The sequence below is a fragment of the Gardnerella lacydonensis genome (assembly GCF_048545055.1).
Classification (GTDB): Bacteria; Actinomycetota; Actinomycetes; order Actinomycetales; family Bifidobacteriaceae; genus Bifidobacterium; species Bifidobacterium vaginale_C.
This window is the reverse complement of the sequence record NZ_JBKQXT010000002.1, coordinates 386,052-439,839: the sequence shown is the minus strand read 5'-3', so window position 1 is coordinate 439,839 and position 53,788 is coordinate 386,052. Positions and strand designations below refer to the sequence as shown.

The following is a 53,788-nucleotide window of genomic DNA, read 5'->3' as shown; positions in this document are numbered from 1 at the left end:
AGACGTTTAACGCGTTGATGGCTAAAGGTTATGATCAGGCGGCTCAAAGTGATAGTTATCCTATAGATGATGTTTTTGAAGAGCTTGAACGATGATAGGAAACCGTGGTGTGAGCTTGGTTTTAGAAGAATACGCGTAAAAAATTATTACGTTTATTTTTGTGTTGATGAGAAAGGAGAAATTAATGAGCTTAGATGAATTGAGGAATGATATCATCATAAAGCAGAAAAAAGGTTTGCCGTTTATTCTTACGTCCGTCGTAATATGGTTATTGATTACGGTTGTCGCAGCATTGGATATAAATATTGCGATGAAAAATATCTTGGTGTTTTGTTGTTCAATGCCTATGCTTCCGCTGTCATGGCTGATAGGGAAGAAAATTGGCGTGGATATATTTTCAAAGGACAACGAGCTGGGAAATTTAGGGTTTTTATTTACAATGAATCAGATTTTATATCTTCTCATTGTAATATGGGTGTTTAACTCCGTACCTGATAAAATGATTATGGTGTATGCAATGGTATTTGGTGCACATTTACTGCCGTATTCATGGCTGTACAAATCAAAAGCCTACCGGGTTTTTGCAATTATCATTCCTGTTTTATCGCTTGTTTTAGGAAATCTTTTTGGTGGATTTGTTGTTGCAGGAACAGCTGCAGCTGTCGAAATTGCCTTTGTCTTTATTTTGCGAAATGAACTGAATGGTATATAGATAAGTAAATGGAATTCTTTATTGAATATGTTCACAAACGCAATATTGCTCGGAATTATGGGATGCAATCAGTAGTTATATCTATTCCGGCCTACAAGGCGGTTCCATAATGAAAGGCTGGATGGCAAAGGAAAATGAAATGATAGCCTGCTGTTCTGATGAAACAAGACCGGTTATCTTCAAGATAGAACGGATTGATTACGAAGACTAATCCCGGTTAGTAAGGATACTTAAGCTCAAAATTATACCTTAGATACGCACGTTCCAACGACATTCCCATTGCCATCTTCCATCATGCAACGAGCGTTAAGATCAGCTTCTTGATGGAGGGTTATCATCAGGGCAGTCTTGAAACATGTGAGACTGTAGTGTTGATGTCAAAGGCTGATTAGCTGGGTGCAAGTTTGCCCTTGTGTAGCAGAGTTTAGCGAGGGCTATCGTTAAAAGGTTTAATGCGAAGCGGCTGTAAGCTGGCTCGGCGCGGTTTTTGAGTGCGATTTTGCTGTATGTGGGAACATGTCGACGCTCTAGGGTTGAGTGCGCAGGATGTTAACGTACTTCGCTTGCGTTGAAAGCACACTGTGCTTTCAACTTTGAGCAAGCTCAGCGAATCGAAGTGCATTCGCGAATTATGCTATTCCTTACGGCTATTAGTAGCCGTTCGGCTGATTTGGCATGTAAAGTCCACTGGACTTTACATGCCAAATCACGCTTTGAAGGAGCTTGAAATGCGTTATGCAATTTCAAGCTCTGTCAAAGCGCCCATTCAAGTCGATTCGCCACTTTGCACCCAGCTGGTGAAGTGGGAAATTGAAGTCATAAAACAAAAATAAGGTAAGATTTCACATATAAGGTGTGGTCGTACCTTATTTTTTTGGGTCTATAACCCGATAATTGAGAAAAATGAGCAATCGTAATAGAGGATAGTCTGCATATTTTCATGTGAATTTTATCTTCAAAATCATACATAATTCGCGATAATTACATGAATGCCAGGATGAAAGTTGGTGGAAATATCTGGTATATATGTGTTATAACATTTTCGTTACAGTGCATTAACAAGACATCATAAATGCTTTACAATTATGGTGAGAGTTGAGAATGCAACATTCGTTTATGATGTTGCGGATTTAGCTCTATAAGAGGTTTTTTACCTGAAAGAGAAGAGATGATTATTATGAAGGAGCTAACGCTAGAAGAATCTCGTTCGATTAGAGCTGGATGGATGTGTGTTGTCTGGGGTTTCATATGCTGGGGATGATTCTCTAGTTCTGCATATGATTATATTACCAGATTTCATTACAACAGTAGATTAGGTTAGTTTCATTAGAGTATTCTAATTGTAATCTATTTGCGTAATTTAGTATTTGAGAAAATTGATTTGATTGTATGATGCTTTTTAACATTTGTGATTAAATCTGTAGCGTGGAGGCTATGATAGCCTCCACGCCTTGAAACTTTGAGGAGCTCAATAGATGGTGGCTTATCCTTACAATATGCAAAATTTGACTTCAGATTGTGGTATTGCAATTATCAAATCATTGCTAGAAAATTATCATAGATTTAATGAAAGAAGTTTTAAATCGGTTGTTTCTAGTTTAGATATTGAGCAAGGTTTATCTTTGTTTAATATTGAAGAGGTTTTGAAACAATGAAGATTTTTATAGACAAAGTCTTGGAGTTAAAAAAGACTGCGATGATTTTTATTGTTACTCATGATGCAATGTTCGATAAAATTGCTGATGAAATAATAGATTTGGATGTGATTAAGAAATGAAAAGCAAAAAATGGATATTTGCAGCTACCATAGTAATCCTCGGTCTTATCAGTCTGCTGTATGTAGGGTATAAGACAAATAATGTTCGTTTTGGTATGGTTCGTGATGATTTGCCAACACTAGTTTCAGGAGATTATAAGAATAACGATAACTTATCGTTAAAGCCAGGAGTGTATGCTATTTATGCAAAGAGAGGCAAAGGAGAGATACGCTTTGCTGGAAAGCTGTACAAGCTTGATGATGCTCTTTTTGTGCGTGCTCAGAAACAGCCAGGAAATGTTAAAAATGCTGTTATCTACGAAGAGAGTCCTAAAATTTTTATTGGTGAAGATAGTAAGATTTCTGTAAAAGGAGATCGGAAATTTTTAGTTTCATTTGTTAAGAGGTAATCTTATGAAGATATCTCATTTGAAAAAATCATATGGGGAAAAAGTCGTTTTAGATGACATTTCTTTGGAAAGCAGTGCTGGGCAAATTATTGCGTTAGTAGGCAATAATGGTTCAGGAAAAACCACGTTAATGAAGTGCATTGCAAATTTGATAGTTGATTATCAAGGCAATATTGAATTGGACAGTTCACTTTCATTTGCTATTGAGAATCCATCTTTTTATGACGAATTTTCTGTACAGGATAATCTTAGAGTCTTTGCTGCTTTGATGGGGAGAAAAGACTTTAATTGTGATAAATTATTGCATCAGGTGAGTCTCGACGAAGCAAAAAATAAAAAGTTTAAACAATTGTCGCTAGGTATGAAGCAAAAATTAAATATTGCTAGAATATTGCTCTCAAATAGTGAAATTATTCTTCTTGATGAACCTTTCAATGGATTAGATGTTCTTACTATAAAGCAGTTAAAAGACACTATCTTGTCATTGCGCTCACAAGGTAAAAGCCTTGTAATTTCAAGTCATATATTAGATGAGTTAGGTGAAATTGCTGATATTGTATGGTATTTAAAAAAAGGGAAAATTCAAAAAATTGTTAATTTTAATGATAATCTAAGAATTTATAATGTGATTGTTGTAAATGATGTGGATATTAGTGAATTGCTTTCTAACAGATATGAGGTTTTTTGTCGTAGCAAAGATAACAAAGAATCAACTTTTAGAATTAAATTGCCTAGAGAGGATATTGCCAAGGTTCTTAAATTGCTGATTGAGCATGGGGTACAAATCGTGGAATACAGTGATATTACGCATGATATTAAAGATTTTATGTTGGAGGAAGATGATGATGAAGTACTATATAAAATCAGAAATTATTAAGTTTAGTCATCAGAAGCTTTTCTTATTGTCTTTTGTTTTGTATTTGGCATGTTGCGTGTTTATAGTATTTCAAGCTAAAAGAGGTGCATTTTTATCACAATATAAATTCTTTTCAACGATAACTATACTATTTTTAAGCCTATATCAGATATTATCAATTGGTGAATGGCAAGAGAAGAAAATTATTCATCATTATCTAGAGTATATTCCTAATAGGATTAAATTATTGTGTTTTATATATGGTGAATACGTAAGCATTTATCTAGTCGTAAATTTGGTATTTTTGTCACTAAATTACTCGTCTCTAGGGATAGTTGTGCATCAACTGCTCGTATATCCGATAATTTTCCTTTTGTATATTGCTATAAATATGAATCTGTTGATATATTTTGAAAAAGTTGGTGTTACGATGATTCTTTCCTTTATATTATTATGGATATTGCCGAATTTGATAAACATAATATTGTCTCAAACATCCGTGTATTCTTTTCAGATATTTTATTATTTATCACCAGACTCGTTCACCGCTCTTACGTCTGCAACTTGTATTATTGCTCTAATGTATATTGTTCTGTTTTTCCTATTGTCGTTATTACAATTTACGAAAAAAGAGTACTGAGTTATGAAAAGTGTAGTATCTCGTATACTTCCAGCTATTGTCATAATGTTATTCGTTAGTTTCATTAGAGTATTCTAATTGTAGTCTATTTGCGTAATTTAGTATTTTTTTTTGGGGGGGGGGGGAATAACCCTATTTCTAGTTGTTACAAGTAAAACTTAGAACACCTTATACATTTTATATGTTATCAAAAATAACAACAACAATTGTATGGCAAAAAATTATTGGATAGAATGAGTATTAAAACTATTTGGTGTGCGACTCCGTGGAGTGAGTGAGGAGGATATTCTCATGTACAAGGTTCTTATGTTCGTGCTGAAGTTGGTTATGTTTACAGCTGTGAATTTTATGTTCCTTTACTTGTCGATGGTGGTATTCGGCCATGATTTTGGTGTGATGTTCAAAACGTATGGAAATGCGCTCGGTCCGCTTATGTTTATGCTTGCTTTGATGACAACGATGTCGTTGCCTAATGAAGGAACTATTTTTGAGGGTAAGCGGCAAAAAGTGTGCTAAAAAACCGAGTTTTCGTTGAAATACCAAGGAAAACTTGCTGTAGTTAAGCTGAAAAGCTTAACATTTAGTATTACTTGACATTGAAAACAAAAGGGGCTTAGGACAATTTTTAGACATTTTGTGCAATCATACCACGATGTTCCATAATTGTCTTTTAAGCCCCATTTTAATTCTGTGGTTGTTGTAAGAATCAATATAAGTATTAAATTTTAGCTAATAGATACCTCTGGATTAATGTTAACTATATTAGATTTATATAGATATGCTTAGATATACATAGATATACTTAGATATACATAGATATACTTAGATATACTTAGATATACTTAGATTAGATAGAAAAGTTTAGATATTCAAAAGTAGTTAAACAAATATAAAAAAGAACGGCTTAGAGTGTGTGAAGCCGTTCTTTTTTATTCTTGATTTATTATTTGAGTGACTTATTACTTTACTTAAGAAGCTCGCGAATTGCTTCGATTTGATCGCTATTAACTTGACTTGCAGGCTCGCGAACAAGCGTACTAATAGGCAATCCTTTAAGATTTACAGCAGCTTTAATAGCAGAAATAAACAAGTCGGTAGTGTTGTAAACTGCCATCAAATGGCTGATTCTTTTAGCACATTCAATAAGATGCGCAAAATCGCCAGCCTCATACGCTTTATGCAAAGATGCAAAAGTCTCTGGCTCTACATTAGTAAGTCCACAAATCACGCCATTTCCTCCAGCAATCCTGTTAGGAGTGTAATACTCATCAAAGCCAGAGAAAACAACGAAATCTGGGTTTACGCGTCTAGCGGCTTCAATCATTGCGCGAGTATGGCTTATAGTATCTACCGTATCTTTAATACCAACAATATTCGGGTATTTTTCAGCAAGACTTGCAACTAAGCTTGGTGTTAAATCGCTGCCAGTTCTAGCAGGGAAGTTGTATAGAATAACAGGCAAGCTAGTTGCGTTAGCAATTGCACCAAAGTAGCGTTCTGCGGTTGGTGCAGTTGGTCCAAAGTAGTATGGAGACACGGCTACAACAGCATCTGCTCCGCAACTTTCCGCAAACTTAGTAAAGTCAAGCACTTCGTTAAGATTCGTGTTTCCAACTCCTATAAGAACTGGAACTCTGTGATTAACGTGTTCAATAGCAAACTTAGCAGCTTCCTTTTTTACGCTAAGCGGATATGCATAAAACTCGCCAATGCTGCCAAAAATCAATATGCCATTAATCCCAGCATCAATCAGATGGTCTAAGTGCTTTGCCCATAAGTCGTAGTCAATGCTTCCATCATCTTTGCTTACAGTTATTGATGGGCAAAAAACGCCTTTAAAAGCATGCAAATCGAGCTTTGCACCATTAGAAGTAGTCATAAAATTCATCCTTTTATTTAATTATTTTGTGTATTTAATTATTCTATGTATTGAATTATGGGGTATAAGACTTTAACTGGCAAAATCTTACACCCCATAAGCAATGATTATTCAAATCGACTATTCAAATCGACTATTCAAATAACTCAATTAATTACAGTTTAATACCATACGCCTTCTTTGCATTATTCATGAAGAAATCTTCGTCGTCGCCGAAAAGTTCAACCATTAAGTCAAGATGCTGCTTAAGTGAAGAATTCAACTTAACAACTGGCCAATTGGAGCTAAAGAGTAGGCGATCAGGGCTAAACGTGTCGCGTACAAACTTAACAATATCTGGATTTACTGGATTATCTCCAGAAATCTTAATATAGCTGTGTGGAAGCTTTGCAAACGCACGCAAAGCATTGCAAGAATCATCGTCTAATCCTGGAACATTGCCCAAATGGTTTAGAACAACAGTCACTTCTGGAACTTGCTCAAAAGCTTTAGCCATGTCTCCAAGCTCTTCGCCACGATTGCAAAGCTCAAAAGGCATGCCTTTCTTTGCCATTGCCTTAAGACCACCAATAAATGAAGGCTCTAGGCAGCGTCCGCGTGGTTCGCTTGGAATGTGAAGAGGTTCGCGAATGCCAGTTGCGTGAATTGGCACGCGCATAAATGGATCCAATGTAACCCTAAGCATTTTAGCCAGAATCTTTGGATTAGGATTTTCGCCAATAAGCCTATCTTCTAGCTCGTGGTCTGCAGCATCAACCTCAACGTATACGCCACCGAGGAAGTCAACGCCCAAATCTGCATACTCTTTTTCCAGCTGCTCTAGAGTAAAAGTGTGGTTTAATTTGTCTAAACCATCAAGCCAAGGTAAGACTTGCTTTGTTGGATCCCAAATATGAAAATGGGAATCTAAAATACGAAGTTGAGACATAATAAATTTTCCTTTCTAAAGTCTTTCTAAAGACTTTCAAATAAAGACTTTGTAGTTATTCGCGAATTACTTAGCTTCTACAAGACCAATCTTGGAGCCCCAAAGAGCGTACCAAGCAACATACAAGAAGCCTGGAACGGTGAGTAATACGGCGGCTTCGATTCCAGCAAAATCTTGTACCAAACCGAAAACTAACGGAATGATTGCAGCGCCAACAATGCTCATAACGAGTGCAGAAGAACCAGTCTTTGCTGCTGCTCCATGAATTCCCTTAAGAGTAAGAGAGAAGATTGTTGGGAAGCCGATAGAGATGAACAAGTACGCTACAATGTAGGCGATTACAGAAATCTGACCAAGTCCAAGGAATGCCACAAACATAAGAACTGCGCTCAAAGTCATGTATAATCCAAGAATCTTGCCACCATCAAACTTTGCCATCAAAGGAGTTGTAACAAAGCGACCAATCGTAAACATTAAGGAAACGATTGCAAGCATAGAAGCAGCAACACCAGTGGTGATTCCAGTACCCCAATGCTTTAGAGCAAAGTCGGAGAACATTGCCATTCCAGCAACCTGAAGTCCAATAAAGATGAACTCTGCAATAATTCCAAGAGTAAAGTATGGCTTGCTCATAAGATGAATGAAGGAAGAATCACCCTTGCTTTCCTGGTCTGCCTCAACGTCTCCTGGAGGAGTAGGAAGCTTAAAGCAGAAGAAGATTGCAATAATCGCAATAAGAACAATGCCAATAACAATGTAAATCAAGCGAGTATCGCCAAGGAACTTTAGCTTAGCAACGTCGAAGCCTGGCTCATTCTTTGCAACAGTTTTGCCTAAAATTTGACCAAGAATAAGAGGTCCAACAATGTTTCCAACTCCGTTGAAGCTCTGTGCCATGTTGATTCTAAAGGATTCGCCCTTCTCATCGCCAAGCTTAGTAATGTAAGGGTTGCAATTCGTTTCCAAAGTTGCTGCGCCCAACGCTATAACAAACATTGCTACTAGGAACATTGCGTAGCTTGCGGTAGCTGTTGCAGGGATTACCGCAAATGCGCCAAGAGCAAAGAGTGCGAGGCCACTAATAACGCCGCCCTTGTATCCAAAACGCTTTGCAATTAAGCCTGCAGGAATTGCCATAACGAAGTATGCGCCAAAATATGCTACCTGCAGCAATGCTTTTTGAGTATTATTCAGTTCAAGATAATTGCCAAATGGTGAATTCAGTGCATTGACCAAATTCATGGTCAAGCCCCATACAAAGAACAAAGATGTTACCAATACGATGGCAATCATAGCTTTTGAGCTACTTTTGTTATTGTTAACGACCACGTTGTCGTTCTCGTTTGTAATCATCGTCACTCCCATGTGAGAATAATTTTGAGAATAGTCTATAGAATACTTATGGAATTTTTTAATATTGTTGTGTTAATGGTGCGTAAGTTTATTAATTCAGATTACGCACCATTAAACAGGTTATTTATTGCTTATTTATTGCACTAAATCTTAAAGTTGAAGTTTAGAATTTAAGACAAAGCGCGATCAAGATGCACGTAGCCTCCATCAACGAATACCCACTGACCAGTGGTGTGCGAAGAGCGATCCGAAAGCAGGAATGCAGCTTCGTTTCCGATCTCTTCCGTAGTAGTCATGCGGTTTTCCAGAGGAATCTTGTCTGTAATAACCTTCAAGCGAGCTTGCTGAGCAGCTTCGTCACCAAATGTCTTAATCCAATCTGCATACAGTGGAGTCCAGCATTCCGAAACAACAATCGCGTTTACGCGCACGCGATCATGCACAAGAGCTGCAGCCCATTCGCGAGTCAAGCCTAAGATTCCGCCTTTTGCAGCAGCATAAGCGCTAGTCTTGCCTTGGCCAGTTAGAGCAGTCTTAGAAGAAATGTTCACAACAGCTCCGTGGCTTTCCTTCAAGTACTTTACAGCAGCATGAACAGTTTCGTAGTAGTGAGTGAGGTTTCCGTGAATCGACTTCTCGAAGTCGCGCCAAGAAGTGGATTCCAAATCCTTGTTGTCGTTAACGCCAGCGTTATTTACAATGCCGTCAATATGACCATACTTCTTATAGGTTTCTTCAATAATTGGTGCAATCTCGTCCGTGTCGTTCAAGTCGAGAAGATAAACATCGTAGTTCTTTGTGTATTGCTCAATATCTTTGCGGAATGTTTCTTCTGCAGCATCTGCGCGGTTAATAACTACTGGAATTGCGCCTTCTCGAGCAAGCTGAAGCGTAATGCCTTTACCAATTCCCTTGAATCCACCTGTTACAATGAAAACCTTGCCTTCCAAATGCAAATCCATAATGAACTCCTTTGTTAAATGATGTGGTTTGCTTTTAGTTAATTTTTAAATTATAAAATTCTATGATTTATTATTTTTACAAGCGGCTAACCGTTAATCACTATGCGATTAGCCGCTTATTTTTTTATTATTTTTAGCCGCGATAAAGGTACTTTTCGGCTGTTTCCAGCGTCATCTCAGTGCCATTACCTGGGGCGGTTGGTGCAACGTAATTGCCATTCTTGATTTGTGTTGGATGTACAAAGTGCTCGTGCTGATTGTCTACGTATTCAATCATGCGACCTTCCTTTGTTCCAGAAACTGCAACATAATCAAACATTGCAAAGTGGCATACGGCTTCGCACAATCCAACGCCACCTGCGTGTGGGCAAACTGGCTTGTTAAACTTACGAGCAAGCAAGTATTCGAGAACAACTTCTTGTGGACCTGCAACTCGAGTTGCGTCGATTTGCATTATTCCAAATGCGTTTGCCTGCAAGTATTGCTTGAACATGATTCTGCTTTGCATTTGCTCGCCAGTTGCAACTGGTATTGGGTTGATTGCGCGGGCGATTGTTGCGTGTCCAATAACATCGTCTGGGCTTGTTGGCTCTTCTACCCAAGCTAAGTCGAAGTCGTGGAAGCGATTAATCCAAGTAATTGCTGTTGGAACATCCCACACTTGGTTTGCGTCTACTGCAAGGCGAACATTTGGTCCGATTGCTTCGCGAGCAAGTGCGAGTCTTCTTAAATCGTCATCTACATTTTGACCAACCTTAAGCTTAATTTGCTTAAAGCCTTTAACTTGCGATTCTTCCTTAGCGATTGCAACCATTTTCTCGTCGCTGTAACCGAGCCAGCCTGCAGCAGTGGAGTACCCTGGGTAGCCGTTTACAAGCAAGTCTGCAATGCGCTCTTCCTTACCTTTTTGGCCATCTTGCAAGAATTCGATTGCTTCTTCTGGACGTAAGGCGTCTGTCATGTAGCGGAAGTCGAGCGTAGAGACTAATTCCTTTGGATCCATCTCGGCAAGCAAGCGCCACAAAGGCTTTCCAGCTCTCTTTGCTTTAATATCCCACAACGCGCTTAAAATCGCGCCAATTGCCATGTGTTCTACGCCTTTTTCAGGACCTAGCCAGCGAAGTTGTGAGTCGTGAACGAAAAGATCCCATGCAAGTCGCATGTTGTCTAGTAATTCTTCTACGTTTCTGCCAATAAGCACTTGAGACATGGAGTCGATTGCTGCGCAAACAACGTCGTTGCCGCGGCCAATCGTAAATACAAATCCAACACCTTTAATGCCATCGTCTAGGCTGGTTTTGATTTCTACGTATGCGGATGAATAATCTGGATCTTTGTTCATTGCGTCGGACCCAGAAAGCGTTTGCGACGTAGGGAATCTAAAATCATAGGTTTTTACTGATGTAATTGTACTCATAACGATTTGTGCTCCTTTGCTTTAAGATCGTTGTGACCTACTCCTGTATTTTATAACAAAATAATAGAAAAATGTTCTAATTGTTAGGAAATTTTCGTAAATAATTTTTTGCGAATTTTTCCTAATCTCACGTTTTGTGATAAATGTCATATTTCGGATTTTAAGAATATTGAAAAATTGAGCTTTTATCTTTTATAACTGTTAAAAAATGAATACTTTTGGCATCGATGTTATCTGTTAAATTCTGATTATTCGGCGTGTCATAAGAAAATTTCGCGACTTTGCATAGTCTGTAGCGAAATAATATATGATATTATTTCTATTAGGCTTGATATGTCAGGCAATAATGCGATTTTTCTATTTTTTGAATTTTCGCATTGCTGAGAATTAATGCAAAATTAAGTAAGAAATTTTCTCTGCATTTGTTTGCGACTTAAGAAAATTTTGCGACTTATAAGCATATGAGCATAGGAATATAGGAATTAGGAGAGTGCATATGCCAACTCGTAGTCACGCAACTAGCATTGCTGAAAATGAATCTTCAAAACCTCGCATAACGGAGTTGGCTAAAAAGGCGGGGGTATCGCCTTCTACAATTTCGAAGGTTATTAACGGTAGAACTGGCGTTTCAGATGAGACTCGCAAAAAAGTAGAAGAAGTTCTTTTAAAAAGTGGGCGCGAGTATTCGCTTGTAAGCACTAAGGTATCTCCGACAATTGAATTATTAGTAGATTATGTGGCAAATAATGGCACTATTGAGATGATTACTTACGCATCTCGTTGGGCGCAAAGAGAAGGATTAGCTCTTACAGTCGCTCAAACCGATAATGGTAAGAAACGTGATGAGTGTTTGCGTGGAATTGTAGATAGAAATCCTCTTGGTGTTATATCTCAAATGTCTGATCTTACGCAGAAAGATAAGGAATTTTTGCGTATGCGAAATATTCCGTTGATTATAATTGATCCCGTGTCTCTTTCTAATGGGGAAGATCACACGATTTCAATCGATAATTGGACAGGAGCTTATGAGCTTACAAAACATCTGATTAATCTGGGGCATAAGAGAATAGGCGTTATAACTGGTCCTCTTAATGTTCAATCTGGTGTAGCCCGATTTGCTGGATATAACGCTGCAATGGAGCAGTCTGGCTTGACGATTGATAAAGATTTGGTTAAAGAGGGGGATTATCTTCCTGAACGTGGCTATGAAATGGCTTGTAAGATTTTGGATTTGCCTGAAGAAAAGCGTCCTACTGCTATTTTTGCTTGCAACGATATTACAGCTGTAAATGTGTATCGCGCTGCTCGCGAGCGCGGTATTAAGTTAGGATCTGAGCTTTCTGTAGCTGGGTTTGATGACGTGTATCCTGCACAGTATTTGATGCCATCTTTAACAACTGTTAATCAGCCTTTTGATTCAATAGCAAAGAATGCTATTAGAATGATTCTTGAGATTAGGGAAGGTAAGGAGATTGAGAATCAACTGGTTCTTCCTGCGCATATTGTTATTCGAGAAAGTACTCAGACTGTTGTCGATTGATAGAAGAGTTATTAGATATAGAATTTGACTTATGATTTATGGCTTATGACATAAATCAAATAAATGTGGACGCAGCCTAAATCAAGATAAGTTGCGTCCACAAATATTGCGTATTTATTTATTATTTATTATTTTAGAAGACTACATCAAGCTTGTGTAAATCTTGCGAATGTCTTCCAAAGTTGCCTTGCGTGGGTTTCCTGGAGTGCAAACATCTGCCAAAGCATCGTGGCTTAAGCCTTCAATATCTGCCTCACTAGCTCCAACTTCGCTAATCTTAGTAGGGTTTCCAAGCTTAACAGTTAAGTCGTGAACTGCCTTTACAGCAGCATTGCGCACGGTTTCGAGGTCATCTGTGTATGCGTTTGGAACGTCGAATGCTGCAGCGATATCGCGATACTTTTCGCCACTGTAATCCTTGTTATATTCCATAACAGGAGCAAGCAAAATTCCGTTCGCAACGCCATGAGCAACGCCAAGGCGTCCACCGAGTGGGTGAGCCATGCCGTGAACCAAGCCCAAACCAACGTTGGAGTATGCCATGCCAGTTATGTAGCTTGCGTAAGCCATTTGTTCGCCTGCTGGAACGTCTCCATCTGCGCTCTTTGCAAGGTTTTGTGCAATCATGCGAATTGTTTGCAAAGATAAGCAATCCGAAAGGCTCCATGCTCCTGGAGTAATGAAACCTTCGATTGCGTGGGTGAGTGCATCCAAGCCAGTTGCAACTTTAAGCGAGCGTGGCATGGAATCAGTTAAGTCTGGGTCTACGAATGCAACGATTGGAATATCGTGAGGGTCTACTGCAACGAATTTACGAAGCTTTGCAGTATCGGTAACAACATAGTTGATTGTTGTTTCGGATGCTGTTCCTGCTGTTGTAGGTACGCCAAAGATTGGAACAGAAGGATTCTTTGTATCTGCAACGCCTTCAAGAGAAAGAACGTCGCCAAACTCTGGGTTTGCTACAATAATTCCAATGCCTTTGCATGTATCTTGTGGAGAGCCACCGCCGAGTCCAATAAGGAAGTCTGCACCAGATACCTTGAACTTTTCTACACCGTCTTGAATGCATTCAACAGGTGGATTTGGCTTTACATTGTCGAATACTTCGTATGGAAGACCAGCTGATTCTAGAACGTCTGTAACTTTTTTAACGGTTCCAGTTTTTACAAGAACAGGATCTGTTACTACAAATGCTTTTTTAAAGCCGTGTGCTTTAGCAACGTTTGGAATCTCTTTGATTGCTCCACGACCAAAGTAAGCAGTCTGATTGAAAATCATTCTATAGACCATGCGAAAATCTCCTTTGAGTTTCATATTGGCATACACCAAATTTTTGGTAGTCGTTTAATATTCTACAATATTGCATGACATTTGGCGAGTGTATTAAATAAGCTTTTTATTACTAAACTTAACAAATAAGCAATTAAAATGAACATAAACTAACTAATTTTATGCATTTTTATTTATTTTAGATATAAATAAGCACATTTATAAAAATTAGAGCACGTGATTTGCAATGAATATGTTGAAAGAAAAATATTAATTATGTTAAGAAAAATTCTTTGATTGATTAGTGTTGTAGTTATCTAATTGATTTATTTTGAATTAAATAATCTATTTGGAATGCAAATTGGAATGCAAATTTAGGTCTGCGATATTACGCCCGTGAATTTAAGCCTATCATACTGGCTCTCATACTAAAGTATGACGATTTTATATAAGAGCATTTTTCTATCAAAATTTAATATCAAAATTCCTATTATTCCAATGAAAATATCAGCCCTACGCACTATAGAGAATGCGTTTTTAATCACGTAAATTTTAATTGTAAGGTAATCACAGAAGTATGTGAGGTGCAAAATGAGTGTTGAAAATAGTGAAGATACGCGTTTTACGCAAATGAATTATTCTGCTAAAGAAGGTTTGATTGGCGAGACTGCGGTTGCAGCTTTGCATGTTGTTAAAGATTTTGGCAAGGGTGCAGGCATTGTTCACGCTCTGCGAGATGTAAGCGTAAGTTTTGAACGCGGCAAGTTTACGGCGATTATGGGCCCTTCTGGTTCTGGAAAGTCAACGTTAATGCACTCTTTGGCTGGTCTTGACAGCGTTAATTCTGGAAAGGTTTTGGTTGACGGCCTAGATATTACAGGTATGAGCGATAAGCAGCTTACGCTTATGCGCCGCGAAATGGTTGGATTTATTTTCCAAAGTTTTAATCTTCTTCCAATGTTTAGCGCTGAGCAAAATATTCTTATGCCTCTTACTTTGGCAGGTAAAAAGCCGGATAAGCAATGGTTTAATACTTTGGTTAATACTCTTGGCTTGCAAGATCGCTTAAAGCATAGGCCTGCTGAGCTTTCTGGTGGTCAGCGACAACGCGTTGCAATTGCTAGAGCTTTAATCTCTAAGCCTTCCGTAGTTTTTGCAGACGAGCCTACTGGTAATCTTGACTCTGCTTCCAGCTTGGAAGTTTTGCATTTCTTGAAGAAGTCTGTAACGGAACTTGGTCAAACCGTGATTATGGTTACTCACGACGCTGTTGCAGCCTCTTACGCGGATCGAGCAATCGTATTTGCAGATGGTCAAATCGTTGAAGACGTTCAAAATCCTACTGCAGAAGGCATGAGCAAGATGCTTATGGAACGCAGCGAAGCTGGTATTAATAATCAGTCTGCTCAATTGCAATAAAAGGTGGTGAAGTTAGAATGTGGAAAATCGCACTAAAACTTATGCGCAAAAGCGTGCGCATGCTAATCGCCTCTGGAATTGCAATTCTTATAGGCAGCATGTTTATGAGCGCTACTTTGCTTTTTAGCAACAGTGTTGATGACTTGATGGTTCGCAACGCAACCGATGAATTCGGTAGCGCAAATTATGCAATATCATTTAAGAATCCTAACAGTTCTCCGAGTAGTGAAATTCATTATAAAGACCTTCATTTAGACAAAATATCGAAGATGCCTGGTGTCAACGGTATTCGTAGCGACGATGCGACTGCACTTGTAAGAGTAGAAAAAGGTGATAAATCAGTTACGAGTATCGCTTGGTCTAATGGTTTGTATGGAAATCTTCCTGTGTATAAATCAACAGAAGGTAGAGATCCGCAAGAAATAGGCGAAATCACGCTTATTAAAAGTATTGCTAAATCAATACATGCAAATATTGGCGATACTATAACTTTGGTTAAAGTAGATGACACTGGCGGAGATAAAGAAAAATCGTACGATGTTCGTGTGGTTGGTCTTGTTGACGATGGAGAACATTCTCAAATACCATTTTCGAATCGCGGCACGTATCTTGGTGGCATAACGAATGATTTTTGTGCAAAACTCGAAAATCTTAAGAATTCTGACAATGAAGTTGTGCAAAGCAAAGTGTACATGAGTATTGATGAATCTAAAATAAACGATTTATCTCCTAAGATTAATGCTTTGCTTCCAGAGCAATTTTCTCTTATGTCTAGGCACGAAGTTGGTGTAAGAGCTGTTCGAAATATGTCCAACGGCACTAATTTTGTAACCATGTTCTTACTATCGTTTGGTGTTCTAGCATTGCTTATTTCTTCGCTTGTTATTGCAAACACATTCCAAGTTTTGGTTGCTCAACGCAGACGCACTCTTGCACTTTTGCGCGTAATTGGCGCACAGTCGCACCAGCTTTATGCTGCAGTTTTGCTTGAAGCTGCAATACTTGGAGTTATTTCCGCGGCTGTTGGTGTGCTTTGCGCAATCGGATTTATGGGCGCAATTAGTAACGTGAATATTAATTCTGGACCGTTATCTAAGATTCCTTTGATTGTCTCGCTTCCAGCGGTTGTCTGGCCAATAGCAATTGGCATGATTGTAACAGTTCTTGCGTCTATGAGTGCTGCGCGATCTGCTACAAAAGTAACGCCTATGGAAGCGCTACGACCAATGGATTTGATTAAAGATAAGCGTGCAAGCATTATTCGCGCTGTTTTTGGCGTGATATTTATTGTTGTAGGTATTTTAGCTACGGCTTTAAGTGCTACTTCTTTAGCAAGCATGATTGCGGGGAAGTCTCCTACTGCTGGTTCTGATTCTTGGATGACTTTGCTTGGAGCAATGTTTGGATGCGCGCTTGTGTTTATTGGAATTATTATTACTGCAACATTCTGGATGCCGTTTGCTATGAAGGCAACTGGCGCAATCATGGCACTTTGTGGGCCTTCTTCTAAAGTTGCTAACGCAAACGTGCAACGAAACCCTAGAAGAGTTGCAGCAACTGGAACATCTTTGCTTATTGGGGTAACGCTTGTTTCAACAGTAGTAACTGGTGCAATGTGCGGTAAAGCAACTCTTAAAGGTGTTGTTGATGACCGTTACAGTGTTGACATTATTATTCAAGGCAAGAATGTTGATGAATCTTTAGCTGCCGACATTTCAAAGATTAGTGGAATAAAGCATACTGAGTTGCTTCCTGCAGTTCCTATGACTTTTAAGAACGCTAAGGGCAAAACTGAGTACGCTATGGCAGCTGGAGTTGATAATGTAAATCAACTTAGAAATGTAATGCACACTGACCTTGATGGCGTTAATATAAACAAAGATTCTGTGCTTTTGCCTAAGTTTAATAACGAAGGTGGAGAGCCTTTTGATCTTAAAAAAGGAAATCTTAATCTGCAAGCTTACGTAGAAAAGTACAGTTCTGGTGAAGATAGTGTAGAAAATGTTACTCCATTTACTGGCATGAATACAGACTCTAGTAATAACGATAAGAGCATTACTGTAAAGCAAGTTCAGTTTAAGACGTATCGAAATGTTGGTGTGTATTCAAATAATACTGCTTTTGTGAGCAAATCCTACTTCAATAACTACCTTAAGCCTACAACGCATATTTTGCTCATTTCGGTAGACTCTAGCAAAGCTAATCTTGTAGATATTGCTAAAAACATTCGAAATGTTACATCTAGTTATGCGGAGGTTATGGCTACTGGAAGCGTGTTTGAGCGAGCAAAGTGGGAGAGTACTATTGACATAATGATGATGTTGCTTGTTGGCTTAATAGCAGTAGCTGTTGTGATTGCTTTAATAGGCGTTGCAAACACATTAAGCTTGTCTGTTATTGAGCGAACCAAAGAATCTGCAACTTTGCGCGCAATAGGCATGACAAGAGGCCAGGTTAGAAGATCTCTTGCGTTGGAAGCAACGTTGATCTCCCTAACAAGCACTGTTTCTGGCTTGATTGTTGGAACGGTGTTTGGATGGATTGGATCCTACATGGTATTTAGCACAATTGGCAAAGTTCCGTTTGTAATTGATTGGACTATTTACGCGGTTCTTGCTCTAATCGCTTTACTTGCAGCGCTTCTTTCCAGCGTGCTTCCAGCTCGTAGAGCAGTGAAGTCTTCGCCAGTGGTTGCGCTCGCAGAAGAATAAACTGTATGTTGTTATAACATATATTAAATTAATTATAAAAACAGAAATAATGCTGGTGTAGTTGTGCATCAGCATTATTTTTTTCTACATAACGTGCGACACGCAGAAAAAATAATGTGATGTACGTCAAAAAAATAAATAAATTTTATGCATAAAATACAATTGTTTAGATATTATTAATATTGATTAATATTTTTTATCGGGAAAATCGAAAAAATTAAGTATTAAATATTTGTTATAACAACTTAATCGAAAAATTTTTCGATTATTTGACGTTGGAATCTTATTTATTTCTCTGTTATGCTCTTTGGTTGACTGCTGACATAAGCATAAATTAAATATGAGGCCGCTACGAGCAAGGAGTAGAAGAATATGGTAACGGTCAATAAAAAATCTGCTGCATTGATTGCAGGAATTGTTTTGTTATTAATGCAAAGCCCAATGCCAGCGTGGGCTAGTGATGCTGTAAATAGTGATGTAACACAAGCATCTGATTCTGATTTCAAGTCACTTGGACAATTAGATTTGGGTGGTTCCAATCAACCTCCTGCTACGAAGGAAGATTTACTTGCTAGTCGTAAGCAGTATAAAGAAAATCTTAAAAAGTATAATAAAGATTTAAAGAAAGCAGAATCTGAGTATAATAAATTTAAAGAATTAGTAGATAATGCAATAAAAGAATCAGGTCAACGAACAACACAAATAGATGAAATAGATAAAGAAATAGATGCTTTAAACGGAAAAGATGATTCTGAGTCTGAAAAAGAGTTTAATAGACTAATTCAAGAAAAAGAAAAGCTTGACCTTCAGCGTAAGACCATAGAAAAAACTCTTACAGAAGATACTGAGAAATTAAAAGTCGAAGAGAATAAAAAAGAAGAATATGGTCGATATGTTAAAAATACAGAAGGTCAAATTTCAAGTGTAAATGAACAACTAAAATCACTTGGCGTAAATATTGATGATCTTGATGCAGAAGAAAATAACGTTCAAGAAGAAACAATAAAGCCTGATTCTCCTGCACCAGCTCCACGTACAGAGTCAGATGCTACAGTTGATACACCAAATGACTCTACTAAGTCGAAGGAAGAAGTTGAGAAGTCCATTCCAGAAGTAAAATCTCCAGATACTAAAGTTACTGAAGAAAAAGCTGTACAAGAAAAAGATTCTGTGCAGACTAAACCGAAGGATTCTAAAGTTGATTCGCGGTCTTCAGATAATAAATTTGCATCTTCTGAATATAGATCTTCGCAAGTAGAATCATTAGAATCTAAGAAATCTAAAGCGAAGAGTGTTGAAGCTGAATCGACTACTTCTTCATCTGTAGCAGCACGCCCAGCAGAATCCTCTGTAACACCATTTGTTCCAGTTTCTGAACCAAAGGTTATCCCACAGAATGCTACATCCAAGGAAACTCCTGCGGCTTCTGTTGAAAACTCACAAAATGCATCTACTGTTTCTTCTGAGTCAGCTGTTTCTGCTGCTTCCGCAAATGTGAGAACACCTGATGCACCGGTTGCACCTGTTACACATTCTGCATCTGCTGCACCAGCTGCTGCGCATCCAGCATCGCCAGTATCTCATCCAGCAGAATCCGAAGCAAATAACGCTTTTAGTAGCGAAAAAAGCGATTCTCAAAATAATGAAGAAAATAAAAAAGACGAAAATACAGAAAATGAAGAGGTAAAAGAAGATTCCAAAACTGTTGACGAAACCAATAAGTTATCTGAAGCTAAAAGCGATAACGCAAAAGCACCATCGAACAACAATAATCTTGTAATTGCTGGCGCTGTTGTAGGAACAATGGCAATAGGTGGTTCTGCAGCTGCAGGTATTTATATGAGTCGCGGTGGCAAAATTTGCTTTTCTAAATAAAACTTAGGATTGCGGATAATCAAATACAGATAGTCAAAATATCTTAATGCGAATATAAAAGCAATGCGAATATAAATAGCACAAATAATATAAATAAAATTAAAATGCGGTTGCAATTCGATCATTCAATGAAGAATAGATTGATTTTGCAGCCGCATTGTTTTATAAGAATAATTAAACAAGACCATTTTCGTAAGCGAACACAACAGCTTGAACTCTGTCTCTAGCGTTGATTTTTCCCAAAATATGAGCAACATGCGTTTTGACTGTTGGCAAGCTAATAAACAGTTTATTAGCAATTTCTTGGTTAGACAGTCCGTGAGCAATTTCTACAAGAACTTCGCGCTCGCGATCTGTTAAATCATTTAAGCAAGAATCGTAAGCGTTTGTGTTTTGCTCGTTTTTAGTTGCAATTTCTTCTTTTGCTTTTTCTTCATCGTTAGGCTTAGAGATCATCGACTCGATTAAACGCTTTGTAGCAGTTGGAGCAATAATTGCGTTTCCTTGATACACAGTTCGTATGGAATTAAGCAATGTTTCTGGCTCTGTATCTTTAAGTAAAAATCCCGATGCGCCCGTATGAATTGCAGCCATAACGTATTCGTCTAAATCAAAAGTCGTTAAAATAATAATACGCGTATTGCTATTATCTTCTTTTTGCAAAATTTTGCGCGTAGCTTCCAATCCATCCATTAACGGCATGCGCACATCCATCAAAATAACATCTGGATGTTCTTTTGACGCAACTTCTACAATTTCATTGCCATTTGAAGCTTGAGCAACAACTTGCATATCTTTTTGCGAGTTGATTACCATAGCAAATCCTGCGCGCACAAGCTCCTGATCGTCTGCTATAGCGACTCTAATTACTTCATTGTTTTCCATATTTTCCATACTATCAATTTATGCGTGCTTGTTGGCAAGTCTGTGTTGAATTTGTTCATCAAGAGAAGGAGCAGGGCGAACCGCAATCTTAGCTATATTTGCACTATTGTTTGATGAATTAACACTTGAACCCGTTTCTCGCAAAATTCCGAGTAGTTTTCTCATATATCTAAGTGCTGATCGACCTTCATCTCCAATGTTTTTAAAAGCTTTACTAATTGCTTCAATTTGTTCTTGTGATTGCTTAAGATTTTTTGACTCTGAATTTTCTGCATTACTATTTGCTTTTTCGTATTCATTTAGCATATTGATTCCACTATTTGCAGCATCAATTACTTTATGCAATGTAACAGCAACTTTTTGCTGAATGTTTGCGCTAATACGCTGCCTTTCGGCATTTGCTGCAAGTACTTCTAGCTGTTTTTGCTCTTGCTCTAGTTCTGTTTTGCGTGCTTTTAGAATCAACAAATTATTGTCATCATTTCTGCGGGAATAAGCAAATGCAATGGCAGCAAAACAAATTAATGCAACTATAAAACCAAAAATTAATCCTACGGATGCCATTTGCATAATGTCATAAAAATTAGTTGTATACGCATTAGAAGTAAAAAATCGTATTGGAGTTTCATTTTGCGGAATATTTCTTGATGCAACACCAATTTTTACAGCAAAAATAGCAGATTCGGCGAGTACTACAGCACTAACCCACTGCCATGCGTGCTTTTTGCCATAGAGCACAGCAGCATAAACAATGGCTGGTATAAAGAAATTAGCGAATAAAATATTCGGCAAGCATATAAGCTGTATTGCAGAAAATACTGCTGCAATAATTGCGCACATAGTTGGAGCTTTTCTGCGAAACATGAGTGGCACCATGGTTGTAAGAGTAAATACTCTATAAAGTATTTGTACTAAAAGTGAGCTTGAATATTGCGAAGTCATTCCAGTTCCAACAGTAAAATCGTAAGTTGGTATAAAAAGCATTAGAACAGTCCAAGGCGATGCATAAATAACATCGCCAATAAGCCAATGTTGTTCAAACCATTGTGATACTTTCTCAATCCTATTTTGTGAATTATTTGCTGCTGGCAAAACTTTTGATGAGGTTTTATTGCTTGTATTTGCTGGTTTTTCTTTCGTTGATAATGGATTATTAACTTTTATGTTCTTATAAGTAGCGTTAGTAATACTATTTAATGCAAAAGCAGTAGTGTTTGATTGATCTGTACTGTAAGAGTATGGAATAAAAGCAGCAATACTAAATGTTCCATCGTTTTGTATTCCATAATCAAGTGTTCCATGAAGATTTTCAATGCGCTCTTTCATGCCAATTAAGCCATAACCATTTTTATGTGGCACACCACTATTTTGCTCTTGATTAGCTTCAAGCTTGTGTACTTCATTTGTGATTTTTAGTGTTAAGCCTTGTTCGTTCCACTGTTCGTGAATGTTTATTTTAATGCCATTTCCTGCATGCTTTCGAATATTAGTAAGAGATTCTTGAACAACGCGGTATGCAACGGTTTGTGCGTCCGTGTTAAGTCTATTTTGAGAATTTATGCCATCAACGGTATGCCAAAAAATATTTTTAGGAGATGCAATTTTTGCTTGCTCAATAAGAGAAGGTATGTGATTGAAATCCAATTGAGCGGATGGAGCGTCTGTTAAAGCTTCTAGCAGTCGACGCATGTCGTGAACGGCGCGCTCTGCTTCGTTTTTAATAATATGCATTGTTTTTTTAGCAAGAGAAATATCTTGTGTAGCGGCATAACGACCACCGTCTGCTTGAACAATAATAATAGAAAGCGTGTGAGCAACAATATCGTGCATATCCCTAGCGATTCTAGCGCGCTCTGCAGTAATGGCAATATGCTGAGCTTTCTTTCTGTACGCGCGAATAGCGTTATTGTTCTCTTGTAAAAGTTGAATAGTGTGCACGTGAGTGCGCTGCCAGTAGCCAATAATAACCGTAATTGTAGTAATAATAATCGCAAAAATTATAGTAGGAATTGCACAATCAAGTATAATTGAAACGCAATTTTTTATGTTACTACTATTTATATTTTTTACGCTGCAAGAATAACTAGCTTTTGAATGATTGATGCCATATATTGGCCCCATTGCAATATTCCACGATATTGCTGCGCAAGATAATACTGTTGTTATGTAAGCTGCAATAACAAAAGCTTTTGAATGTTCTGGATTTCCGAGAGCAATAGCATTAACAAGTAGCACGAAACCAAAGAAATCAGCAAAAAGTTGAGTAGGGCCAAATATTACTTGTACGATGCATGCAACAATAAAAATAACAGCTGTGTGTTCGGGCCATAGTTTTCGTACTGAAAGTAATGATGCAATAACAATATTTATAAGATAGGTTGTAATTAGCGAACTTTGCGTCAAGAATCCGTCAACATTGCTTATAGTATATCGATTGGTTGAAAGTATAAAAAGAATAAGCGGAATAATGCCCCACAATATATCGTTTAGCGTAAGCTCAGTGCGTAAGCGTTGTATAGCTCTGTTAAACGTGTGAGATATTTTCATAACTACTAGGCTAGTACACGGCACTTTATAGAACAATCGAACTTTAGTATGATTTACATAAGAGTGTGTATTTTTGTATGTGATTTGTTGTTGCAACGTTGCATGCGAGTGCAGAAAGGAATGTTTACAATGGCACTGCTAGCAAAGTATTACGTACCAGGATTGTATGTAGAAGAGCGCGCAATCGATGTTCCTTTAGATTGGGAGCAAAACACTCCAGGCGATTCTATTAAAGGGGAGACGATTCGCCTATTTTGCAGAGTTATTTGCGCTCCAGAACATGTGCATGAGGATTTGCCTTTGCTAGTGTTTTTGCAAGGAGGCCCAGGCGGTCAGTGCCCTCGTCCGCTTTCGCCGTCTAGTGATGGTTGGATTCAAGAGGCAATTAAGCATTTTCGTGTTGTTCTTCCAGACCAGCGTGGCGTGGGGCGCTCTTCTAGAGTAGATGCTTCTACAATTAAGCGCATGGCAGACGACGGTGTGAGTGTAGAGAGGCAAGCATGGTACTTAAAGCGATTCTTAGCTGATTCTATTATTCGCGATTTTGAGCATTTGCGCCTAACTGAGTTTAATGCAAAGCCGTGGGTTTCTTTGGGTCAAAGCTATGGCGGATTCTTAACACTTACGTATTTGTCTCTTTTCCCGCAGGGTTTGCTTGCAAGCTTTACAACGGGCGGTATTCCTCACGTTCCAGCTAATGCTCTAGAAGTTTACGAGCACACGTTCCCGCGTATGGCTAGAAAAACTGAGCAATTCTACGAGCGTTATCCGCAGGATGTTGCGCGCGCTGCTGCTATTGCAGATAGGATTTCTCAAGGAGATGTTTTCTTGCCTAATGGTGAAAAGCTTACGGTTGAGCGATTCCAGACTCTTGGATCATCTTTTGGTATGAAACCAAGCTTTGAAAGAGTTCATTGGTTGATTGACTCAGCTTTTTCGGATGGAGATGGCTCTCTTAAGGCGTTTAAGCATGGTGGCGGAACGGCAGACGGTTATTTAAGCGATGAATTTCTTTACGGTGTTATGGATGCAACGTCTTCTAGTCCGCTATATTGGCCATTACAAGAGTTCATTTATGCAGATGGTGAATTAGATCATCCAATTCGTTGGGCAGCTCAGCAAGTTCGAGAAACAATGCCAGAGTTTGCTGGCAGCGCGCGTCCTCTTTTGTTTACTGGCGAAGCTGTGTTCCCGTGGATGTTTGATCAGCAAAAAGCTTTGCAGCCTTTCTTGCCAGCTGTTGATTGCATGATGAACGATATGCAATTTGGCAAGATTTACGATTTAGATCAACTTGCAAATAATGAAGTTCCTTTGCAAGCAGCGGTTTATTTCGATGACTTGTATGTTGATTCTGGTCTTCAGCTAGACACTTTGTCTCATATTTCTAACTCTCATTATTGGACTACTAACGAGTTTGAGCATGATGGTGTTCATGGAGACTTTGTGTTCCGTCATTTGTTAGAAGAAGCAAAAAATCGTGGAGATTTAGAGTCTATATATAAGTGATATAAGTAATATAAGTAACTTTTGATTAAAGTACCTAACAAATGATTAGATATACAAGTTGTATGTACAAATGATTAGATGCTTAATAGAAAGTTAGTATTTAGTTTATTGTTTACTTATTAGGGAGATTGATTAATGAGTTCTAACTCAATTGGAACCGTTGGATTTATTGGCTTTGGAAACATGGCTCAAGCGATTGCGCAAGGCTTGGTTCGCGCTAATGTTTTGCAAGGAAAAGATATGGTTGCGTGTGCAGCCCACTTTGAAAAACTTGTTAATACTACGAGCAAATTTGGTGTAAAAGCTTTAAAAAGTGCGTGTGAAGTTTGCGATGCTAGTGATATTTTAATTCTGGCTGTAAAACCAAATCAGATTGAAGAAGTTCTGCAGACTATCGCAAAAACTATTGTGGATAGAAAAATAGCAATTATATCCGTTGCAGCAGGCTGGACTATTAAGCATTACCAGAATCTACTTGGAAAAGATGTTCACGTGCAATGCATTATTCCAAACACGCCAATCGCAGTTTGCCAAGGAGTCACTTTAGCAGAAAATGAAAATACGCTAACAGATAGTCAACTAGAAGCTTTTAACGCGATTTTTGAGCCTATATCTTTAGTTGAACGAGTAGATAGCGAGCACATGAATATTGCAATGTGTGTTTCTAGCTGCGCTCCAGCTTTTACAGCTATGTACATGGAAGCTTTAGCGGATGCTGGAGTAAAGTACGGTCTAAAGCGAGATTGCGCATATCGTTTGGCTGCAAAGATGATTGAGGGAGTAGGTGCTCTGTATATGGATACTCGCATTCATCCAGGCGTTATGAAAGACGCAGTATGTTCTCCTGGTGGCACTACGATTCGAGGTGTTGCAAAGCTCGAATCCTGTGGTTTTAGGGGAGATGTTATCAGCGCTGTTGATGCAATTCAACAAAAATAAAACAATACGAGTATAGTGGAGTCGTCAATTCCTCTAGCTGGTCTAAAGTAGGTAATTATGTCTTTAACAATTGGAATCGTAGGTTTACCTAACGTTGGTAAATCGACTATGTTTAATGCTCTAACAAGAAATAACGTTTTAGCGGAAAATTATCCGTTTGCAACAATCGAACCAAATACAGGTATTGTGCCTTTGCCAGATAAACGTTTGCCTGTTTTAGCGAAGCTTGTTAAAACCGAGAAAATAGTTCCAGCAACCGTTACATTCGTTGATATTGCAGGAATTGTTAAGGGTGCTAGCGAAGGTGAAGGTTTGGGAAACAAATTCCTTGCTAATATTCGTGAAGCAGATGCAATTTGTGAAGTTGTTCGCGCATTTAATGATGATGACATTGTTCACGTTAATGGCAAGGTAGATCCAGCAGACGATATTGATACAATCAACACGGAGCTTATTCTTGCGGATTTGCAAACAATCGAGAATGCTTTGCCGAAGTTAGAAAAAGATTTACGTGGCAAAAAAGTTACTCAAGAATACGTAAATGCTGTAAATAAGGCTAAGGAAATTCTTGAATCTGGTAAGACGATTGATCAGGCTCATAATGAGAAGTTGATTAATAAAGACGACGTTTACGATTTGCATTTGCTTACTGCTAAGCCTTTTATTTACGTGTTTAACGTTGACGATTCGGAGCTTTCGGATGACTCTTTGAAGTCTAAGCTGGCGGCATCTGTAGCTCCAGCAAAGGCTATTTTCTTGAATGCGCAATTTGAGTCGGAGCTTACTGAGCTTGATGAAGAAGATGCTCGAGAAATGTTAGCTGATGCGGGCTTGCAAGAATCTGGATTGGATCAGCTTGCTCGAGTCGGATTTGATATTCTAGGTCTTCAAACCTATTTGACGGCTGGCGTTAAAGAAGTTCACGCATGGCAAATTCATAAGGGTTGGACAGCTCCGCAAGCTGCAGGCGTTATCCACACTGATTTTGAGCGTGGATTTATTAAAGCAGAAGTTGTTTCATACGATGATTTTGTTGGAGCTCAAGGCTCAATGGCTAAAATTAAGGAAGAAGGAAAGCTTCGTCTTGAAGGCCGCGATTATGTTATGCAAGACGGAGATATTGTTGAATTTAAGTTTAATGTGTGATTGTCTAAACAATTCGTCTAAACAATAATTATATTAATGTGTAACGGCGCTGCTTAGGTACTGTAGTATAGTATCAAGGTAGCGCCTTTTATCTTGTTTATTATGGAGATTTTATGAATATATTTTGTGCTTTAAAAAGCGTTCTAAGGTCACTTATTGCGCGATTAGTGAAATATATTATTAGCTTAAAATCTCCAGAAAATCGCAAAATTTTCTATAAGCGCGTTTCTACTGTTCTAGTTATTTTAATCTTTTTCAGCTTTGTTGGTTTTCAGGTATCTCACGTAATTGAAGAAGCAAATAGTCGAATCTCTAATAACACAAAATCTTATTATTCAAAACGCAAAAACAATAAGAGTAATAAAAGTAATAAAAAATCTAAAACAAAGATAGATTACTCAAATAAGTCTTTAGATAATCCATTAATTAAATCTTCTGATTTATGGAAAATTCCTACGGGAGGTCAGTATCCGAATCTTTCTGGGGTCGATGCAAATCATTTACACGTAAAAGTAAATCTTAAAAAACAACGTGTTTATATTTATGCGAATAATAATCTTGTTTATACGATGATTGTTAGTGCTGGAATGGATGAATCAACTCCTAAAGGTGATTATAAAATTGGTGCACGAGGTGACCATTTTTATAATGATAAAGAAAAAATGGGTGGCGACTACTGGGTTGGCTTTATAGGTTCCGAATATTTGTTCCACTCTGTGCCAACTAGGTTTAATTTTGGTGATTATATTGTTCCAGAGGCTCAAAAGCTTGGTGTTCCTGCATCTCATGGATGTGTTCGATTAAGTGTGCCTGACTCTAAGTGGTTCTATTCGTATATTCCAGATGGAACTTCTGTACATATTGGATAACTGACTTTAATATTCATTGATTATATATGCAAAGAGGATTCCCCTGAAGGAATCCTCTTGTTTCTTTTATGATGACTGTTCTATTAGAAGAACAAAATACTTGCACCACAGGCTAACACAACTAGAACTATAGAAGCCAAGAAGCTTGCCAAGAATGCTGCTTTTCCTTGTTTAAATATAACTCTAAAGTTTACGTTGATTCCAAGAGCAGCCATTGCCATTCCTAGGAATACGTATCCTGCGTCAACAAGGAGGGATGCGTAAGACGAAACAAAAGGCACATACGTACCAATAACGGATGCTGCAATAAATCCAAGCATAAACCATGGGAAGTTGATTTTGCGTTTTCCGTTATCTTCTACTTGGCTGTGACGAGCATTCCACCAAATTGCAATAAAGATTGATGTAGGAACAAGCATAAGAACTCGTGTAAGCTTCATGATTGTTGCAATGTCAATGCTTCCAAAAGCTCCGCCTGCTGCAACGGCGTGTGCGATTTCGTGAAGGGACGCTCCAGCAGCAATTCCAAGTTGCTGCTTAGTCATTCCAAAATGAGGAAGAATAAAGATTTCTGCCAAAGCATAAATTGTGCCCATTATTGCAACTGTTGCAACAGCCATAACTTCGTTTTGTTCTTTTTCATCTTCTTCTTGTGGAGGTACAGGCATGGAGCCAGAAAGACCCATAACAGCTGCCGCTCCGCAAATGCTTGTTCCACCTGCTGTTAGCATTGCAAGCTGAGGACTTACTTTAAGAAGTTTTGCAATGTTATAAGTAACGCAAACCATAACAGCAACGAGTACAGCTGCGATTGGTAGGCACTTTAAACCTTGAGTGAATAGAACGTGCAAATTTAGCTTAAAGCCTAGCAAAATAATACCTAGGCGAAGAAGCTTATTTGCAATTAGACCAGCAGAAGATTTAACTCCAGCTCTTCTAGAATCATTATTCAACTTGTATACGTGCAAAGGCAGCTGCAGAGCCATACCAATAAGCAACGCAATAATAAGCGCTCCCAAAAGGCTTAAGCCTGGGAACTGCTTGAGCCAGCTACCAATTAAGGAAGCTAGAAGAGTCAACACTGCTATAAGAGCCATGTTGATGGTGCAGATTTTCTTTTTCCAAGTATCAAAGAAATTAACCATTTGGCTAATTATTCTCCCATAATCGGACAAAAGAGAACAAAAATTCAAAAAAATTTAAACATTTATTTGCATTTCGGCTTGATTACAAGCAACACGCTAAAAATAAAAATCACATAATAAAACATATTCGATAAAAATCTATCGTAGTTTTGTATTAGTTCAATTCATATTGTTCTTAATTAAATCGTGTTGAAAAAAATCATAATTGTGTAATCATTGTATGTAGTTAAAGAGGTAATTATGTGCAATATTAATATCCAAATTAAACGTGTTTATGAATCATTTGATGAACATGATGGCTTGCGAATATTAGTAGATAGATTGTGGCCTAGAGGCATAAGTAAAGAAAAGGCAAATCTTGATTTGTGGTGTAAAGATATTGCTCCATCAAGTGATTTGCGAAAATGGTTTAGTCATAAGCCTGAGCGCTTCAAAGAATTTTCTAATCGTTATGTTGAAGAGCTAGACGAGAATCAAGATTGTGTAAACCAAATAGTAGATATATGTAGAAAAAATAAAAAAGTAACATTTTTATATGGAGCGAAAGATCCGCGTATAAATCATGCAATTGTGTTAAAAGATTATATTCAAAATGTTTTACAAAATTAAGATTGTAATAAGTAGATCTAATCCATAAGCAAAAGTTTATAAGTATAAACTTTTATTAGCAATAATTAGTTGTGTTTTATCTGTTTTCGACACACCGATTTTCCTTGATATTTCAATGAAAATAACATGTAAGTTTGTTATTTTTAAAATTGCCTCGACACTTTATGATTAGTACATTAGAATGTCCACTTGGCTAAGGGGCGGCGGTTGATGGCGACCTCTGCGGAAGCTGCCAAACCTGCGCTCGAGTAGTGCTTGTTTTTTTTTTTAAGCTGGCGCTTGTTTTGGTGGTTGTTTTTCAATCACAAACGTATATATAAACTTGTTTTATGCAAGGAGAAAACGATGAAATCGTTGTTTACATGGCAGCTTCATGGTGACGGAAAAACTTTGAAGCCAGGAGAAGTAGTAGAGCCAGATGAGCGTTTAACTTGGACTCGTACTGCTGGTATTGGCGCTCAGCATGTTATTGCTATGTTTGGCGCAACATTCTTAGTGCCAATTCTTACAGGCTTTGATCCGTCTACTACTTTAATGTTCACGGCTCTTTCCACGGCACTGTTCTTACTTATCAACGCAAATAAGCTTCCTAGTTATTTAGGAAGCTCTTTTGGTCTTATAGCGCCTGTTATGGCTGTAACTGCAGCACATAAGGGCATTGCTGTAGCAAGCTTTGGCATTATGTGCACTGGTTTGCTTCTTGCTTTAATCGGTGTGCTTGTGCATTTTGCAGGAGCAAAGTGGATTGACATTATTATGCCTCCTGTTGTTAACGGTGCAATCGTTGCAATCATCGGCTTTAACTTGGGCCCAGCTGTTTGGGGCAACTTCCAAAAGGCTCCAGACACCGCTTTGGTAACTTTGGTTGCAGTTATGCTTATTGCAGTGATTTTCCGCGGTCTTCTTGGACGATTGAACATCTTGCTTGGTGTTCTTGTTGGCTACGCGTATGCATGCTTCCAGGGTCAAGTTGACTTTAGCAAGATTGAGCAAGCAGCTTGGATTGGCTTCCCTAAGTTCCACACTCCGCAAGTTGACTTCTCTGTTTTGCTTATGTTCTTGCCAGTTGTGCTCGTTCTTATTGCAGAAAACGTCGGTCACGTTAAGTCTGTAGCTCAAATGACTGGCCGCGACTACGATTCCAAGATTGGTACAGCTTTGTTTGCAGACGGCTTAGGTACTGCAATAGCTGGTTGCTTTGGCGGTTGCGGTACTACGACTTATGGCGAAAACATTGGCGTTATGGCTGCAACAAAAGTGTATTCTACTGCCGCTTATTGGTGCGCTGCATTCTTTGCATTCGTGTTAAGCCTTTGCCCAAAGTTTGGTGCAATTGTAAACTCCATTCCAGCAGGCGTTTTGGGTGGTGTAACCACTTTGCTTTACGGCATGATTGGCATGATTGGCGTGCGCATTTGGGTAGAAAACAAAGTGAACTTCGATAAGCCAGTTAACATTATGATTGCTGCAATCGTTATGATTATAGGTATTGCTAACTTCCAATTTGCTGTTTCTGGAATTCAGTTCAATGGTATTGCAATCGGCACTGTTGTTGTGTTGGTTGTTTACCACGTAATGAAAGCAATTGGAAAGCTTACTGGAACAATCGCTAAAGACGATCCAGATGTTGCCTAGCTTAAATGCTTATATGATTTAATTTAATCAAATTAGGCGCGTTCGCTACTTTGCGAGCGCGTTTTTTTGTAATTATTTTTGATTACACAACAAACACAACAAACACAACAAGTAGATTAGGAATAATTAGTATAGTACTATTAACCTTATGTTGAAAGTCATCATAGAAATAATCATTGGCGTTGCATGGGCTGCTTTTGGCGCGTATATGGCTAGAAAACCTAAAAACACTAAAGTGCATAAGCGTTCTGATTATTCAAGCGATGGAAAGAAAAAGAGCAATCAAAATAATGATTTTGCCGATACTTCGTCCGATACTTCTACGGATGATTTCAGCGATCAAGATGTAGTTATCGAAAGCATTGATGAAGATAATAGCAATGCAAATGTTGTTGCAAATGTTGTTGCTAAAGATGAGTCTAAAGATGAGTCTAAAGATGAGTCTAATAGTAAAAACAAAGACAAGAATTTTTCAAAGTTTACAAAAAAAATAAAAGATTGGGCAGACTATTATACTGACGATGATGACCTCGGTGACATTTTTAGTGATCTATTAGAAGCTAAGAAAAAACTAGAAGACGAAGGCGATTCGCCAAAAAATAGCGATGCTAGCAAAGATAGCGAAAATAGCGAAAGCAATACTAGCAATATTAGCGATAATAGTGAAAGCAATAAAAGCGATAATAAAAGCTCAAATAGTAAGGAGAATAATCGCTATATGAGAATAGATTTTGATGTAAATAAGTTTGTTGGAAAATCAAGAAAATGGCGTTGGATTATTGTTGCGATAGTAGTCGCAATAGCGTTTATATGCTCAATTATTTTTGGTTTTTCTACTTTTATTACAGATTGCATGTGGTATGCGCAACTTGGATTCGAGAGCGTAATCTGGATTCAACTAGCCGCTAAAATCGGCGTTTGGGCTTTGTACGCTCTGCTTATGGCTGCGTTCGGGTATTTGTCTGCATATATTGCGATTAAAAAACGCCCTGGAAGCGAAGATGGCGTATATGTTAAAGAAAAAGGCAATATTTTAGACACTAAAAAGGGAATAAGCTCTAAGCTTGCAATGCATGTTGCAGGAATTGTGTCTTTGATTGTAGGTGCTGTGTTTGGAATGCAATTCTATAGTCATTGGGTGCAAATTTTGCTTATGTTTAATTACCAATCGTTTGGTATTAAAGATCCACAATTTGGATTTGATAACGGTTTTTACGTGTTTACTTTGCCAGGCTTGCGACTTTTTACAAGAGCGTTTATTGTTCTTCTTGGTGTTTCTTTGCTATTTAGCGTTATAACAAACGCTTTGATGGGAGCTGTAAGGATTACGCTTCCTGTAGGCGGCAAAGGCATTTTTAGCATAACTAAAAGCGCAAGGCGTCAAATTTCTGCATGGTTTATGCTAGTTGTTATTTTCTGGTCTATTTTGCAAATCTTAGATGTGTTTGCGATTGTAAATTTGGATGGTTCTAAGATTACTGGCGGATCTTACACAGATATGAATGCTGGTGTTCCTTCCAGCATTGCAATGGCTGTAATAACACTAATTGTTGGAATTGTTATAACAGCGTGGTTGCTAAAATCTCATGCTCTTAATGGGAATGTAAAAATTGGCACGCGTTTTGTTGTAGCTGTTAAAGCTTGGCGCACGCCTGCTATAGCTGTTGCGTCTTTAGTTGTATGCGCTATGGTGTTGTCTTTTGCTTGGCCTGCTCTTTTGCAACGTTTTAAGGTAGCGCCTAATGCTCAAGAATTAGAAGCTACTTATATTCAGCGAAATATAGATGCAACTAAGTTTGCGTATGGCTTAAATAATGTTAAAAAAGAATCGTATAACGCTACTTCGGAAGGAAAGTCGGGAGCGCTTGCAAAAGAAGCGGAGTCTACTGCACAAATCAGGCTTTTAGACCCTCAAGTAACTTCTCCAACATTCCGCCAATTGCAGCAATCTAAGCAATACTACACTTTTGCAGATACTCTTTCTGTAGATAAGTACGACATTGATGGCGTGAGCCAAGACACGGTTATTGCTGCAAGAGAGCTTGATTTAGCTGGAAACGATAATCGAAATTGGGTTAATGACCACACTGTTTATACGCACGGCTATGGCATTGTTGCAGCTTACGGAAATAAGGTTACTGCAGACGGTCAGCCGCAATTTATGGAGTATGGAATTCCAACTCAAGGAAAGCTTACAAAGTTGAAGAAGTATGAGCCGCGTATCTACTTCTCTCCAAACGCTCCAAAGTATTCGATTGTTGGTTCTCCAAAAGGCTCTGCTCCTTGGGAATTTGATTATCCAACTGGTTCAAATGGTGCTTTAACAACGTTTAAGGGAAATGGTGGACCAAGTGTAGGAAACTTCTTCTCTAAGTTGCTGCATGCTATTCGTTTTGAGTCAGATCAAATCTTATTCTCGGATAGAGTTACTTCTGATTCTCAAATCTTGTATGATCGCGACCCTAAGACTCGCGTTTCTAAAGTCGCTCCGTACTTGACTTTAGATGGGCGCGTTTACCCAGCGGTTGTTGACGGACGAGTTAAGTGGATTGTTGACGGATATACAACGTCCGACTCCTACCCATATTCGCAGATGACTGATTTTGGGCAGGTGACTCAAGATTCTACAACAACAACATCTCGTTCGATTAAAGGCTTAACGAATCAGCGAGCAAACTATATTCGCAATTCAGTTAAAGCTACTGTTGATGCATACGACGGTTCAGTTGACTTATATGTGTGGGATAAAAAAGACCCTGTGATTAAAGCTTGGAGATCAATATTCCCAGGTCATTATCACGATATTTCTAAGATTTCTGGCGATTTGATGAGTCATATTAGATACCCAGAAAGCTTGTTCAAAGTGCAAAGGCATTTGCTAGCGAAGTATCATGTTGATAGTGCAAGCCAGTTCTTCTCGGGAGAAGACTTCTGGCAGACTCCAGTTGATCCTACTGAATCTCAAAGTCTTCAACGAGAAGATATTTTGCAGCCTCCATACTATTTGACTTTGCAAACCAGAGGGGCCAACAAGCCAGTATTCTCGCTTGTTTCCACATACATTCCTGCTGGAAAAATCACTCGAGAAATCCTAACTGGATTCTTGTCGGTAAATTCCGATGCTGGAAATGTTGCTGGAAAAGTAAGCGAAAATTATGGCAAACTAAGACTTCAAGAGTTGCCTAAAGTTTCCAATGTTCCAGGTCCTGGTCAAGCGCAAAACAATTTCAACGCTAATGCAAATGTTTCTAAAGAGTTGAATTTGCTTGAATCTGGTTCAACTAAAGTTAAGCGTGGAAACTTGCTTACATTGCCACTTGGTGGAGGATTAGTTTACGTAGAGCCTGTTTATGTACAATCTAGCGGATCTACAAGTTATCCTTTGCTCAAGAAGGTGCTTGTTGCTTTTGGAGACCAAGTTGGGTTTGCTGACACTTTGGATGAAGCATTAAACCAAGTGTTTGGAGGAAACTCTGGCGCAAACGCTGGCGATGCTTCTAATAATTCTGGCTCAAATGAAAATGTCTCCAATAAAAATAATGCAAATAATTCCAATAAGGGCGATGCTAAAAATAGTGCAAATGCACCTGCAAAATCTAATTCTATTAGTGAAAAAGCTAGGATTGCACTTAAACGAGCAGCTCAAGCATTGAAGGATTCTGATTCTGCAATGAGATCAGGGAATTGGCAAGCATATGGAAAGGCTCAAAAAGAGCTTAGCGATGCTATTAATGATGCAATGAGTGAAGAAGCTGTTAAGTAGAATTAGAAGACAGTTTTGGAACAATAAAAATTAATGCCGAACATAATCGATTACATTATGCTCGGCATTAATTTTATATCTCAGTTTTACAGTTGATTATCTGGATCTTCATCGTCTTCCACAGGACCTAGAAGAAGTTTTTCGGCTGCATTTATAACAAGCATTAGAAGAGCTGTAAGAATTATTATTGCTATAGTTGCTGAAAAAATAAGTGGAGTTCTAAAAGAGTTATATGCGGATTGAAGCCAAATGCCCAAGCCGTTTCTAGCTCCCAAATATTCTGCTGTGGCAGCTGTTCCTAAAACATATGCTGCGCTAATTTTAATTCCTCCGAAAATTTGCCTAGCTGCTACGCGCAACTTAACATGCCACAAAGTCCAAGTAGCATTAGCTCCACAAGTTAATGCAACATCGGTATAAAAACTAGGAACTGCGTCTAATCCTCGAACAGTTTGAACAGCAATAGGAAACATGCTAAAAATCATTACTATTACTATTTTCCCAGACATTTCAAATCCAAACCAAATCAAGAAAATTGGTGCAATGGAAATTAAAGGCATAGTTTGAGCCGCGCACAGTAATGGGAATAAAGCAGACTTAACTAGCTTAGAAACGTGGAAAAATACGCCCAGAAGAATTCCGCATATTATTGCTAATGCAAAGCCAATAACTGTTTCTTGAGTTGTTATTAGTGCAGCAGGCAATAGAGTAGGGAATGATTCAATTGTGTCTTGCGCAATAGAAGTTGGTGCAGGAATAAGATTTGGCGATATCTTATAGTATTGGCAAGCAAATTGCCATAGAATCAGCACAATTGCTATTGATATTACAGTTGGCAGACACTTTGCAAGCGTAGTCTTTAAACGCGATTGCGTCATTTATTTTCAATCCTTTTCTTGAATATTAAAATAGTGACATAAAAATAGCGACTGCTGCCCCAATCGCATAAATTCAGAAATAAGAATAGCACGTGTATTCTATCAGAATCTTATGTTTGTAACATGATTACTAATTTGTCGATTGAATCGTGCATAATCAAAATGTTTCGTGAGTCAATGTGTGGCAAACCTAGTCAAACTCTTAGAGCTTGATAGGGGGCATTGAACGGCGCGGGCTAGGCCCTTGATACCGTTTTCTGCCAAGTCTGTGCTGCATTTCCCAGAAAATGGTAAGTAAAAACAAAGTAGGGAACTCATGAATATGCGTGTTTTAAAGCGTAGTCTTGCGTTTATTCTTTCTGCATTTTGTGCATTATCTCTTTCTGCATGTGGATTTGAGGGTAATAATCAAAACTCGAATCTTCGTAAAGTATCTTTTATGCTTTTTTGGGCACCAGATACTAATCACATTGGTATCTATGTTGCAAAGCATAAAGGTTGGTTTAAGGATGCAGGATTAGATGTAGATATGCTTGCTGTTGCTCCAACTGGTTCTGAACATGCTGTAGATAGTGGTGCAGCTGATTTTGCTCTTACTACATTAACTAATGTTGCTGATACTTCTACAAAGGGTGCTAATCTTGAGCAGGTTATGCAAGTGCAGCAAAAACCAAGTGCTATCTGGTGTGCTCTTGCTAAAAACAATAAGATTCATTCTCCTAAAGATTTTGATGGAAAAACTTATGCGTCTTTTGGTGCTGCAGAAAGTGATGTTGTAATTAACAGAATGATTCAGCATGATGGCGGCAAGGGTAAATTCGATAAAGTTACTGTTGGAACCTCAACTTTCCGTACTCTTGAATCTGGTAAAGCTGATTTTGGCGGATTCTATGGCACTTGGGAAGGTGTTCAAGCAGATATGTTCGGTCCTAAGCTTCGTTGTTTTAGATCTAGAGATTATGGAGTTCCTGGTCAGCCAGATACGATTGGTATTATTACTAATAAGCGAACAATTAAACGTGATCCTAAGCTTGTTCGCGCATTCGTTAAAGCTGCAAAGCGTGGTTATGAATACGCGTATTCGCACCCAGATGAAGCATCTGACATCTTGGTTAAAGAAGCGAAAGACGCAAATCTTAATCCAAAATTTGTTAAACGCAGCATGAAACTGATCGTCGATGGGCAGTATTGGGGAAACCATGCAGATATTAAAAGTGGCAAGTTTGTGTTTGGTACAAGTGATGTTAAAGGTGCTCAAGACTACTTTGACTTCTTAAGCCAAGGAGGAGCTTACACTGATGCAAAAGGTAAAGTAACTCATAAAACTCCTCAAGCTAAAGAATTATCCACCGACGAATTCTTAAAGTAGTTTTTGCTAAAGTTTTAAACAATAACCGCATTATTTAAACAATGACCGCCTTATTGGTAGAATAGTGCGCAGTATATGAGGGCGTATCGAGAGTCTACGTATTTAAGTAGTATTCAATCGGTACGCCCATTTCGTTGTTGAGTTTATGAGTTGGAGTGTGCGCTATGGCATCGGATTTTTGGCTGATTGTGGGACTTGGAAATCCTGGATCGAAGTATGAAGGTACACGTCATAATATGGGATTTATGGTTGCAGACGTGCTAAGTGAGCGTTGGTCAATATCTTTTTCCGACCATAAGGGCTTGTCAAAATTAGGCAAGGGAGTAATGAATTTAGACGGTAAGTCGGCGAAGTTTTTCCTCGCTAAGCCGCTCACATTTATGAATGATTCTGGTGCTGCTGTTTCGTCAATAAGCTCGTATTATCAGATTGAAACTGACCATATTGTGATTATTCATGACGATATGGATTTGGATTTTGGTCGTATTAAAGTAAAATCTGGCGGTTCTGCTGGAGGTCATAATGGTATTCGTTCTATTGATCGCAGCCTTGGAACTCCGCAATATGCTCGTGTGAGAATGGGTGTGGGGCATGCTCAGCGCGGAGCGCACGCTCATGATAATACTGTTAATTGGGTTTTGGGCGGTTTTGCTGGTGCGCAAAAATCTGAACTCCCTAATTTTTTGGCAGATGGCGCTGATGCAGTAGAAAGTGTGATCTTCCGCGGACTTAGCGCCACTCAGGAGCATTTCAATGGCAAATAAATCTGATTTTTTTGCTAACAATATGTCAGATTCTAAAGATTTTATAAATTCTAACGTTTCTTTTGAAAATATACTTAAAGATATTTTAGATAAAAACGAAGCGTTTAAATCTTTAGTTTCTAACGTGCTAGATTTTCCAAATCCGCTTACTGTTGCATCTCCTTTAGGTTCTAGACCTGCTATAGCCGCTGCAATATCAAAGAGTAGTCCTGTTGTTCTAATTACTCCATCTGGTAGAGATGCTAGTGATGCTGTTTCTTCAATACGAGATTGGTATGACGGAGATCCTCAGGATATTGCCGAACTAGAGGCTTGGGAGACTCTTCCTCATGAGCGTCTTTCTCCTAGAGCAGACACTGTGGCAAGTAGAATGTCGGTTTTTAGAAGATTAAAACATCCTCAAAGTGGCAAGAATAGAATGTTTAGCCCAATTCGTGTGCTTGTTATGCCAGTTCGTTCTATTATTCAGCCAGTTGTTGAAAATATTTCAGACGTAGAGCCTCTTGTTTTTGAATGTGGTAAAGAAGTTCCTATAGATTCTGCTGTAAAACGTCTTGTTGAAAACTCTTATAATCGCGTTGAGTTGGTTATGAATCGTGGAGAATTTGCGGTTAGAGGTGGAATAATAGATGTTTTTTCTCCAACGATGAATCATCCTGTTAGAATCGAATTTTTTGGAGACGAAATCGACACGATTAAGCAGTTTCACGCATCTGATCAACGCACATACGGTGAGAATATTAATAGTATTTGGGCTACTGCTTGTAGAGAATTACAGCTTACAAAAGATATTCAAAATCGTGCAAAATCTTTGATTGGTAAAATTCAAAATGCTGACGACATGTTGGAATCCATATCGAATGCAATACCGGTAGAAGGTATGGAGTCTCTGCTTCCAGCATTAGTTGATAAAATGGAACCAGTAGAAAATCTGCTTCCAAAAAATTCTATAATATTGATTTCTGACCCAGAAAAATGTAGGCGCGCAGCTCAAGATTTAAGTAGAACTGCTAATGAATTTTTGGCAGCAAGTTGGCATGTAGCTGCATCTGGTAGAGGAGCAGGTGCTCCAATCACATTCGATCAGGCGAGTTTTCTTGATTTTGATGAAACTTTAGCAAGCTTAGAAAATAAGAATCATCAGGTAATAAATTTAACGAGTTTTGGATCTGATAAGTCGCCAGCAACCGTCGATTTTAAAGAATCTGGCGAAAATAAAATTGTAAAAAATAGCCGTATAGAATTGAGCATTAAATCTCCTCAAGAATTTAGAGGAGACAATGAAAAGATTTCTAGTGGAATATCTGGTCTTATAGCAAACGGATTTAAAGTTTACATAATTGCATCCGCATATGGAACCTTATCAAGACTAAGTCGCGCAATACAGTCAACTGGAATTTTTGATTTTATACCGATTCAATCGCAAATAGTGGACGGATTCATAGATGAACAAAGTAAAATCTCTATTCTTACAGAAAGAGATTTGACTGGAAAAACATCTTCTGCAAGCGCGCTTAAAACCCCTAGGAGAAGACGAAAATCAATAGACCTTCTAGATCTTAAACCAGGCGATTTTGTTGTTCATGATCAGCATGGAATCGGCAAATTTATAGGCATGAGGCAGCGAAATATAAAAACTTCAAGTGGAGAAGCTACTCGTGAATACTTGGAAATTGAATACGCGCCAAGTAAACGTAATGCGCCTGCCGACAAGCTTTTTATTCCAACCGATCAACTCGACTTGGTTAGCAAATATATTGGGGCTGAAATTCCAAAGTTAAACAAACTTGGAGGATCAGATTGGGCTGCTACAAAGGCAAAAGCTAAAAAGCATGTTCAAGAAGTTGCAGAAGATTTAATCAAATTATATTCAGCCAGAGCATCTACTAAAGGTTTTGCCTTCAGCTCTGACACTCCGTGGCAAAAAGAGCTGGAAGATGCGTTTCCGTATCAAGAAACGCCAGATCAGCTTACTACTATTGACGAAGTTAAACAAGATATGCAGAAGCCAATTCCAATGGATAGGTTGATTTGCGGAGATGTTGGGTTTGGCAAAACGGAGATTGCTGTTCGAGCTGCATTTAAAGCTGTTCAAGACGGTAAACAAGTAGTTGTTCTGGCGCCAACCACTCTTTTGGTTCAGCAGCATTACGAGACTTTCACTAACCGTTTTTCTGGCTTTCCTGTAACAGTTGCCGCAATGAGCAGATTCCAGAGTGCAAAAGAAATAGACGCTACAATGCAAGGAATAGAATCTGGACAAGTAGATGTTGTTGTTGGAACTCATAAACTTTTAAACCCAAATATAAAATTTAAAGATTTAGGATTAGTGATTATAGACGAAGAACAACGTTTTGGTGTTGAGCACAAGGAGACTTTGAAAGCTTTGCGCACAAACGTAGATGTGCTTAGCCTTTCTGCAACGCCTATTCCTCGAACGCTTGAAATGGCTGTTACGGGTATTCGTGAAATGTCTACGCTTGCTACGCCTCCAGAAGATCGTTTACCAGTCTTGACTTATGTTGGAGCATATGAAGATGCACAAGTTGCAGCCTGTGTGAAACGTGAATTATTGCGTGGAGGACAAGTATTTTACGTGCATAATCGAGTAGAAGATATTAGTAAAATTGCCTCTAATATTCAAAAACTTGTGCCAGATGCTCGAGTGGCGATTGCACACGGAAAAATGGGTGAGAAGCAACTTGACACTATTATTCGTGATTTTTGGCATAGGGATATTGACGTTCTTGTTTGTACTACGATTATTGAAACAGGATTAGATATTTCTAATGCAAATACGCTTATTGTAGATCACGCTGACAGATTCGGCTTAAGTCAGCTTCATCAATTACGAGGACGAGTTGGCAGAGGTCGTGAGCGCGCATACGCATACTTTTTGTACGATCCTACTAAGCCTATGACTCAGCAGGCTCACGACAGGCTTGCAACAATCGCTCAATATACTGCTCTTGGATCTGGTTTTGATGTTGCTATGAAGGATTTGGAATTGCGCGGAACTGGCAATTTGCTTGGCGATGCTCAGAGTGGGCATATTGAAGGAGTCGGATTCGATTTATATGTTCGGATGGTATCTGAAGCTGTTGAAAAATATAAGGAACCAGATCATAAAGAGTCCATATCTGTTTCTATTGATTTGCCAATAGAAGCCTCAATTCCAGTATCTTATATTGATTCAGATAAATTACGTTTGGAAGCTTATAGGAAGCTTGCTGAGGCTCAGAATGATGAAGACTTAAAAGAGATTTTCAATGAGTTAAGCGATAGATATGGAAATCCTCCTAAATCCTTACAAACATTATTTGATGTTGCAAGATTACGTTTTAAAGCTAAACAAATGGGTATTAATCAAATAAGCATGCAAGGTAAAACTGTGCGCGTTATTGGCGTAGATCCAGCTCAATCTGTTTGGATGCGTTTGAGTAGGATCTACAGGGGAGCACAGTTTAAGCCTGTAACCCACACAATGATTTTTCCATCTCCTTTTGCGTCTGTTTTAGGGGATTCATCGTCTATGAGTGAAAAAGAGATAGTCGAATGGGCTAAGCAACTTTTAGAAGACATTGATTGGTAAAAATTAATAGGTGAATTTTAAATAGTGGACATGTCACTTTAAGGCAAGTCTTAAATCATCTTCAATAGAAACATGATTTGTAGGTCTTCCTTGCGAATCAACACTGCTTCTATCGATATTCCATTGCCTTGATATTACGCCATTCTGAAGCATTAGAATACGATCTGATAATCTTACGGCTTCCGCAATATCGTGAGTAACCATGATTGTGCTCCAGCCGTTTTGTGTTCTTAGCTTAGCTAGAAGATCTTGCATGTCTAGTCTTGTTAAAGCATCTAATGCGCCGAAAGGTTCGTCTAAAAGCAATAGCTCTGGGTTTCTTACTAATGCTCTAGCTAAAGAGACGCGTTGAGCTTGACCGCCAGAAAGTTGAGAAGGCCATTTATTGGCGTATTCTTCTAATTGCATTTTGCTAAGAGCATTATTTGCAAGTTTTTTAAGATTGTTTTTATTGTCTGAAAGACCAAAAACAACGTTTTCACCAATTTTTAGCCATGGGATTAATCTTGCATCTTGGAATCCTATAGCCTGCATGTCTGTAACGTTTATACTGCCGCTTGTAGGTTTTAGTAAGCCAGATATTACTTTAAGAAGCGTTGTTTTTCCACAACCTGATCTGCCAATAAGTGAGACAAACTCGCCTTGCTTAATGTTTAAATTAATATCTTTCAAAACCTTATAAGTGTCGTCAAATGCTACTTCAATATGCGTTAAAGAAACACAGTAGGAATTGTTGACATTATTAGCATTATTTTCATTGTTTTGAATGTTCATATTAACTCCTACTGTGTTTTGATTTTGAAAATTATTTAGCGTATTTTAAAGGTTTAGGTTACTTGCTGCAATCCATTACGGAATCATCCAAGTTTGTTGGAGCTTGCTTAATTAAACCATATTTTACGTATTCTTTTGCCTGAACCTTCATCATTTCTAAGCCTTTCTTATCGATTGGCTTAATTGTTGGATTATCGAATTTTTCAATCTGCTTAATGATTGTATCGCTTGCTCCAAGTTGCTTATAAGCATTCCCAATAACATTCTTTTCTTTATGCGACTTATTAGCTTCGCGAACAAGAGCGTTATACATTTTTTTAACGAGCTCAGGATGCTTCTTAGCAAATTTTCTAGAAACAATGTGAATGGTAACATTCATGTTGCCATACTTTTTAGCGTTAACAAGTAATTTTGACCCAGGGGTTGTCATCGCTGCAGCAAGATTCTGATCGAATGAGGAAATTGCATCAATCTGCCCAGATGTAAATGCTGCCTGGAAGTTCTTAGGGCTCATCTCTACTTTATGCACTTTAGAAACGTCTAATCCGCTTTTATCGAATGCGCGGTGAAGCATGTAATCGCCAGTATCACCGTTGTGAATAATAGCAACTTTCTTTCCATATAAGTCTTTTAGTGTTTTTACGCCGCTTTTTGCGGATGCAACGATTCCTTGAGAATCACCATTGTAATATTCGAGCGCAAATGCAACCCAAGGTTGACCTTCTGCAATCAAATCAATAAATCGTCCAGTTCCAGTAGTTGTTGCATCAGCGCTTCCGCTCATAACTGCGGTAAGACCATCAACTGGAGTGTATGGTCCAGTATAGGTGACTTTTGCTTTTCCAAATTCTTCCTGAAGGAATTTTTCATTTTTTAACGTTGTTAAATAGTTTGCTGTAGAAAGATAAGCAACCCTCATTATTCCCGTATCTTTGCTAGAAGATTGGGAGTTATTTGCAGGTTTTTGAACTCCGCCGCAAGATGCGAGAGCGATAGTTGCGCAAAAAGCGCATACTGCTGCAATAGAGCGTTTGCTAGCAATTTGTATTTTGAAATTAGCCATGATTTGGCTCCTCTACTTTCATTTTGTGTTTTTCTTATTTGGTTTATTTGGTTGTTGGTTAAATTTTGTTGATTAAATTTTTATAAAAATTGACTTATTTTTAAAAGTATCGTTAAAAGTATCTTTAAAATTCACAGAGGATTTTATAAATTCTTTATTTACGTGAATTTCTAAAATCAACTCTTTGTTAAGATTCTCTATTTACTCTGCGTTCTGGCATAAGCCAATATTCGAATATGTTTGCAGTAACTTCTGATCCAAGTCCTGCAATCGCATATAAAATAATGCATGCCATCATTTGATCTGGTCTAAAGAATTGTTGAGCTCTAGAAAGAATATATCCGATTCCTATTGAAGAATTAACTGTTTCACAAGTAACTAAAGCAACCCATGCTACGGAAATTGAAAATCGCAATCCTGTCATAAAATTAGCTAGTGTTCCTCGCATAAAAATTGTTGTAAAAACAGTCGATTTTTTAACGTTATAAGCCTTTGCAAGTTCTATTAGTTTAGGGTCAATGTTCCTTACTCCATCTCGAATATTGACATACATTGGTCCAAAAACGCCAAGCGCTATAAGCATTATTTTCATCATTTCGTCCACACCGAGAAAAATGATCAATAAAGGCGCTAATGCTGGGAATGGTATGGATCTGAGCATATGACTTGGTTTATTTATTACTGATTCTCCTATTTTGCTTCCGCCAGAAATGATTCCAGATGGCAAAGCAAAAGCAATTCCTAAAAGAAGACCAGCTACAACTCTAAATATGCTTATTGCAAGAGACGGTAGTAATATTCCTTCGTTGTTTAAGTCAACAAATGCTTTTATTACCTCGCTTGGAGATGGCAAAGCGCGATTTTCGGCAGGAGTTAAGGTTGTTAAAAACCATAAAAAAAGAATCGCTATAGTAGAAAACCAAGCTTTTAAAGAAATAAAAGCTTTACGATGCAGTTTTGCAATCGCGCTAAAAAGGTTATTCATAACGACATTCCCTTCGATAGTTTTAGCTATATCAGGTTCGACGGGTATAATCTCAGCAATTACAATTAAATAATTGCACCCCGTGTCAGTTTGTTATTATCATATAAAGGCATGGACAAATCGCGAAACGCTTAGATTATATAGGCTTGTATCTTTAACGACTTACGCTACGAAATAACGTCCATAAAACGCATTAATCTTGAATATGTTACACAACCAACAAAATGAATAAGGAGTAGTTGTGGCAGCTATTGAAAGCGTATATGCACGCGAAATTTTGGATTCTCGTGGAAATCCTACCGTTCAGGTTTATTTGGAGACCGAAGATGGCGCTCAGGGCATTGGCTTAGTGCCTTCTGGTGCTTCGACTGGTGAGGCTGAGGCTTGGGAGCGTCGTGATGGCGACAAGTCCCGTTATCAGGGCAAGGGTACTTTGGAAGCAGTTAAGGCTGTTAATGAAGTAATTGCTCCAAAGGTTATTGGCATGGATGCCTCTGACCAGCGTGCTCTTGATGAAACCATGATTGAGCTTGATGGCACTCCAAACAAGGGTAAGCTTGGCGCAAATGCTATTCTTGGCGTTTCTCTTGCTGCTCTTTATGCAGCTGCTGAATCTGCAGAGCTTCCATTGTATCGTTACATCGGCGGAACTAACGGACATATTCTTCCAGTTCCAAACATGAACATCATGAACGGTGGCGCTCACGCTGATTTTGCAACTGATATTCAGGAATACATGATTTCTCCATACGGTTTCGCAACTTACAGCGATGCTTTGCGCGCTGGTGTTGAGGTTTATCACACCTTAAAGAACGTTTTGAAGAAGGAAGGCTTGGCTACTGGTCTTGGTGACGAAGGTGGCTTCGCTCCAAAGATGAAGTCCAACGAAGATTCCTTGAAGTACATCATGGATGCAATCGAAGCTGCAGGTTACGAGCCAGGCAAGCAGATTGGTATTTCCCTCGACGTTGCTTCTTCTGAGTTCTACAACAAGGAAACTGGCAAGTATCGTTTCGACGGCGAAGAGCGTGATTCTGCTTATATGCTCGATTACTACGAGAAGCTTATCAACGAGTATCCAATCGTTTCCATCGAAGATCCATTCCAGGAAGAAGGATGGGATGATTGGGCAGCAATCACCAAGCGTCTTGGTGATCGTTTGCAGTTCGTTGGCGATGACTTGCTCGTCACCAATCCAAAGCGTTTGGCTAAGGGTATTGAACTTGGAGCAGCTAATTCCTTGCTCGTAAAGTTGAACCAGATTGGTTCCGTTACCGAAACCCTCGACGCTATTGAGCTTGCAACCAAGAATGGCTTTACTTCTATGGTTTCTCACCGCTCTGGTGAAACCCCAGATACCACCATTTCTGATCTTGCTGTTGCTAAGAACACTGGTCAGATTAAGACTGGTGCTCCTGCTCGTGGTGAGCGTATCGCTAAGTACAACCGCTTGCTTGAGATTGAGGAAGAGCTTGGCTCTACCGCTCAGTATGCTGGTTACAGCGCATTCAAGGCTTGCAAGAAGTATATGAAGTAATATACTAGGGCTTTTATAAGTTTTTCATAAGACTTGTTTAAGCTTTTTAAGCTTTGAGCTGAAGTTTATTTTCGGTCAGTCGCAATAAAATGTGGCTGACCGTTTTTGTATATTTTCAATGATTTCTTAAAATTTTAAAAAAATTTTTCTAAAATTACTTTCATTATCTCCAAAATAGTGCTATTTTTGTGAAAAACTAAAAACAGAAGGAGATGTTTCATATGAGAAAAGTCGCTGTTATAGGCATGGGTAATGTTGGTGCTGCAGTAGCCCATCAGCTCATTATTGGTGGTCACGTTGACGATTTGTATCTTTATGATTCAAATGAAGCAAAAGTTAAGGCTGATGCTCTTGATTTTGAAGATTCAATGGATAATGTACCTTTTAACGTTAATATCACAGTAAACGACTATGAAGCATTAAAAGACGTAGAAGTAATCGTAAGCGCCTTGGGTCATATAAAACTTTTGGATGTTCCTCATCCAGATCGTTTTGCGGAGCTTAAGTATAACCGTAACGAGGTTGCAGAAGTTGGTGCAAAAATTAAAGCTTCTGGATTCCATGGCGTTTTGATCGATATCACTAATCCTTGTGATGCTATTTGCCAGCTCTACAAGGAAGCTACTGGACTCCCATACGAAAGAGTTATTGGTACTGGCACTCTTCTTGATTCTGCTCGTTTGCATCGTGCTGTAGGAAAGTTCTTCGGAGTTCATCCTAAGGCAGTTAAAGGTTATAGTTTAGGCGAGCACGGCGATTCACAGTTCGTTGCATGGTCTACAGTAAAAGTGTTAGAGCAGCCAATTACTGATCTTGCTGAGGAAAAGAACATTGACTTGGATGCTGTTGATGATGAAACTCGCGAAGGCGGTTTCACTGTGTTCTATGGAAAGAAATATACCAACTACGGTATTGCTGCAGCAGCTGTTCGTTTAGTGAATGCTGTAATGACGGATTCTAGAGAACAGATGCCTGTATCCAATTATCGTGAAGAATATCATTCTTATCTTTCTTATCCAGCGATTGTTGGTCGAGATGGCATTGTTGAGCAGTGCAAGCTCGATTTGACTGAAGAAGAGTTGCAAAAGTTGCAGCATTCTGCAGATACGATTTTAAGCAAAGCTCAAATGGAATAGTTGGAAATCTAAGTTTTAAAAGAATTTTGAGTATGATTTTGTGACCAGCTCCTATATGGATAGCTGGTCACAATTTTTGTATTTTAGCGTGTATTTTGTTCATATTGTGTAATAATGATTTTTTAGGCTAAAAGTAAATATAAGGTGTATTTACACGTCGAATATTTAAAGTAACTTAGAAGTATGGTTTTGAGAAATCGCCGCACGGCAACAAGTACAGTTGATGAATCAAATCAGCCAAAGAAAAAAAGGCTGTTTTCTGGTTCGTTCGTATTTGTTTTTATGATAGTAGTGGCGTTTCTTTGTTCTATAGAATTTGTTTCAACAATTCGAAATTATGCGTTAAGCTTGGCTGAGTTACACGCTTTGCAAAGAGATGAGTCTGCTCTAAAAGACAAAAAACAGGAGTTGGATAATAATATTGATCGCTGGAAAGATAAAGCGTATGTTACCGCACAAGCTAGGGATAGGCTAGGATTCATATTCCCTGGAGAGCAGGCTGTTAGAGTTGAACACCCAGAAGCTGTTACAGGAGTTGTGCCAGAATCATTTAATAAAGATGAATCAGAGTATGAGGAAAGAAAAGCTCTTCCTTGGTATAGTGATTTGTTCTATTCTCTTCATAAAGCAGATAAGCCAGATGATATGAGTATGAAATCTCAAGACGATGACGTTAACGATTCTAATAAGGATAAGACTTCTAAGCATAATAAAATGGATAAAAGTCGCCAGCAAAATAAACATCAGAAAAATAAATCGTCAAAATCTACAGATAAGAAACAGAGTAATACAAGTAGACAGTAGTAAGAAAATATTAAAGTACTTTATTTTAAAATCATGCAAATGCATAGGGGAGTTAAAAACATGGATTTGAATATACAATCCTTAGTGGATAGTTTGTTGGAAAACCCTGCAAGTGATGCAGATAAAGACATTGTTAAACGTCAATTGGGAAGATTCCCTAGGGGAATGGTTGCAGTTGGAGCTAGATGCGCTTGTGGACGTCCTCTTGCTGTTATTACAAGGCCATGCTTAGAAGATGGAACTCCTTTTCCAACTACATGCTACTTAACAAGTCCAGAAGCTGTTAAAGCAGCTTCGCATCTTGAAGCACAAGGTTTTATGAAGGAATGCAACAATTTATTGAATAATGACAATGATGTTGCTAAAAAATATGAGCAGGCACATAAATACTATTTAGAGTTTCGTCACGAATTAGCTATTCGATTGGAAGATAGTGAAGAGCATATTAAAGATATGAGTGCTGGGGGTATGCCTGTTCGTGTTAAGTGTTTGCATGCCTTGCTTGCGCAAAGTCTTGTAATGGGTAAGGGTGTGAATCCTATTGGCGATATGGTGTTAAGCAAGGTAAAAAATGAATTTGACCCTAATGTTTGTAAATGCACTACTCCTTGGAGTGATGATGCTAATGAAATTGAAACTGAGAAATTATTGAATACAAAATCTTTGAACACCAATACAATCGTTGGAACTAATAAATCGGTTTGCGTAGCAGCAATTGACTGTGGCACGAATTCGATTAGATTAAAAATTGCAAAAGTTAATGCTAATGGTATGCGCGATGTTGTTCCTAGAATGCTTAGAGTTGTAAGACTTGGTCAGGGAATTGACGAAACGCATATGTTTGCTGAAGATGCTTTGCAGAGAGTTAAATCTGCTGCCAAAGAATTTGCAAAAGTACTTAGTGAACACAAAATAGATGCTATTCGTTTTGTAGCAACGTCTGCAACTAGGGATGCGTTAAATAGAGACATTTTTGAACAGATGATGTTTGATGAGCTTGGCGTACGCCCTGAAGTTATTAGTGGAACAGAAGAAGCTGCTTTGAGCTTTTTGGGAGCAACAAGTGTGGTTTCTAGAAAAGATTTGCAAGCCCCTTATGTTGTTGTAGATTTAGGTGGTGGGTCTACTGAGATTGTTCTTGGTGGAGATGGTGTGAATATTGCAGAAGATAAAGTAGATTCCGCGTATTCAATGAATATTGGTTCCGTTAGAATGACTGAGAGACACTTGCATACAGACCCTCCAACAGAAGAAGAAATTTCTTGCGCTATAAAAGATATTGACAAGAATATAGATGAAGCTTTTAAGCATGTTAATGCTGGTAAAGCTCGCACAATTATTGGTGTTTCTGGCACTGTTACGACTATGGCAGCCCTTGCTATTGGATTAAAGCATTATGACCATAAAGCTGTTGATGGAGTAAAAATCGCGTTGGATCAGGCATATACAGTTAATGACAGGTTCTTGCATATGACAAGAGAACGTAGGCGTACTTATGCCACTATTCATCCTGGAAGGATTGATGTTGTTGGTGGAGGTGCAGTTGTGTTGAGTCGTGTGCTTGAACGACTTGCAAAAGCTGCATATGAAGACCATGGTGGAGTTCTAGATACTTTTGTTGCTAGTGAGCATGGCTTACTAGATGGAATCACGTTAGATTTGGGTCGTAGAATTCTCGCCACACGCTGAGTTGTTTTTAATTGTATTATATGGCATAATAATTGTCTGTTGCCTCCGTGGCGGAATTGGCATACGCATCAGACTTAAAATCTGACGCCCTTACGGGCTTGTGGGTTCGAGTCCCACCAGAGGCACAAATGTTACGCTGCGAGTTTATTTTTTACGTATTTAATGTTAATTTTTTGTTGCAATTCGTAAGAATTTTGGTTTAATTAGTCTTTTTTCTATAAAAATATCTGTTTACAGTCTTGCGTTAATCGAGAATCGTACTAATCTATACCATTAATTGCAATAAAAGCAATAATAAAAATACAAGTAATATCGCAAATTAGGAAAAGAGACATAATGGCTGATTTAGAGGTTGCTCCAGACTTTAAAAATGCCTATGATTCTTACGATCATAGTGATTCTGATCTGTTGAACAAACTGGCTGGCAATTTTACTGTTTTGCCTAACGATAATCCTGTTTCGGATGCAAAGCGAGCAGAGCTGATTGATAAGCCTGCTTTTGGTCAGATTTTCTCCGACAATATGGTCCATATGTCTTGGACCAAGGGAGAAGGTTGGTCGGATAGACGTGTTGAGCCTTATGGGCCATTAAAAATGGATCCAGGTGCTTCTGTGTTGCATTATGCCCAAGAATGCTTTGAAGGTTTAAAAGCATACAAGCGAACTGATGGATCCATCTGGCTTTTCCGTCCAGATATTAATGCGGCACGATTCCAGAATTCTGCTAAGCGTTTGTATTTGCCAGATCTTTCTATCGACGATTTTATTGGATCTGTTGCAGCCTTAGTTAAGCGAGATAAAGAGTGGGTTCCAAGCCGACGTGAGTATACTCTTTATATGCGTCCGTTCATGTTTGCTTCCGAGCCGTTCCTAGGTGTGCGAGAAGCTCATGAGGTTGAGTATTGTGTTATTGCTTCTCCGTCAGGACCATATTTTAAAGGTGGCTTGAAGCCAGTTAGTATTTGGGTTGAAGATCAGTGGTTCCGCACTGGTCCTGGTGGTACTGGTTTTGCTAAGTGTGGTGGAAATTATGCGGCTTCCTTGCTCGGTGAATACAAGGGTATTGAACACGGTTGCGAACAGGTTTGCTTCGTTGATGCAGCAACTAAGACCTATTTGGAAGAGCTTGGTGGAATGAACGTGTTTATTTTGCACAAGGATGGTCATTTGGAAACTCCATCTCTTACTGGTAGCATTCTTCCAGGTGTTACACGTCGTTCTATTATTCAGCTTGCAGAAGAAGCGGGTCATAAGGTTGTTGAAACTATGATTCCACTTCAGGGATTGCTTGACGATATCCGCTCTGGTGAGGTCACTGAAGTCTTCGCCTGCGGAACTGCTGCGATTATTACGCCTATTGGTCGCTTTAAGTCAGATGACTTTGATCTTAAGGTTGCTGATGGTGGAGTTGGTGAGTTGACTCAGGCTTTGCGTGATGAATTGCTTGGTATTCAGCTTGGAGATGTTGAAGATACTCACAACTGGATGTGGAAGGTGTGCGACTAGTTAAAAGCTGTTTAAGAGCTATTTAAAAGTCGTTTTAAAGCCGTTAGAGTTTTTAGTATTTGGCGCGTCATTTTTTATATCTTATAAGAGGTGGCGCGCTAATTGTATGCTTAATTGGTTATAGGCTTATTAGGCGGATTTTGTTTTTTAAGTGTTTAACTAACCTTGGAAAGGAAATATTGTGGAAGGGGCTTTAGGAGATAACGTTTTCTTCCTTGTTGTTGAATACATTGCTATGGGTTGCTGCGGAATGGTTGGCGGAATGTGGGCTATTCGCAAGAATTATGATATCTTTGCAATAATCACAACGTCATGGCTTACAGCATTGGGTGGCGGAATTGTTAGAGACGTTCTGCTTGGAGCTTTGCCGCCAGTTGGCATTGCGGATAGGGGATTTGTTTTTACTGGTCTTGCTTCGGGTGTTATTGTTGCTTTCGCTCATCTAGAAATTGATGAGTGGAAATGGCTTATGTTAACTCTTGACGCTTTAGCATTGGGGCTTTTTGCTGTAAATGGTACCGCTAAAGGCTTGGATTTTCACATGTCTGGAATGGCATCCGTGTTTTTGGGTATGGCTACAGCTCTTGGTGGTGGTTTAATTCGAGATATGGTTTTGAATCAAGTTCCTGTAATTGTGCGAGATAAGCATTGGTATGCGTTTCCTGCTGGCATTGGGTGTGTTTTAACAGTATTTGTTGTAAAAGCCCAACGTGCAGGGTGTTTCGATGTTATTACAGAAATGATTTTAGACACGCTCATTGTTGTGCTCGTATTAACTATGCGATTAATGTCGGTAAAGTTTGATTTAACGCTTTTTGGTGCAATGAACCGCAAATCGCCAATAAAAATAAGTAAATATCGTAGACATAACACATATAATCGTAAAATTTCCGATAAATCTATGAAAAATACAGAAAAAAATAATCAAAATAAATAGAAAATCTCGTCTAATCTGAATAAATATCGATTAGTGTCTATACTTTGTCTTTGCCTATCTCAATAATGAAACACATCGACCAGAGGTCGCGCTCAACAAGAGTAGCAATCATTAGCCAGAAAGAGGCGTTAAGTGATTTGCAAAAGGGGAGAGCGCCGAAGTTTGTAGGTTATTCTTTCTAGCTTACAAGCTGGGACTTGGCTTAATAAGCCAAGGACTGTCGCAGCAATTTTGGCAATTTGCTGCGGAGTGCTATCGACATGCATACTGTTGCTTGTTTGCCTCTGTTTGAATATTGTCAAAAGGAGGAAACAATGAATAACGACAGTTCATCAAATACTGAATCTCAAACCGTGCATCGCGGTTTAAAAACACGCCATATTTCCATGATTGCTTTGGGTGGAAGCATCGGAACAGGCTTATTTGTAGCTAGTGGCGCAACAATCCATATGGCAGGCCCTGGTGGCGCGCTTCTAGCGTATGCTGCAATCGGCATCATGGTTTATTTTCTTATGACATCTCTAGGCGAGATGGCAACATATATGCCAATTAGTGGGTCTTTTGCATCTTATTCTGGAAAGTTTATTGATCCAGCTTTAGGATTTGCAATGGGTTGGAATTATTGGTTTAACTGGGCAATCACGGTTGCTGTAGATATAAGCACTGCAGCAATCGTTTTGCAATATTGGCTTCCTAAGGTGCCAATATGGGTATTTTCGCTAACAGTTCTTGTTATTATTCTTTTGATTAACATTCTTACGGTTAAGTGCTTTGGAGAAACAGAGTACTGGCTTTCGATTATTAAAGTTGTAACAGTTATTATATTCCTTGCTATTGGTTTGCTTACGATTGTTGGAATTTTAGGCGGAAAAGCACCATTGTTAAGCAACTTTACTCATAAGAATGCTCCATTTGCTGGCGGAATCCCGGCTGTTTTAGGCGCGTTTGCTATTGCTGGATTCTCGTTCCAGGGAACAGAGCTTATTGGCATTACAGCAGGTGAATCTGCAACACCAGATAAGAGCATTCCAAAGGCTGTAAAGCAAGTGTTCTGGCGTATTGTTTTGTTCTACATTCTTGCAATCTTTGTAATCGCATGCATCATTCCATACACAAGCCCAAGTTTGCTTGGATCGGAAGCTAGCGATATCTCTATAAGCCCATTCACTCTTGTGTTCCAGCGCGCAGGATTGGCGATTGCAGCAACAATCATGAATGCAGTTGTGCTTACATCTGTTATTTCGGCAGCAAACTCTGGAATGTATGCTTCTACTAGAATGCTTTACGCCCTCGCAAAAGATAATCACGCTCCAAAGATGTTTGGAAACGTAGATAGAAGAGGTGTTCCAATGCAATCTTTGGTTGCAACGTTTGTTGTAGCTCTTTTAACATTCTTGATGAGTATTTTTGGAACTCAAATTTACATGTTCTTAGTTGCTGCAAGTGGTTTGACTGGATTTATCGCATGGGCAGGAATCGCAGCTGCGCACTACAGGTTCCGCAAAGCGTATATTGCTCAAGGAAAGTCTTTGGACGATCTTGTTTATAAAGCTAAGTGGTATCCATTCGGTCCTATTGTGGCCCTTGTATTGTGCATTTTGGTTATTGTTGGTCAAGATCTTGAATCGTTCCACACGCTTAATTGGCAAGCAATCGGCATAACTTATATGTCTGTGCCGCTGTTCATTGTGCTTTATGTTGGATACAAGATTAAGTATCACACTAAAGTTATTCCGTTAGATCAAGTTGATTTAACAAAGTGATTAGAATATAAAAAATGCGCTCAGTGATTTGCTGAGCGCATTTTTTTATTGATTAACAGAGGTTAGTGGGCGTTGTTGTTTCCGTTGCCTTGTTGGTTACCTTGTTGGTTACCTTGTTGGTTACCTTGTTGGTTACCTTGTTGGTTACCTTGTTGGTTACCTTGTTGGTTACCTTGTTGGTTACCTTGTTGGTTACCTTGTTGGTTACCTTGTT

General features: G+C 38.6%; 42 protein-coding genes, 1 tRNA gene, 1 pseudogene and 2 riboswitches. Of the genes and pseudogenes, 31 read left to right on the top strand and 13 right to left on the bottom strand.

Going from position 1 to position 53,788, the window contains the following annotated elements:
• The 9 genes and pseudogenes from ACJV45_RS03885 to ACJV45_RS03845 form a co-directional block, all read left to right on the top strand.
• A pseudogene (locus tag ACJV45_RS03885) lies at positions 1-95 on the top strand (type II toxin-antitoxin system RelB/DinJ family antitoxin); the annotation flags it as partial.
• A gap of 89 nt (positions 96-184) precedes the next feature.
• Entirely contained in the window at positions 185-712 is a 528-nt protein-coding gene (locus tag ACJV45_RS03880; RefSeq protein WP_415685678.1) for a DUF7010 family protein, read from the top strand.
• A 25-nt stretch (positions 713-737) separates the two neighbouring features.
• Positions 738-923, top strand: a complete 186-nt coding sequence (locus ACJV45_RS03875; protein WP_080562098.1) for a TIGR04076 family protein — start codon at positions 738-740, stop codon at positions 921-923.
• Between the two features lie 1,264 nt (positions 924-2,187).
• Entirely contained in the window at positions 2,188-2,367 is a 180-nt protein-coding gene (locus tag ACJV45_RS03870) for a hypothetical protein (protein ID WP_415698274.1), read from the top strand.
• Positions 2,364-2,489: a hypothetical protein gene (locus ACJV45_RS03865; protein WP_004121579.1), complete on the top strand. Its 126-nt coding sequence runs from the start codon at positions 2,364-2,366 to the stop codon at positions 2,487-2,489. The genes ACJV45_RS03870 and ACJV45_RS03865 overlap by 4 nt, the downstream gene beginning before the upstream one ends.
• Entirely contained in the window at positions 2,486-2,878 is a 393-nt protein-coding gene (locus ACJV45_RS03860; protein ID WP_019261607.1) for a hypothetical protein, read from the top strand. Before ACJV45_RS03865 ends, ACJV45_RS03860 begins: the two co-directional genes overlap by 4 nt.
• Before the next feature lie 4 nt (positions 2,879-2,882).
• Positions 2,883-3,755 carry an ABC transporter ATP-binding protein gene (locus ACJV45_RS03855; protein ID WP_419397685.1) on the top strand — a complete coding sequence of 291 codons (873 nt, stop codon included), beginning with the start codon at positions 2,883-2,885 and terminating at the stop codon, positions 3,753-3,755.
• On the top strand, positions 3,724-4,374 hold the full coding sequence (locus ACJV45_RS03850) for a hypothetical protein (RefSeq protein ID WP_004121571.1): 651 nt from the start codon (positions 3,724-3,726) through the stop codon (positions 4,372-4,374). Before ACJV45_RS03855 ends, ACJV45_RS03850 begins: the two co-directional genes overlap by 32 nt.
• Before the next feature lie 291 nt (positions 4,375-4,665).
• Positions 4,666-4,890 carry a hypothetical protein gene (locus ACJV45_RS03845; protein ID WP_004121569.1) on the top strand — a complete coding sequence of 75 codons (225 nt, stop codon included), beginning with the start codon at positions 4,666-4,668 and terminating at the stop codon, positions 4,888-4,890.
• A gap of 448 nt (positions 4,891-5,338) precedes the next feature.
• On the opposite strand, the gene ACJV45_RS03840 is transcribed toward ACJV45_RS03845, so the two are convergent.
• The 5 genes from ACJV45_RS03840 to ACJV45_RS03820 form a co-directional block, all read right to left on the bottom strand.
• Positions 5,339-6,253, bottom strand: a complete 915-nt coding sequence (locus tag ACJV45_RS03840) for a dihydrodipicolinate synthase family protein (protein WP_004121566.1) — start codon at positions 6,251-6,253, stop codon at positions 5,339-5,341.
• A 154-nt stretch (positions 6,254-6,407) separates the two neighbouring features.
• Positions 6,408-7,181, bottom strand: coding sequence for an amidohydrolase family protein (locus ACJV45_RS03835; RefSeq protein ID WP_004121563.1), 774 nt, complete (start codon positions 7,179-7,181; stop codon positions 6,408-6,410).
• Between the two features lie 66 nt (positions 7,182-7,247).
• The gene (locus ACJV45_RS03830) at positions 7,248-8,534 is read right to left on the bottom strand and encodes an MFS transporter (RefSeq protein ID WP_032836444.1); all 1,287 of its coding nucleotides are present in this window, start codon (positions 8,532-8,534) and stop codon (positions 7,248-7,250) included.
• A 170-nt stretch (positions 8,535-8,704) separates the two neighbouring features.
• Complete coding sequence (locus ACJV45_RS03825; protein ID WP_004138047.1) at positions 8,705-9,496, bottom strand: SDR family oxidoreductase; 792 nt, start codon at positions 9,494-9,496, stop codon at positions 8,705-8,707.
• 133 nt (positions 9,497-9,629) lie between these two features.
• The gene (locus ACJV45_RS03820; RefSeq protein ID WP_004111883.1) at positions 9,630-10,913 is read right to left on the bottom strand and encodes an enolase C-terminal domain-like protein; all 1,284 of its coding nucleotides are present in this window, start codon (positions 10,911-10,913) and stop codon (positions 9,630-9,632) included.
• Between the two features lie 496 nt (positions 10,914-11,409).
• Between ACJV45_RS03820 and ACJV45_RS03815 the strand changes: the two genes are divergently transcribed.
• Positions 11,410-12,453: a LacI family DNA-binding transcriptional regulator gene (locus tag ACJV45_RS03815; RefSeq protein WP_004115320.1), complete on the top strand. Its 1,044-nt coding sequence runs from the start codon at positions 11,410-11,412 to the stop codon at positions 12,451-12,453.
• Between the two features lie 141 nt (positions 12,454-12,594).
• Here the strand turns inward: ACJV45_RS03815 and fucO are convergent, their stop codons facing one another.
• Positions 12,595-13,746: a lactaldehyde reductase gene (fucO, locus tag ACJV45_RS03810; RefSeq protein ID WP_101890187.1), complete on the bottom strand. Its 1,152-nt coding sequence runs from the start codon at positions 13,744-13,746 to the stop codon at positions 12,595-12,597.
• 570 nt (positions 13,747-14,316) lie between these two features.
• Between fucO and ACJV45_RS03805 the strand changes: the two genes are divergently transcribed.
• The 3 genes from ACJV45_RS03805 to ACJV45_RS03795 all read left to right on the top strand — a co-directional run bounded on the left by ACJV45_RS03805 (position 14,317) and on the right by ACJV45_RS03795 (position 19,730).
• A complete protein-coding gene (locus ACJV45_RS03805; RefSeq protein ID WP_419397684.1) occupies positions 14,317-15,144 on the top strand; it encodes an ABC transporter ATP-binding protein in 828 nt (275 codons plus the stop codon).
• A 17-nt stretch (positions 15,145-15,161) separates the two neighbouring features.
• Positions 15,162-17,855, top strand: coding sequence for an ABC transporter permease (locus ACJV45_RS03800; RefSeq protein ID WP_419397683.1), 2,694 nt, complete (start codon positions 15,162-15,164; stop codon positions 17,853-17,855).
• 372 nt (positions 17,856-18,227) lie between these two features.
• Complete coding sequence (locus ACJV45_RS03795; RefSeq protein WP_419397682.1) at positions 18,228-19,730, top strand: DNA topoisomerase 2-like domain-containing protein; 1,503 nt, start codon at positions 18,228-18,230, stop codon at positions 19,728-19,730.
• 174 nt (positions 19,731-19,904) lie between these two features.
• Here the strand turns inward: ACJV45_RS03795 and ACJV45_RS03790 are convergent, their stop codons facing one another.
• Together ACJV45_RS03790 and ACJV45_RS03785 are read right to left on the bottom strand one after the other, a co-directional pair.
• Entirely contained in the window at positions 19,905-20,624 is a 720-nt protein-coding gene (locus tag ACJV45_RS03790; protein ID WP_419397681.1) for a response regulator, read from the bottom strand.
• Between the two features lie 9 nt (positions 20,625-20,633).
• Positions 20,634-23,162, bottom strand: a complete 2,529-nt coding sequence (locus tag ACJV45_RS03785; RefSeq protein WP_419397680.1) for a sensor histidine kinase — start codon at positions 23,160-23,162, stop codon at positions 20,634-20,636.
• A 129-nt stretch (positions 23,163-23,291) separates the two neighbouring features.
• Here ACJV45_RS03785 and ACJV45_RS03780 point away from each other — a divergent pair, with 129 nt between their 5' ends.
• From ACJV45_RS03780 to ACJV45_RS03765, 4 genes are all read left to right on the top strand, one after another.
• Positions 23,292-24,671 (top strand): alpha/beta fold hydrolase, encoded by a 1,380-nt coding sequence (locus ACJV45_RS03780; RefSeq protein WP_419397679.1) that lies wholly within the window; start codon positions 23,292-23,294, stop codon positions 24,669-24,671.
• 135 nt (positions 24,672-24,806) lie between these two features.
• The gene (gene proC, locus ACJV45_RS03775) at positions 24,807-25,610 is read left to right on the top strand and encodes a pyrroline-5-carboxylate reductase (protein ID WP_419397678.1); all 804 of its coding nucleotides are present in this window, start codon (positions 24,807-24,809) and stop codon (positions 25,608-25,610) included.
• A gap of 57 nt (positions 25,611-25,667) precedes the next feature.
• Complete coding sequence (gene ychF, locus ACJV45_RS03770; protein WP_419397677.1) at positions 25,668-26,756, top strand: redox-regulated ATPase YchF; 1,089 nt, start codon at positions 25,668-25,670, stop codon at positions 26,754-26,756.
• A gap of 113 nt (positions 26,757-26,869) precedes the next feature.
• Positions 26,870-27,625 (top strand): L,D-transpeptidase, encoded by a 756-nt coding sequence (locus ACJV45_RS03765; protein WP_419397676.1) that lies wholly within the window; start codon positions 26,870-26,872, stop codon positions 27,623-27,625.
• 83 nt (positions 27,626-27,708) lie between these two features.
• Here the strand turns inward: ACJV45_RS03765 and ACJV45_RS03760 are convergent, their stop codons facing one another.
• On the bottom strand, positions 27,709-28,770 hold the full coding sequence (locus ACJV45_RS03760) for a YeiH family protein (RefSeq protein WP_004124473.1): 1,062 nt from the start codon (positions 28,768-28,770) through the stop codon (positions 27,709-27,711).
• A gap of 240 nt (positions 28,771-29,010) precedes the next feature.
• Between ACJV45_RS03760 and ACJV45_RS03755 the strand changes: the two genes are divergently transcribed.
• The 3 genes from ACJV45_RS03755 (at position 29,011) to ACJV45_RS03745 (ending at position 34,777) form a co-directional block, all read left to right on the top strand.
• Entirely contained in the window at positions 29,011-29,379 is a 369-nt protein-coding gene (locus ACJV45_RS03755; protein ID WP_004121518.1) for a DUF488 domain-containing protein, read from the top strand.
• Positions 29,380-29,724: 345 nt separating this feature from the next.
• Entirely contained in the window at positions 29,725-31,014 is a 1,290-nt protein-coding gene (locus tag ACJV45_RS03750; protein WP_004121515.1) for a uracil-xanthine permease family protein, read from the top strand.
• A 148-nt stretch (positions 31,015-31,162) separates the two neighbouring features.
• Positions 31,163-34,777 carry a UPF0182 family membrane protein gene (locus ACJV45_RS03745; protein ID WP_419397675.1) on the top strand — a complete coding sequence of 1,205 codons (3,615 nt, stop codon included), beginning with the start codon at positions 31,163-31,165 and terminating at the stop codon, positions 34,775-34,777.
• Between the two features lie 86 nt (positions 34,778-34,863).
• Here the strand turns inward: ACJV45_RS03745 and ACJV45_RS03740 are convergent, their stop codons facing one another.
• Positions 34,864-35,655 carry an ABC transporter permease gene (locus ACJV45_RS03740; RefSeq protein ID WP_004121512.1) on the bottom strand — a complete coding sequence of 264 codons (792 nt, stop codon included), beginning with the start codon at positions 35,653-35,655 and terminating at the stop codon, positions 34,864-34,866.
• A gap of 316 nt (positions 35,656-35,971) precedes the next feature.
• Here ACJV45_RS03740 and ACJV45_RS03735 point away from each other — a divergent pair, with 316 nt between their 5' ends.
• From ACJV45_RS03735 to mfd, 3 genes are all read left to right on the top strand, one after another.
• Positions 35,972-37,024 (top strand): ABC transporter substrate-binding protein, encoded by a 1,053-nt coding sequence (locus tag ACJV45_RS03735; protein WP_016811592.1) that lies wholly within the window; start codon positions 35,972-35,974, stop codon positions 37,022-37,024.
• A 164-nt stretch (positions 37,025-37,188) separates the two neighbouring features.
• The gene (pth, locus tag ACJV45_RS03730) at positions 37,189-37,788 is read left to right on the top strand and encodes an aminoacyl-tRNA hydrolase (protein ID WP_004111835.1); all 600 of its coding nucleotides are present in this window, start codon (positions 37,189-37,191) and stop codon (positions 37,786-37,788) included.
• On the top strand, positions 37,778-41,380 hold the full coding sequence (gene mfd, locus ACJV45_RS03725; protein WP_419397674.1) for a transcription-repair coupling factor: 3,603 nt from the start codon (positions 37,778-37,780) through the stop codon (positions 41,378-41,380). The genes pth and mfd overlap by 11 nt, the downstream gene beginning before the upstream one ends.
• A 33-nt stretch (positions 41,381-41,413) precedes the next feature.
• Here the strand turns inward: mfd and ACJV45_RS03720 are convergent, their stop codons facing one another.
• The 3 genes from ACJV45_RS03720 to ACJV45_RS03710 form a co-directional block, all read right to left on the bottom strand.
• Entirely contained in the window at positions 41,414-42,154 is a 741-nt protein-coding gene (locus ACJV45_RS03720) for an ABC transporter ATP-binding protein (protein ID WP_019261598.1), read from the bottom strand.
• A gap of 58 nt (positions 42,155-42,212) precedes the next feature.
• Positions 42,213-43,217 carry an ABC transporter substrate-binding protein gene (locus ACJV45_RS03715; protein WP_415681167.1) on the bottom strand — a complete coding sequence of 335 codons (1,005 nt, stop codon included), beginning with the start codon at positions 43,215-43,217 and terminating at the stop codon, positions 42,213-42,215.
• 187 nt (positions 43,218-43,404) lie between these two features.
• Complete coding sequence (locus ACJV45_RS03710; RefSeq protein WP_415681166.1) at positions 43,405-44,202, bottom strand: ABC transporter permease; 798 nt, start codon at positions 44,200-44,202, stop codon at positions 43,405-43,407.
• A riboswitch (TPP riboswitch) is annotated at positions 44,193-44,295 on the bottom strand. (Overlaps the previous gene by 10 nt.)
• 148 nt (positions 44,296-44,443) lie before the next feature.
• Between ACJV45_RS03710 and eno the strand changes: the two genes are divergently transcribed.
• The 8 genes from eno to ACJV45_RS03670 all read left to right on the top strand — a co-directional run bounded on the left by eno (position 44,444) and on the right by ACJV45_RS03670 (position 53,574).
• Positions 44,444-45,739 (top strand): phosphopyruvate hydratase, encoded by a 1,296-nt coding sequence (gene eno, locus ACJV45_RS03705; RefSeq protein ID WP_004121502.1) that lies wholly within the window; start codon positions 44,444-44,446, stop codon positions 45,737-45,739.
• 221 nt (positions 45,740-45,960) lie between these two features.
• On the top strand, positions 45,961-46,875 hold the full coding sequence (locus ACJV45_RS03700) for an L-lactate dehydrogenase (RefSeq protein ID WP_004124446.1): 915 nt from the start codon (positions 45,961-45,963) through the stop codon (positions 46,873-46,875).
• A 183-nt stretch (positions 46,876-47,058) separates the two neighbouring features.
• Complete coding sequence (locus tag ACJV45_RS03695) at positions 47,059-47,679, top strand: FtsB family cell division protein (protein ID WP_419397673.1); 621 nt, start codon at positions 47,059-47,061, stop codon at positions 47,677-47,679.
• A 60-nt stretch (positions 47,680-47,739) separates the two neighbouring features.
• Complete coding sequence (locus ACJV45_RS03690) at positions 47,740-49,368, top strand: DUF501 domain-containing protein (protein ID WP_019261593.1); 1,629 nt, start codon at positions 47,740-47,742, stop codon at positions 49,366-49,368.
• 41 nt (positions 49,369-49,409) lie between these two features.
• Positions 49,410-49,493 (top strand) — tRNA-Leu (locus ACJV45_RS03685).
• Between the two features lie 211 nt (positions 49,494-49,704).
• Entirely contained in the window at positions 49,705-50,874 is a 1,170-nt protein-coding gene (locus tag ACJV45_RS03680) for a branched-chain amino acid aminotransferase (protein WP_116692129.1), read from the top strand.
• A 181-nt stretch (positions 50,875-51,055) separates the two neighbouring features.
• Positions 51,056-51,811 (top strand): trimeric intracellular cation channel family protein, encoded by a 756-nt coding sequence (locus ACJV45_RS03675; protein ID WP_016811581.1) that lies wholly within the window; start codon positions 51,056-51,058, stop codon positions 51,809-51,811.
• A gap of 71 nt (positions 51,812-51,882) precedes the next feature.
• Positions 51,883-52,074: riboswitch (Lysine riboswitch) on the top strand.
• Positions 52,075-52,125: 51 nt separating this feature from the next.
• Positions 52,126-53,574, top strand: a complete 1,449-nt coding sequence (locus ACJV45_RS03670; protein WP_032812259.1) for an amino acid permease — start codon at positions 52,126-52,128, stop codon at positions 53,572-53,574.
• Positions 53,575-53,788: the final 214 nt, after the last annotated feature.

What these genes read in the sequence shown, in the direction of transcription:
- ACJV45_RS03795 (WP_419397682.1), top strand. Translation starts at nt 18,228, where the DNA reads ATGGTAACGGTCAATAAAAAATCTGCTGCATTGATTGCAGGAATTGTT.
- ACJV45_RS03750 (WP_004121515.1), top strand. Translation starts at nt 29,725, where the DNA reads ATGAAATCGTTGTTTACATGGCAGCTTCATGGTGACGGAAAAACTTTG.
- ACJV45_RS03865 (WP_004121579.1), top strand. Translation starts at nt 2,364, where the DNA reads ATGAAGATTTTTATAGACAAAGTCTTGGAGTTAAAAAAGACTGCGATG.
- ychF (WP_419397677.1), top strand. Translation starts at nt 25,668, where the DNA reads ATGTCTTTAACAATTGGAATCGTAGGTTTACCTAACGTTGGTAAATCG.
- ACJV45_RS03760 (WP_004124473.1), bottom strand. Translation starts at nt 28,770, where the DNA reads ATGGTTAATTTCTTTGATACTTGGAAAAAGAAAATCTGCACCATCAAC.
- ACJV45_RS03785 (WP_419397680.1), bottom strand. Translation starts at nt 23,162, where the DNA reads ATGAAAATATCTCACACGTTTAACAGAGCTATACAACGCTTACGCACT.
- ACJV45_RS03835 (WP_004121563.1), bottom strand. Translation starts at nt 7,181, where the DNA reads ATGTCTCAACTTCGTATTTTAGATTCCCATTTTCATATTTGGGATCCA.
- ACJV45_RS03860 (WP_019261607.1), top strand. Translation starts at nt 2,486, where the DNA reads ATGAAAAGCAAAAAATGGATATTTGCAGCTACCATAGTAATCCTCGGT.
- ACJV45_RS03690 (WP_019261593.1), top strand. Translation starts at nt 47,740, where the DNA reads ATGGATTTGAATATACAATCCTTAGTGGATAGTTTGTTGGAAAACCCT.
- ACJV45_RS03855 (WP_419397685.1), top strand. Translation starts at nt 2,883, where the DNA reads ATGAAGATATCTCATTTGAAAAAATCATATGGGGAAAAAGTCGTTTTA.
- ACJV45_RS03765 (WP_419397676.1), top strand. Translation starts at nt 26,870, where the DNA reads ATGAATATATTTTGTGCTTTAAAAAGCGTTCTAAGGTCACTTATTGCG.
- ACJV45_RS03870 (WP_415698274.1), top strand. Translation starts at nt 2,188, where the DNA reads ATGGTGGCTTATCCTTACAATATGCAAAATTTGACTTCAGATTGTGGT.
- ACJV45_RS03800 (WP_419397683.1), top strand. Translation starts at nt 15,162, where the DNA reads ATGTGGAAAATCGCACTAAAACTTATGCGCAAAAGCGTGCGCATGCTA.
- fucO (WP_101890187.1), bottom strand. Translation starts at nt 13,746, where the DNA reads ATGGTCTATAGAATGATTTTCAATCAGACTGCTTACTTTGGTCGTGGA.
- ACJV45_RS03720 (WP_019261598.1), bottom strand. Translation starts at nt 42,154, where the DNA reads ATGAACATTCAAAACAATGAAAATAATGCTAATAATGTCAACAATTCC.
- ACJV45_RS03825 (WP_004138047.1), bottom strand. Translation starts at nt 9,496, where the DNA reads ATGGATTTGCATTTGGAAGGCAAGGTTTTCATTGTAACAGGTGGATTC.
- pth (WP_004111835.1), top strand. Translation starts at nt 37,189, where the DNA reads ATGGCATCGGATTTTTGGCTGATTGTGGGACTTGGAAATCCTGGATCG.
- ACJV45_RS03700 (WP_004124446.1), top strand. Translation starts at nt 45,961, where the DNA reads ATGAGAAAAGTCGCTGTTATAGGCATGGGTAATGTTGGTGCTGCAGTA.
- ACJV45_RS03755 (WP_004121518.1), top strand. Translation starts at nt 29,011, where the DNA reads ATGTGCAATATTAATATCCAAATTAAACGTGTTTATGAATCATTTGAT.
- ACJV45_RS03710 (WP_415681166.1), bottom strand. Translation starts at nt 44,202, where the DNA reads ATGAATAACCTTTTTAGCGCGATTGCAAAACTGCATCGTAAAGCTTTT.
- proC (WP_419397678.1), top strand. Translation starts at nt 24,807, where the DNA reads ATGAGTTCTAACTCAATTGGAACCGTTGGATTTATTGGCTTTGGAAAC.
- ACJV45_RS03745 (WP_419397675.1), top strand. Translation starts at nt 31,163, where the DNA reads ATGTTGAAAGTCATCATAGAAATAATCATTGGCGTTGCATGGGCTGCT.
- ACJV45_RS03840 (WP_004121566.1), bottom strand. Translation starts at nt 6,253, where the DNA reads ATGACTACTTCTAATGGTGCAAAGCTCGATTTGCATGCTTTTAAAGGC.
- ACJV45_RS03815 (WP_004115320.1), top strand. Translation starts at nt 11,410, where the DNA reads ATGCCAACTCGTAGTCACGCAACTAGCATTGCTGAAAATGAATCTTCA.
- ACJV45_RS03695 (WP_419397673.1), top strand. Translation starts at nt 47,059, where the DNA reads ATGGTTTTGAGAAATCGCCGCACGGCAACAAGTACAGTTGATGAATCA.
- mfd (WP_419397674.1), top strand. Translation starts at nt 37,778, where the DNA reads ATGGCAAATAAATCTGATTTTTTTGCTAACAATATGTCAGATTCTAAA.
- ACJV45_RS03715 (WP_415681167.1), bottom strand. Translation starts at nt 43,217, where the DNA reads ATGGCTAATTTCAAAATACAAATTGCTAGCAAACGCTCTATTGCAGCA.
- ACJV45_RS03780 (WP_419397679.1), top strand. Translation starts at nt 23,292, where the DNA reads ATGGCACTGCTAGCAAAGTATTACGTACCAGGATTGTATGTAGAAGAG.
- ACJV45_RS03805 (WP_419397684.1), top strand. Translation starts at nt 14,317, where the DNA reads ATGAGTGTTGAAAATAGTGAAGATACGCGTTTTACGCAAATGAATTAT.
- ACJV45_RS03670 (WP_032812259.1), top strand. Translation starts at nt 52,126, where the DNA reads ATGAATAACGACAGTTCATCAAATACTGAATCTCAAACCGTGCATCGC.
- ACJV45_RS03880 (WP_415685678.1), top strand. Translation starts at nt 185, where the DNA reads ATGAGCTTAGATGAATTGAGGAATGATATCATCATAAAGCAGAAAAAA.
- ACJV45_RS03845 (WP_004121569.1), top strand. Translation starts at nt 4,666, where the DNA reads ATGTACAAGGTTCTTATGTTCGTGCTGAAGTTGGTTATGTTTACAGCT.
- ACJV45_RS03735 (WP_016811592.1), top strand. Translation starts at nt 35,972, where the DNA reads ATGAATATGCGTGTTTTAAAGCGTAGTCTTGCGTTTATTCTTTCTGCA.
- ACJV45_RS03790 (WP_419397681.1), bottom strand. Translation starts at nt 20,624, where the DNA reads ATGGAAAATATGGAAAACAATGAAGTAATTAGAGTCGCTATAGCAGAC.
- ACJV45_RS03680 (WP_116692129.1), top strand. Translation starts at nt 49,705, where the DNA reads ATGGCTGATTTAGAGGTTGCTCCAGACTTTAAAAATGCCTATGATTCT.
- ACJV45_RS03740 (WP_004121512.1), bottom strand. Translation starts at nt 35,655, where the DNA reads ATGACGCAATCGCGTTTAAAGACTACGCTTGCAAAGTGTCTGCCAACT.
- ACJV45_RS03820 (WP_004111883.1), bottom strand. Translation starts at nt 10,913, where the DNA reads ATGAGTACAATTACATCAGTAAAAACCTATGATTTTAGATTCCCTACG.
- ACJV45_RS03850 (WP_004121571.1), top strand. Translation starts at nt 3,724, where the DNA reads ATGAAGTACTATATAAAATCAGAAATTATTAAGTTTAGTCATCAGAAG.
- ACJV45_RS03830 (WP_032836444.1), bottom strand. Translation starts at nt 8,534, where the DNA reads ATGATTACAAACGAGAACGACAACGTGGTCGTTAACAATAACAAAAGT.